The 57671-nt window shown below is 41.7% G+C and carries 38 protein-coding genes, 3 pseudogenes and 4 CRISPR repeat arrays (1 of these 45 running past the window's edge); of the genes and pseudogenes, 14 read left to right on the forward strand and 27 right to left on the reverse strand.

Annotated elements, in window-relative coordinates; translation table 11 throughout:
* Together WIW72_RS08745 and WIW72_RS08750 are read left to right on the forward strand one after the other, a co-directional pair.
* Nucleotides 1–103 (forward strand): annotated as a pseudogene (locus tag WIW72_RS08745) (IS6 family transposase); the annotation flags it as partial.
* Entirely contained in the window at nt 96–377 is a 282-nt protein-coding gene (locus WIW72_RS08750; protein WP_337721349.1) for a hypothetical protein, read from the forward strand. The pseudogene WIW72_RS08745 and the gene WIW72_RS08750, both read left to right, overlap by 8 nt.
* Before the next feature lie 156 nt (nt 378–533).
* On the opposite strand, the gene WIW72_RS08755 is transcribed toward WIW72_RS08750, so the two are convergent.
* The 3 genes from WIW72_RS08755 to WIW72_RS08765 form a co-directional block, all read right to left on the reverse strand.
* Nucleotides 534–1376: a metallophosphoesterase family protein gene (locus WIW72_RS08755; RefSeq protein ID WP_337721350.1), complete on the reverse strand. Its 843-nt coding sequence runs from the start codon at nt 1374–1376 to the stop codon at nt 534–536.
* 1124 nt (nt 1377–2500) lie between these two features.
* A complete protein-coding gene (locus WIW72_RS08760) occupies nt 2501–4567 on the reverse strand; it encodes a hypothetical protein (protein ID WP_337721351.1) in 2067 nt (688 codons plus the stop codon).
* Between the two features lie 445 nt (nt 4568–5012).
* Nucleotides 5013–5822 carry a hypothetical protein gene (locus tag WIW72_RS08765; protein ID WP_337721352.1) on the reverse strand — a complete coding sequence of 270 codons (810 nt, stop codon included), beginning with the start codon at nt 5820–5822 and terminating at the stop codon, nt 5013–5015.
* A 571-nt stretch (nt 5823–6393) separates the two neighbouring features.
* On the opposite strand from WIW72_RS08765, the gene WIW72_RS08770 reads away from it, so the two are divergent.
* Nucleotides 6394–6711, forward strand: a complete 318-nt coding sequence (locus WIW72_RS08770) for a type II toxin-antitoxin system RelE family toxin (RefSeq protein ID WP_337721353.1) — start codon at nt 6394–6396, stop codon at nt 6709–6711.
* 754 nt (nt 6712–7465) lie between these two features.
* On the opposite strand, the gene WIW72_RS08775 is transcribed toward WIW72_RS08770, so the two are convergent.
* From WIW72_RS08775 to cas7b, 6 genes and pseudogenes are all read right to left on the reverse strand, one after another.
* Nucleotides 7466–7642, reverse strand: coding sequence for a hypothetical protein (locus tag WIW72_RS08775; RefSeq protein WP_337721354.1), 177 nt, complete (start codon nt 7640–7642; stop codon nt 7466–7468).
* Between the two features lie 108 nt (nt 7643–7750).
* Nucleotides 7751–8321, reverse strand: a pseudogene (locus WIW72_RS08780) (IS200/IS605 family accessory protein TnpB-related protein); the annotation flags it as partial.
* A 52-nt stretch (nt 8322–8373) separates the two neighbouring features.
* Nucleotides 8374–9702 (reverse strand): hypothetical protein, encoded by a 1329-nt coding sequence (locus WIW72_RS08785; protein ID WP_337721355.1) that lies wholly within the window; start codon nt 9700–9702, stop codon nt 8374–8376.
* Between the two features lie 481 nt (nt 9703–10183).
* A complete protein-coding gene (gene cas6, locus WIW72_RS08790) occupies nt 10184–10918 on the reverse strand; it encodes a CRISPR-associated endoribonuclease Cas6 (protein ID WP_337721356.1) in 735 nt (244 codons plus the stop codon).
* 15 nt (nt 10919–10933) lie between these two features.
* Nucleotides 10934–11626, reverse strand: a complete 693-nt coding sequence (gene cas5, locus WIW72_RS08795; RefSeq protein ID WP_337721357.1) for a CRISPR-associated protein Cas5 — start codon at nt 11624–11626, stop codon at nt 10934–10936.
* Nucleotides 11627–11632: 6 nt separating this feature from the next.
* Nucleotides 11633–12565, reverse strand: coding sequence for a type I-B CRISPR-associated protein Cas7/Csh2 (cas7b, locus tag WIW72_RS08800; protein ID WP_337721358.1), 933 nt, complete (start codon nt 12563–12565; stop codon nt 11633–11635).
* Between the two features lie 447 nt (nt 12566–13012).
* Between cas7b and WIW72_RS08805 the strand changes: the two genes are divergently transcribed.
* Nucleotides 13013–14749, forward strand: coding sequence for a TM1802 family CRISPR-associated protein (locus tag WIW72_RS08805; RefSeq protein WP_337721359.1), 1737 nt, complete (start codon nt 13013–13015; stop codon nt 14747–14749).
* Between the two features lie 191 nt (nt 14750–14940).
* Nucleotides 14941–18626: direct repeats of the CRISPR family, unit length 30 nt; unit sequence GTTTCAAGTCCCCAAGGGAATGCTACAAAC.
* A 340-nt stretch (nt 18627–18966) separates the two neighbouring features.
* On the opposite strand, the gene WIW72_RS08810 is transcribed toward WIW72_RS08805, so the two are convergent.
* The gene (locus WIW72_RS08810; RefSeq protein ID WP_337721360.1) at nt 18967–19119 is read right to left on the reverse strand and encodes a hypothetical protein; all 153 of its coding nucleotides are present in this window, start codon (nt 19117–19119) and stop codon (nt 18967–18969) included.
* Between the two features lie 592 nt (nt 19120–19711).
* On the opposite strand from WIW72_RS08810, the gene cas2 reads away from it, so the two are divergent.
* Nucleotides 19712–19969 (forward strand): CRISPR-associated endonuclease Cas2, encoded by a 258-nt coding sequence (gene cas2, locus WIW72_RS08815; RefSeq protein WP_337699091.1) that lies wholly within the window; start codon nt 19712–19714, stop codon nt 19967–19969.
* Between the two features lie 724 nt (nt 19970–20693).
* Here cas2 and cas1b read toward each other — a convergent pair.
* The 3 genes from cas1b to cas3 form a co-directional block, all read right to left on the reverse strand.
* Nucleotides 20694–21641, reverse strand: coding sequence for a type I-B CRISPR-associated endonuclease Cas1b (gene cas1b, locus WIW72_RS08820; RefSeq protein WP_337699089.1), 948 nt, complete (start codon nt 21639–21641; stop codon nt 20694–20696).
* Between the two features lie 106 nt (nt 21642–21747).
* Entirely contained in the window at nt 21748–22296 is a 549-nt protein-coding gene (cas4, locus tag WIW72_RS08825; RefSeq protein ID WP_337721361.1) for a CRISPR-associated protein Cas4, read from the reverse strand.
* A gap of 865 nt (nt 22297–23161) precedes the next feature.
* Complete coding sequence (gene cas3, locus WIW72_RS08830) at nt 23162–25423, reverse strand: CRISPR-associated helicase Cas3' (protein ID WP_337721362.1); 2262 nt, start codon at nt 25421–25423, stop codon at nt 23162–23164.
* Between the two features lie 1050 nt (nt 25424–26473).
* Nucleotides 26474–29545: direct repeats of the CRISPR family, unit length 30 nt; unit sequence GTTTGTAGCATTCCCTTGGGGACTTGAAAC.
* A gap of 213 nt (nt 29546–29758) precedes the next feature.
* Between cas3 and cmr4 the strand changes: the two genes are divergently transcribed.
* From cmr4 to WIW72_RS08865, 7 genes are all read left to right on the forward strand, one after another.
* Nucleotides 29759–30697 (forward strand): type III-B CRISPR module RAMP protein Cmr4, encoded by a 939-nt coding sequence (cmr4, locus tag WIW72_RS08835; RefSeq protein WP_337721363.1) that lies wholly within the window; start codon nt 29759–29761, stop codon nt 30695–30697.
* A complete protein-coding gene (gene cmr5, locus WIW72_RS08840) occupies nt 30694–31230 on the forward strand; it encodes a type III-B CRISPR module-associated protein Cmr5 (protein WP_337721364.1) in 537 nt (178 codons plus the stop codon). Before cmr4 ends, cmr5 begins: the two co-directional genes overlap by 4 nt.
* On the forward strand, nt 31223–32752 hold the full coding sequence (locus tag WIW72_RS08845; protein ID WP_337721365.1) for a hypothetical protein: 1530 nt from the start codon (nt 31223–31225) through the stop codon (nt 32750–32752). Before cmr5 ends, WIW72_RS08845 begins: the two co-directional genes overlap by 8 nt.
* A 5-nt stretch (nt 32753–32757) precedes the next feature.
* On the forward strand, nt 32758–33594 hold the full coding sequence (gene cmr6 / locus WIW72_RS08850) for a type III-B CRISPR module RAMP protein Cmr6 (RefSeq protein ID WP_337721366.1): 837 nt from the start codon (nt 32758–32760) through the stop codon (nt 33592–33594).
* Nucleotides 33588–36416 carry a type III-B CRISPR-associated protein Cas10/Cmr2 gene (gene cas10, locus WIW72_RS08855; protein WP_337721367.1) on the forward strand — a complete coding sequence of 943 codons (2829 nt, stop codon included), beginning with the start codon at nt 33588–33590 and terminating at the stop codon, nt 36414–36416. Before cmr6 ends, cas10 begins: the two co-directional genes overlap by 7 nt.
* Before the next feature lie 3 nt (nt 36417–36419).
* Nucleotides 36420–37376 (forward strand): hypothetical protein, encoded by a 957-nt coding sequence (locus tag WIW72_RS08860; protein ID WP_337721368.1) that lies wholly within the window; start codon nt 36420–36422, stop codon nt 37374–37376.
* A gap of 69 nt (nt 37377–37445) precedes the next feature.
* Nucleotides 37446–38822: direct repeats of the CRISPR family, unit length 24 nt; unit sequence CTTTCAATTCCATTGTGGATTAAC.
* Between the two features lie 310 nt (nt 38823–39132).
* On the forward strand, nt 39133–39336 hold the full coding sequence (locus WIW72_RS08865; RefSeq protein ID WP_337699077.1) for a hypothetical protein: 204 nt from the start codon (nt 39133–39135) through the stop codon (nt 39334–39336).
* A gap of 504 nt (nt 39337–39840) precedes the next feature.
* Here WIW72_RS08865 and WIW72_RS08870 read toward each other — a convergent pair.
* From WIW72_RS08870 to WIW72_RS08905, 8 genes are all read right to left on the reverse strand, one after another.
* Nucleotides 39841–40119: a hypothetical protein gene (locus WIW72_RS08870; protein WP_337721369.1), complete on the reverse strand. Its 279-nt coding sequence runs from the start codon at nt 40117–40119 to the stop codon at nt 39841–39843.
* A 21-nt stretch (nt 40120–40140) separates the two neighbouring features.
* Nucleotides 40141–41436 (reverse strand): RNA-guided endonuclease InsQ/TnpB family protein, encoded by a 1296-nt coding sequence (locus WIW72_RS08875; RefSeq protein ID WP_337721370.1) that lies wholly within the window; start codon nt 41434–41436, stop codon nt 40141–40143.
* Nucleotides 41414–41998, reverse strand: coding sequence for an IS607 family transposase (locus WIW72_RS08880; protein WP_337721371.1), 585 nt, complete (start codon nt 41996–41998; stop codon nt 41414–41416). Before WIW72_RS08880 ends, WIW72_RS08875 begins: the two co-directional genes overlap by 23 nt.
* A 53-nt stretch (nt 41999–42051) precedes the next feature.
* Nucleotides 42052–42261: a hypothetical protein gene (locus WIW72_RS08885; protein ID WP_337721372.1), complete on the reverse strand. Its 210-nt coding sequence runs from the start codon at nt 42259–42261 to the stop codon at nt 42052–42054.
* Nucleotides 42262–42267: 6 nt separating this feature from the next.
* Nucleotides 42268–42552, reverse strand: a complete 285-nt coding sequence (locus WIW72_RS08890; protein ID WP_337721373.1) for a hypothetical protein — start codon at nt 42550–42552, stop codon at nt 42268–42270.
* A gap of 701 nt (nt 42553–43253) precedes the next feature.
* Entirely contained in the window at nt 43254–44528 is a 1275-nt protein-coding gene (locus WIW72_RS08895) for an ArsB/NhaD family transporter (protein ID WP_337721374.1), read from the reverse strand.
* 903 nt (nt 44529–45431) lie between these two features.
* Nucleotides 45432–45755 (reverse strand): PaREP1 family protein, encoded by a 324-nt coding sequence (locus WIW72_RS08900; RefSeq protein ID WP_337721375.1) that lies wholly within the window; start codon nt 45753–45755, stop codon nt 45432–45434.
* Nucleotides 45742–46104, reverse strand: coding sequence for a PaREP1 family protein (locus WIW72_RS08905; protein ID WP_337721376.1), 363 nt, complete (start codon nt 46102–46104; stop codon nt 45742–45744). The genes WIW72_RS08900 and WIW72_RS08905 overlap by 14 nt, the downstream gene beginning before the upstream one ends.
* Between WIW72_RS08905 and WIW72_RS13260 the strand changes: the two are divergent.
* Nucleotides 46098–46393, forward strand: a pseudogene (locus WIW72_RS13260) (RNA-guided endonuclease TnpB family protein); the annotation flags it as partial. The gene WIW72_RS08905 and the pseudogene WIW72_RS13260 overlap by 7 nt on opposite strands.
* Before the next feature lie 909 nt (nt 46394–47302).
* On the opposite strand, the gene WIW72_RS08915 reads toward WIW72_RS13260, so the two are convergent.
* The gene (locus tag WIW72_RS08915; protein WP_337721378.1) at nt 47303–48532 is read right to left on the reverse strand and encodes an ATP-binding protein; all 1230 of its coding nucleotides are present in this window, start codon (nt 48530–48532) and stop codon (nt 47303–47305) included.
* A gap of 276 nt (nt 48533–48808) precedes the next feature.
* Here WIW72_RS08915 and WIW72_RS08920 point away from each other — a divergent pair, with 276 nt between their 5' ends.
* Nucleotides 48809–49000 carry a hypothetical protein gene (locus WIW72_RS08920; RefSeq protein WP_337699062.1) on the forward strand — a complete coding sequence of 64 codons (192 nt, stop codon included), beginning with the start codon at nt 48809–48811 and terminating at the stop codon, nt 48998–49000.
* A 551-nt stretch (nt 49001–49551) separates the two neighbouring features.
* Here the strand turns inward: WIW72_RS08920 and WIW72_RS08925 are convergent.
* From WIW72_RS08925 to WIW72_RS08945, 5 genes are all read right to left on the reverse strand, one after another.
* Nucleotides 49552–50208 (reverse strand): hypothetical protein, encoded by a 657-nt coding sequence (locus tag WIW72_RS08925; RefSeq protein ID WP_337699060.1) that lies wholly within the window; start codon nt 50206–50208, stop codon nt 49552–49554.
* Between the two features lie 8 nt (nt 50209–50216).
* Nucleotides 50217–51335 carry a type I-D CRISPR-associated protein Cas7/Csc2 gene (gene cas7d, locus WIW72_RS08930; protein ID WP_337699059.1) on the reverse strand — a complete coding sequence of 373 codons (1119 nt, stop codon included), beginning with the start codon at nt 51333–51335 and terminating at the stop codon, nt 50217–50219.
* Nucleotides 51328–51792, reverse strand: coding sequence for a hypothetical protein (locus WIW72_RS08935; protein ID WP_337721379.1), 465 nt, complete (start codon nt 51790–51792; stop codon nt 51328–51330). Before WIW72_RS08935 ends, cas7d begins: the two co-directional genes overlap by 8 nt.
* Nucleotides 51789–53441 (reverse strand): hypothetical protein, encoded by a 1653-nt coding sequence (locus WIW72_RS08940; protein WP_337721380.1) that lies wholly within the window; start codon nt 53439–53441, stop codon nt 51789–51791. The genes WIW72_RS08935 and WIW72_RS08940 overlap by 4 nt, the downstream gene beginning before the upstream one ends.
* A 461-nt stretch (nt 53442–53902) precedes the next feature.
* On the reverse strand, nt 53903–55738 hold the full coding sequence (locus tag WIW72_RS08945) for a hypothetical protein (RefSeq protein ID WP_337721381.1): 1836 nt from the start codon (nt 55736–55738) through the stop codon (nt 53903–53905).
* 1444 nt (nt 55739–57182) lie between these two features.
* Nucleotides 57183–57671: direct repeats of the CRISPR family, unit length 24 nt; unit sequence GTCGAAATAAGGAAGAACTGAAAG; it runs 1944 nt beyond the window's last position.

A 57671-nucleotide genomic window follows, 5' to 3' on the forward strand; every position in this document is an offset into this window, starting at 1 on the left:
TAGGTGGTTATCAACATTCTTCCTAATATACAACATCCTTTACACCCCAACGTACTTGTTAGATAAGGGGGTGATAATAAATGTAAATATTTCAAATGAATGAAATTGTTGTCCACACTGTCTCTATCATAAGTAATATACAAATACCTTATGTGTCAGTTACCACGCCTATAACTACTAACAACATCTCCATGCCTACACTAACTACTACTCAGACTATTAATGCACCAATGAATAAAATAATTAATGCAGCACCAATGCATAAAATAGGTAGCTTGTTAAGAGCTTTTGAGAAGCACTTGTTCTTTTCAATATTAATAGTAGCTTTATTCCTGGTAATGCTGGCTGTTGTCGTAATAATATATGCTAAATATTGAATTTTATGTCATCATCTTCAAGGTAGTTTTATTAAGTAGAAGTACTTACACGATTGCAAAACCTTGTCATAAATACTGTTTGTTAATGAGGCAATATTTTCTTTCTTCATCTGAAATGGTCTAACCAAGCAATTACGTTATAAATAGAATAATAAGTTAAGTTTGTAGATTTAATATAGCGTTTTGTACGTAATCCTTAACCTTGAATTGAAATGAATAAGCGTTGATGAAAGTAATTCCATTTATCGTCATTTTAGGAGTTACTGAATTTTCGTGGAGATGCCCGTAAATGTAGTAGAGTATCTTGTTGTTGGGATTGAAGATTATGTCAGATAAGTCTTGTCCATCATAGGCGTTGAAAAATGAACGTTCTTTAACCAAATCCTCAAGTGGTGCATGATGTGTGTCTATTATGGTTTGCCTCCCCCTTATGTTCCTTTTTATCTTCTCCTTATTTTCCTTAGCGAAACTCCTTGATTCGACCTTTGTATATATGCAGTCGTTATGCCAACTTTGACAAGAACACTCATTCATTGTGCTGAGATAAATGCAATTACTCCTTATATACTCCTTGCTAAACCCGTAGGGGTTACAATTTTCATAATCGAAATCGGTATAGCCTGGGGCAAAAGAGTAATCATACCAACCTACATTGCCAACAACGTCGTAATCCCCTAACTGTGTCCTATCTGTAGCATCTAACAGTTCTACGTTATATTTTTCGCTTAGCTTGTTTATTCTTTCTATCTTACTGATGCTGTCTGTGTCTTTCTCATGTATCCATAAGTCGTGGTTTCCCAGAACTGTAATTACCCTCATTCTCTGATTAGCTTTCCTCAACTTTACGAAAAGTTTTTCTAGATTTCCCAGCTTTCCGTCAACAGTCAAGTCTCCTGAGATTATAAGAGCATCGGGTTTTACCAGTTTTATCCCCTCCAGTATTGTAGCTAAGTAACGTGATGGCATATGAATATCTGTCGTAACAAGTACTTTAGTCATTTAGTATGGATACGTTACCGGCATTTAAATGATTAATAGTACCTAATCTTAATTGTGGATAATATGTTTCAAGTAGCCCCATTTTAAGGATAGATAAATCATATTGCTTGCATTAGTTGCGAGACTTAACGAGATTCAGCTCTTTACCTTGAAATTTATAACTTATGAGTTTTATATTTCTAAAAATTTCATATAGTCAAAATAAATTGTCAACATTTCTAAACTAATTTTTCTAAATAGCATTAACTCTAGTAGATTTATACTAATCAGAAAATTTATCTAGATTATTCTCGAGTATATAAACTAATTATCATCGTGTATTTTCATGTGATAAATGGATTCACCTCATTCCTCTACAATACTTCAGGAAGAGTCGATTAGCCGACCTTTAACCAATTCGGTTATAAAATGAGTGTGTCATTTCTAGTCCTCAAGATCCCTTTCACGCTTGAGTCCGCAATGTGGAAGAAAATACATGATTACTAAAAATGGCCATTAACCGTCATCACTTTCACTTAAATCAACACGATATATGCAGACAATATGATGAGGTAATGTGTTCTACAGACATTGCTTACCATTTAAACAATATTATCTTGATATTAACTTTCACGATTATCATTTCCTTAGGGCGGAAAGGCTCTCTTTTCGGGTTCCACGACTGTAAATACAATCTTATTCCCTAGTCACCTTACAGATACTCGGACATTTTTACATGGGATTGGTATAACTGGCCAGATGCCCAGATGCTTCATGAACGGTTTATAGTAGTATCATATTTGAATTCAACAAGGAAGTATTAGCTATTTTTCTTTATAAAGAAATAATTTCATTAATCTATTATTTTCTACCTTAGTAGTGTTCCAAGTGGTAGCCAAGACATAATTGAAGAAATATTTTACTGAATTAACGTTCTCTGAAAAGATATATCATTAAATTACTTTAGATACTTCATTGCATACACTTTCAGAGATAGTGTTGATTTTGACGCTTATTGCTGCACCTCGAAAGCTCAATTTGGTATTTACACTTAATTCCATACACTTTGCAAAATTTAGTTACTTGAAAATTTTCTTTCCATTATTAGATATTATACAAAATAATGAATTTACAATGGATTTTACTTACCTTTTAGATATAATGACTACTACAATTATAGCGATAATAATCAGTACTATTATCAATGTTAACGCTGAATTATTTAGGGTACCATAAAATGTTTGACTCTGAGTAGTGGTTGTACTGTAACTTGACGTAGTAACAGAAGATTGGGTTGTTGTTTCAGAGTTAGTCGTGGTTGAATTAGTCATAGTTTGCGTATTATTAACCAACACTATATAATGCGGAAGCAGGAAGAAAGGTTGAGTAACAATTATTTCATCAGATCCATTAAGTACATATGTTGTCCCGTTCACATTTACAACTTTAGGAATTACTATAATCGAACCGTTATTATACCACCCTGAAATACTTCCGTTAGGTAGATATATATTTACCCAAAATTGTGGGATAGCTTTAATGTTAACTTGTAGTGGTTCATTCACAATAAATATCTGAGGCTGACTAAAGACCTCCAATCTCTCGACGGAACTCAAGTATTCGTATTTAGGAATTTCTATTGTTGTACCAGCTGGGTAGTAACCGCTTACAAGGGTTCTATTGGTACCGTTTATTACTGCAAGTAATGGTGATCCCGTGAAATTAACCTCGACATAGTATTCTACGATGTAAGGTATTTTAATTGACATCGGAGATTCAACAATAAAATTGAAAGTTTGAGTGATATTGTAGATCTCGTGTTGGCTTATCGGGATCACTTGCGGAAATACGTTAATTGTAGACCCTCTATTGTACCAACCGTTACTCAATTCTTCTTTAACTCCGTTTATATTAGCGGAAACGTTTAGATTTGTAGTTACATAATACTGCATAACATAATTGGCTATTATAGTATAATCCCCCGGTTGGTTTATTGTAAAAATACTAGAAGTAGTATTTCCATTTAGGGTCACTTCCTCCAGAATAAATCTGGAAGTACCATTAATGTATTTCACATTAACAAATGTTATATTAGCCGGTAAAGTAACGATATACGTTTTATTAGCATTGTGTATAGAGCCATTTACGTAATAAAACGGAAGTGTAGAAACTACGTCAATTTTGGCTATTTCAATCGGTTGTATTCCTACAAATTCAAGCAGCTTATTGAAATACGGATTATTCCAGAGCCCAAATGGGTCACCGTTCCAACCATTATAATTCCAGATGCCTATGAAGTTTATACCCATAGAATTTAGTTGAGATATTACGTCCTCGTAATAGTTTATGGTGTCCTGATATCCTGCAGGGGAATTAAAATCAATGTATGTTGTCGAAGCAGGATTATTATAGCCTTGAACATCACCGTCACGAAATCCTATTTCACCTATAAAGAAACTAATACCTTGTTGGTTTGCAAAATTTTCTAGATCTGAAATTAGGTTAACGTAATTACTTGGTATGCAAACTACACCATTCGCGTAGTTATATGAAGGATAGGGGTATACATCATACCCTATGTAGTTTAGTGTTATTCCATTAGATTGTAAATATTGGAAAACACTTTCCACTGAACTTACGCTTTGGCCCAGATCTGTGTAATAGAATAATTTAGCGTTAGGTAGTATCTGCTGTATTGCTGAATACACTTCGTAATAACCATTATTGTTTAAATTGTTCATCTCTGAGATTCCTACGACTAACTTTTGTCCACCATTTGTAACAGCAGCTATCTTATGAAGTGTGTATTCAAGCAAGACCATTTGAGCAGGTGTAACACTCGTTAAATACCCTCTCCAGTTATTAGTAGTTAGGAAGAAGTTAATGAACAGCAAGTTGGAGGAGTTATATAGCATATCAAGTTTAGATAACTGTTCGGAGATCCAATATTCATTGTTTCCATAATCTAACGCTTGCTGCAGTGAAACGTTTCCATTTCCTAAATTGTAAGTGTTAAAAGGAAAAACTATACCAACAACTAAATTCTGTAGATATGGTAATAGGTTTTCATATGTACCATTAGATGGACCCCAAGGTACTAGCCAGAATAAAAGTCGAGGATCACTCGAAACATTGTAAGCTAAAGAATAATTTACAGGTATTAAAGACGTTAAGATTAAAATTAGAATAATAAAGTTTATAGCTTTACTCATGTGTCATAGTATAACTAATATAATTAACAAAGTTTCCCTTTATGTAATTCGAATCAAATAGTAAATAATAGTAACTCCAATTAATTGTAGAATTATTCAATTACACCATAATTACACACGAGACTAGTTGTTAGTTTCTCTAATAACGTAGAAGACTAAATACTTTGATCATTACTCAGTTAATGCGACATGGAGTCTGGCCTACGAAGTTTAAAGATTGAACGTTTTCTTAAATAACGTAGTATCAATAATACGACAGCTCCTCCAATTAATAAAATGATGGTAAAGGGACGGAGGGGTATGAACGGGGCAATGCCCCGTGACACCGGTGAAGTCCAAGGGCTGAGGATTGGATACAAATTTCATGAAAATTCAATGAAGCCCAAACCCCTCTTAGCGGTGAAGTCAAACCCTCAAATTAATAAAAAGATTCGAGATTAGAAGCTTATCTGATAGTCTCAACTGCTACCTTACCAACGTTCTGATCCAAGTACCTCAATAACCTCTTGTTCTCGGCTAACTTCAGCGTCTTACTCCTTAACGTTTCCAACGCTACCCACGGTGCGTCCGGGTAATTTTTAGCAAGGTTCATAATAGCCTTATAAGTGAGGTGGAAATGTTTGTTCTTTCTCAAGATTTTGAGTAGTAATCCCTCAGGATCATCATACTCACCCAGGTTTGCCCTCGTTACTAAAGAATAGTAATCCTCCTTATACTTGACCTTGTAATTCTCCCTGACGTATTGAGGGAAGTTATATGAATAAGCAAAGGCTTCGAGCTTAGTGAAGTGTGTGGAGATTAAGTACCTCCTATCAGCTAAGAGGATAGCCCCCGACAATAAGGTGTACTCTCTGTTAAGCATCTTCCATTCGTCAAAGTACTCTTTGTCCCATACTAGCCCTACCCACTCCCTCAGTCTCCCTTTAGGCAGTCTCCTCAATATGTCGTAAATAAAGAGAAAATCAGGTTCTAAGTACTCTATCACTTTTTCGAACTCGTAAGCTTTCATTGTCGTAGCAATTTTATCGACTACCGCCCTTACTACATGAACGTTTATGTCATCCCTTATGAACCAGTCTATATAACCCTTCACGGTCACTAAGTACGCTAAAGCGTCAGTAGCTTGATCGAAGTAGTTAATAATGAAGTCCTTATCCTCGTCTAGATACTTAAGGATCTTATCGAAGTCAGTCTTCTCTAACTTAGAAAATTTACCTTTGCTCAAGATTTCCTCTAGCTCTTTTTTCCCTTCCATCATAACAAGCTATAAACTCAAGTATTTAAGGGTTAAAAGTGAGGCTAGCGCTAAGTGAGGACAATTAACACTCTATTTAACGATCTAATTGATGATAATTAAGTTACTATTGCGACTCGTATTGATAGTTTGAACGTCGACTGGATTTAGTTGAGCCCTTTCACTTTACTCCCGCAGACCTTAACTTCGCCTAGCCCTATTCCCCTGCTCTTCCCTACACTCAAGAAGTTGGAGTAGAAGAGCATTTTGAAAGTCACCCTCTTTAATTTTTCGTTTGTGTATATTTGCTACTAGGCATTAAAAAAGGATATGCTGATTACTCTCATTGAATTTTGAAAAATTGTTAAGTAAGTAGTATAAGCACTTATACTGGGATCCCGGCTTTCTATTCTCGTTAGAAAAATTGTATAAACTTCCAATCTACTGCAAAAAAATTCAACCCAAAGCTCTACGCTCTCCGGCCTAGGGTTGCTTAATATTTTTGCTTATATATTAGCTTAGTATTTAGCTTATATTTAAGATAATATACGAAAAGAGAAAACTTTTAAATACGTTTCCTAAATCTTTTAATGTGGTTTGTGAGAAGTGGGAATTGAAATTCATGTTTAGGAAGAGGATAACTAATCTTGAAGAATTATCGGAGTTTTTAGCTAAGGAATTTCCTCATGAAGAAGTTATAATGTTAATCTTTGATAAATTGCATTTACTCCGAGAAGACCCTAAAAAGTATGCTAAGGAGAAATTAAAGAACCAAACGGATAAGTACGGGAGGCCTTTATTCTCTATAGAAGTTACTGGAGACATAAGGATAGTCTATAGTTTTGAGCCAAAAAATTGTACTGTATTCATTTGGAGGATTGGGAAGCATAAGAAAGCTTACCGTTTCTAGCCCTAACTTTCTTAAGCGTTAATTCCTTTAACTTCTCTAATTCTTCATGACTTTCAATTGTTACGAAGTAATATTCTCCGTCTTTTCCGCTCCTCATATATATAAACTCTGCAAAGAGGTTATTAAAACATTTTGCTACACGCTAAGATATCTACGTATATCCTTTGTTTTGTTGCGATTCTCTTCTTTTATTCTTTAGCTGATGTAGAAACTAAAATATCTACAGTCTTATGTATTGAAAAAGTCATATGCTCCCCTGTTGAACAAATTTGTTCTTAGTTTTTTAATGATATACTTTCTACAATTTAAATAGGGAAAACACAAGTAATATATCTAGAACAATAAAGATAATTACGGCTATCGATACGGACCAGAAATATAACAAGAGAAATTATTAATGAACTTATGATGGTAAAGACAGTGTCAAATACCGAGGATATTGAGCCCATTATAGAGGAAGATGTCGCGAAAGTTTCCTCTGGGATCGAACTATACATTACGCTTGTAGTTGTTTTTATATCATAGTCAAACAATATATTTAATCTCTGCAGATCATTTATTAGTTTAATTAGTTCTTGATCAGCCAGTCTTACATTAGCATTATTAATATATTCTAACAATTTATTCAATAAATCTTAATTAACTTCTATTATGGCATGATTTATCTGATTAAATAAAATAATACTGTCGTTGTTATTAAAATAAATTTAAAAAAGGAGATAAATAATATCTCTTCATAGAAAATCGCATTCTTTTATATCATTGCTTTTTTCTTGGGCTTATCCACTAATACCATCTTTTCATCATTCTCGCCCAACACATAAAATAATGTTCCTTCTACTTTCAAATCCCATGTATGTTCATATATGCTTGTTTCTACACCTACATATTTTGCTAAAGCTAAACTTTTCAGATTACCGTTAGACAGCACTATGGGCTGTGTAGGCGGTAATTTTAAACCCTTATATATATCTTTTGTACACCTTCATAATAAACTTCCTCTATTGGCTTATATCCATCTGGCGTCAGTATTAAGTGTTTACCCGTGGCGTAACTTTTCCTTACTTTTAATTACTTCTAATTCCGTCACGCCCCTCTTAAGGGATCATACACAGTCACCCTTAACTCATTGGGGCTAGTCGAGGGAAACACCAATACCCTCCCATCCACCTTTCTTACCAAGTTAAGAGAAGCAATAGAATCCCTCTCCAAAAGAACTCCACCGCTTTCCAAGTACCTAGCGTTCACCTTCAGTACTTTTACACCCCCACCCTCGTGAGCAGTGCCCGTCATCAGGTAGGGGTTAAAAACCCTGATAACTCTCTCTCAACTACTTGCTTACCCTTCCTCAACTTCTCGCCGTTAAACGGGTTGATAGAGGAAGTATATGACTCAGAAACCTCCGCGACATCTATCGGCTGAGCTTGTAACTTCTCCACAAATTTAATAACACTCCACTGGTGAATCCTATGCCTAAGCTTATCATTTTTATCACCCTCCATCTTCTCCTTGACTTTAGAGGAAAACTTACCTACTACGACTTTAGCGCTCAAACTCCTAGCAAGCTCTGTTATCCTTTTTACAGTCTTCCTAAACACGTCAGTAAATCTTAATAAGTTACTACCATCCTTTAAAAAAAGTCGGAAAGTGTAGTCCTTGAATTTACCTTACAGTTTTCACATTGAACATCCGTCCGTATAACAAATCACATCTCAAATTTCTATCACGGATGCTCTCCGAAAGTTCTATTTCTACCTCAACATATTTCCCCTCTCTTTTGCCCCCTATAAGTGCCTTCACCTCACCCCTGGAGGAGTAAATGATCATACCTATCATCTTAAATAATGAGTAAGTCCCTAAACTCCTCTCGTATTTCGACTCTACATAATCATAAGAGAGCGGTGGGTTTAAGGGTTTTGCTTGTCTCCAATTATTGACTTTTTCAATCACGTCCTTATCATTCGAGACCAAATACATTTTAGTGTGTAAATGTTTTAGGTACTCCTCTACAATTAAATAATCGCAAAATGTCTCATTTGATTCAATCGGCAAAGACCTACCGAAACTAATTAATGACAAGTATTGGTGGTAAGCCAAACAAGCGAGCATCCTGACATTTAGGTTAGGGGGTTGTTGGGTACGGTTTAGGTCCGGGTTTACTTTTCTGCTCAACTCGTTTCTGAGGCAGTCCGAAACGTAAATTATTGGTTCTTCGTCATTAAGTAGCCTATAGGCGTCGACTCCATAGAAGAAGTTGGTGTCAGGCAATAATGCTTTGCCCCTCAACTTGTCCTCAGTACCTTTGAACTTCACGGACTTCAACCCTACCATTGTTTCCAACTGTCCAATAGAGGATCCCTTATTCAAATCATTCAGTATTTTACTCATCTTTTTAGCTTCCTGAAAATTGGCCTCATCGTCTAAATGTATAGTGAAATAATTCATGCTCACCCCTTCTCTGATGAACTGAAGGCTTAAGTCAGCCTGATCGAAGTAGTTAACGACTGTGGATAAAGCTGAGAGGAAGTCGTGTCTTGAAGAAAACTTGTTAATTGAAGGGAGGGTCTCGGGTAATTTTTTTACGTAGGGGCGACTGAACTTAAATTCCATGTTATAACTCTCGAACTTCTGCAGCCATCTGGGGACTTCCGGATAGGCACTCTTAAAATAGCCCGGCCCCTCTAAATAAGAAACTCCTTTCTTGTCACGGACTGCGATGATAGAGAAAGCTGAGGCCATCTGCTTAGTGCCCCCCGTAATGTCTATAGCGTCACAGTCGAGCTTAAGCTTCAAGTTCTCCGAATACGATGAAGGAGAAACGGTAATTATCTCGCTCTTAAGCCCCTCCACATTTTCTACGTACTGCTTAGTCTTATCTGTGACAAGGAAAACGACTTTCTCTAAATCAAAGTACTCCATATAACGCCTGATTACTGAAAGGGCTGTGTCTTTAGTAGTGCCCACCGTGATACACAAACTCTTCACTTCCATCCCTAAAATCGCACCTCGTTAGTAGGTATGAGGCTCTAGGTTTAAAAACTTTCTCGGATAATGACTTTGACTCCCCGGGGGATAAGGCTTTTCGCCCCCATTTTTTGTAAACATGGCGGGAATATTAGTTAACGTATTTTACATCTTTGAATTACATCTTTGAAAAACCGCTATACTCGGACAGAATACGAAGGATAACGCAATTGTAAGGACAAGATCTTGCCTTAAAGGTCAAGTAACCGTATTACCTAATAACCACCCTTACTTGTGACCCTCATCGAAAGGAGTTTGACCGCTTTTCCATCTCGTCACAAAAATCAGTTTTTTTACACAACGAAAATATCAGTCCTTATCAAGACTAAATGTAAATATCTTAAACCGGCGTCCTGAACTGCGGTCCCCTCCGTTTCGACATATATTTACCGACAGAAGAGAAAGGAGGTCTCCGTCGGTTGTCGTCCTGCAAGGTCACTCTCCTACCTCACTCCCCTAGCAAATTCCTTAAGCTCGTCCCTTCGAACTCCAGCATCCCAAAACCTTGGCTGTTCTTCACCCCTAAACCAGCCTCATACGCTACCCTCAATACAGTCAAAGCCCCGGTGAGTTTAAACTTACCCATTACCCCCTCTACCCTCGTACGCTTATATTTCGTGACACTCCTCCTCCAGTTCTCTACCCTGACCTCTAAATCGGTCTTAAACACCTTACCGGTAAGAGCTAACACTTTCCTCTTCATGTTTAACTTGATTAAGTAATCGTACTCTAACTGGTGCGGGAACAGATATCTACTCCCTTCAGCTGTCCTCTTCGTTACTACGACGGGCGACAGTGTGTAAAAAAGCCCTTTCGAAGCTAGCTCCTTGTCGAAGTTCTTTACTAACACCTTATCTACGACGAACTTAGCCTTATCTATAACGAACTCTGGGTTACTGTTTAAATATTCATAAAGGTACTTGACTACTGTGTCTAACGCCGAGGAAAAAGCGAAATACACGAAATCCCTATAAAGTAACTTCCCCTCATCTCTTCTATAATCTCCATATATTCTAGAAAAAGTGAACATCTTAAACCTCCTAGGGCCCTCCTCGACGCCTATGTCATGTAGGGACTTCCTAACTTTAGGAGGTAGGGCCTTGTAAAAGAAGGACTGTAAATAGTAGTTATAGTGGGCGTGTACGTAACCGCCCAAATACCTAGCCTTGATGTAGATCCTCACCGGCTTCATCTCCGGCTAAAGGAAGACTAAGTGCTTATTACCGCACCTGACCCCCTCCGCTTCACCGCTTTTGACCTTCACTGCTGAGCCGTCGGAGGGAAAGAAATAGTTGTGGAGCTTCCCCGACATCCTACCCTCCTCAAACCTCCGGGGCATACCGTATTCCAGCGTGATTACCGTCCCCGCCTCCACGCTAAAAGAAGCGGGTAATGCACCGTACACACTCTTCCCTGAAAGGTCCTTTACTTCCTCGCAATCCTCCACTGAGACTTTCTCTATCCACCCCAGCATCTCGGCCGTGCCCAAGGCTAAGGGGTACTTAGGACTCTTAAATGCCTCCTCTATCTCCTTGTTGTAAGTTATGTACAGCCCGTAACCTAAAAAGTCGCCCTTAGATGCTACAATGAACTCCTTCGTTATCGGAACTCTGTTACCGACACCCCTAAATTTCTTTACGTTAACGGAGTCCGTATCGAGGTAGTTCTCTCCGAACACAAGTTTCTTCAAAGGTGTCAAAGCTTCGATAGCGTAGTCCAAAGCGTCGAGTTCCTTATAGTAGGAATCCCTCTCCTTCCCGCTCACAGCTGCCACTATTCCCATGACGGTAGTCCTAGGCGGGAAATAGTAAGAAAGGGAGGTCGAGTTGGTGAACACTTTCCTGAAATGAGCCATCCTACCGTAGATTTCGACGTAAAGAAGTTTTTTCAAAGCTCCTCACGGGAACTTTACGTCCTTGTGCGGTAACTGTGTTGGATTGAGCCCTATCAAGGGCTTGCAGATCTCGCTGAACTCCTCCGCACACCTCAGGTATACCGTACCCTTGTCCTTAAGCTTGTTAGCTAGTACTGAAAGGTCTATACTTAAGTCGTCTAAGCCCCTTACGTTCTCCTTCTTTTGCGTCACCTTAACGAACCTCCTCAGGTCACCTAAGAGCGTGTCGGGGTCTTTGTGCTCTAACCTCAAGTACAATAGGGGATAATGCCCTATCTTACTCCTCGTCACGCTCTCCTCCATGATTGCCTCCCACAAGTAGTTGTCAAACACCTTCAGGTCCTTTTCCGTCACCATAGTCTCTTTCCCCCTCCTCCAACTGAACGCACCGTAGAAGGCAATAAGCGAGTAGTAAACCCTGTAGTCCTTCCCTATGTTACCCGCACCAGTATCCCTGCCAGAGAACAAAGACGTTATAGACCTAGTGTCCATCAGGTCTACTTTATGTAGAGAATAACCCCATGTCAGTTGCAAAGGTCCGGTATAAGAGATGGACTCGCCCTTTCCCTCGTCCTCTGACCCCTTTCCTTTAGACTTACCCTTCTTCGGTATGGTAGCACCGAATAACCTTACGTCTATGCAAGAGCTAAGTACTTTAGAGGGGTCGTTACCAAACATTTCCAGCCTATCCGTAGCGTCTTTATGCTTTCCGTCAACTTTGGTTACCCACACGTAGTCGATACCGTGCTTCATGATCACGTAGTCCCTGAAGAACCTTTTTAACCTCACGTCCGAAACGTAATTGGTCTTAGTCTTGGGGTCCATTCTGGGCCTGTTCTCGTCGTCAGGGTCTCCGTTAGGGTTAGCGTTCTTCACTTCGTACATTATTAAGTACTCTGAATTAGTCTTCGGGGACACGGAACTACTTCCAGACATATAGATTCATAGCTCAATTTGTTATTCACTTTAATAAATATTACTACATCATTAACACCCCCATGTACAATTCGTCAAAGGTCTTTAACGGGCGTCCTCAACGGGAAACACAGCTGACACTTCTGGCTCTCGAACAGCGTACTGCTCGCTCAAAGTCGGAAGGACTGTAAATAAGCCCCTCTCCGAGTAACCGTCACCCTGACACCCTTACAAGCCTGATCTAATCCTGCCCGTAACGGTTTACAATCCCGTTCCCCTTACTCCCCCCTTCGTTTGCTGAGACACCATCTCGCAAACAAAACGATCGTGCATTAAATCCACCTTACGTTATCGTCTACCACAACTCACCGATTATAGGCTTTGTAAACGAGCCTTGTGAAAGAGTGTAAGAGGGCACGACAGGTCGCATTAAAAATCTTTATTTATGTCCCCCGCTAAATCAAGATTATGTTTAACTCTATTTTAAGGATAGGAGAACTTTTGAACAAAGAAGGAGGGAGCGATTATAAATTACCTATAGAGAAAGTGAAATCGAAAGACGCTAAACTGTGTTTCGTAGTCTTCGACATCGGGAAGAAGAAAGTATACACGGACAAACAGAAACTGGTTGAGGGAGACGAAGAGAAATACGCTTACATAGGTAACGCTAAGGCTCAGAAACCCCAAGACAGACTCACTACCGATTCGCTAAAGTATATTATAGGGCGTGACGAAAACGGCGAGAGAGTATCAAACAACAAGTTCTCCCTAAAAGTAGTAGCGGATAAGCTGAAGGACAGTAAGACGGGCAAACTGCTAAAAGAAGTCTTAGAGTGGTATACACCAGAAACGGAAATAGAGGGACTGGACTGGGACTGCGACTTGTACACCGTGAGGGTGGTGACTAAGGAAGGGGAGACGATAGACTTAGCCACTTTAGAAGACTACCGACGCTCCTTAGTAGAAGCTAAGGGCGTCGTGAAAGGTAAGTGCCAGTTCTGCGGAACCGAAGGGGTTCTACCCAACCCCGACTACACCGGGGGGAGTTTACTGAAGGTCTTCATCACGGACAAAAAAGGCTTCCTCTCAGACTTCGGTGAAGTGTTGTACTCCCACTCGGTCTGTCCCTCTTGCAGGAACAAATTGGAGCTCGGCAGGAGCTACGTAGAGCAGAACCTGACAGCCAGAGTGGGTAAACTCAACGTGTACATAGTCCCGGACATCCCCGGGAAGGCCGAGAAGACGTTCTTGGACATGTTCAAAGCGAACAAAGAGGGGTACATCTTGGAAGGCCTCAGGGAGGTAGAGAGGGGGGAGAGAGAAGCGTTAGAAATAATGGAATTTGAAGGAGTAGAAGTGAGGCTGGACTTAGTCTTTGGACAAAAGGAACAAAACAAGTTCAGGCTGTGGAGGGTAATACCCGAAGTAGGAGTCCCCAGGTTAGTAGAGATCATGAAACTGGCGGGGAAGGGCAAAAGGTTAGTATCGGGTAACAACAAGATACCCTTGCAGGACATCTCTTTCCAAACACTTTACGGAGTCTTACCGGTAAGGGATTCCGGTAGAGGAATAGAACCTAAGGTCTTCTTGGACTTCCTCGAAGCTCTGCTACTGGGTAACAAACTAGACCAGAGCTATGTTTACGGGTCTTTCGTCTCCGTGGCGAAGTGTGTGAGGTACGGTACTTGTGAAAACAGTTTAACTAGATTCACGTTGGAGGACTTACCGTTATACCAAGAAATATTTATATATGTTATGAAGGAAATTGGGATTATGGGAGAGAAGACAGAACAACAGAAAGAAACGAACCTAGATACCCCGCTGGGCTATGCAGACAGCCTGGGACTAAAAGGTGGCCTTAAAGGGCTCTTCCTTTTAGGTGTCCTAACGGCGTATGTGGGTAAAGAACAGTACAACAAAGGAGACGAAAAGAAGGCGATACTAAATAGGATCGATTACGAAGGGATGGACATAGACGACGTGGTAGCATTTGCGAACAGGTTACACGAGTCACTGAGGGATTACAGACAGCTGAACTCTGTTACAGAGTCGTTGTTCGCCGAGGCGTTAGACTTGATAAAGAGAAACCCCAACGACTTGTGGGACACACAATCAAACGTCTTCCACATCTTGTTAGGCTACTCTTACCAGACAAAGATGTTCATTCAACACGCTAAAGGCGGTACTAAGGAGAGCAACGAATAACTCTCTCAAACACCTACCAAGTAATTTTTCTCCTCGTTTTAAACTACACGTATTAGGGTGCACCGAACTCCTCGTTTTTTTTTCCTTTCATTTACTTTTTCTTTTTTCTTGTCCCCTCTTTCCATCCTTCGCCCCTCTATCCCTCCTCATTGCCCTTACTTATTCCAATATCAACGCTTAGCTGAGGAAAAGTTTCAAGTCCCCAAGGGAATGCTACAAACTTAGATTTTCTTCATCTGCAGTTTATCTCATGATTCTTGTTTCAAGTCCCCAAGGGAATGCTACAAACAAAGATCGTTGTCGTGATAATTTACGAGTGATGGTCATGGCGTTTCAAGTCCCCAAGGGAATGCTACAAACATCACCGATTTGAGCCTAGAAACCATTATTACATTTAGTTTCAAGTCCCCAAGGGAATGCTACAAACAATACTTTTACGGTTTTCCACAAGTTAGTTAGCATGAGTTTCAAGTCCCCAAGGGAATGCTACAAACAGTACTTCTATCTCAGGGTAAAAGCCGTATTAAGTGTTTCAAGTCCCCAAGGGAATGCTACAAACAAAGGAAGAAAAGACTGAAGCAAAGAACGACAAAACGTTTCAAGTCCCCAAGGGAATGCTACAAACTAAGATTGGAAATATTGTTGGTCTATCCCCCTTCTAGTTTCAAGTCCCCAAGGGAATGCTACAAACGAACTCGATGAAAACATCAGAGAACTACTATCTTTAGGTTTCAAGTCCCCAAGGGAATGCTACAAACACAAACCCCCCCAATCCTATTTCTTTTTCTTTAGTCAAGAAGTTTCAAGTCCCCAAGGGAATGCTACAAACTTTTTTGCATCCCCCATGGCATATCAAATTATTTTTTGTTTCAAGTCCCCAAGGGAATGCTACAAACTTATCCCTCCCCCATAGCACACCAGATAGTCTTTTGTTTCAAGTCCCCAAGGGAATGCTACAAACTGTACGAATCGAAGACTCAGAAAGTTTAGTACGGAATGTTTCAAGTCCCCAAGGGAATACTACAAACGAGACGAAATCGCAGAACTCCCTTTAGTTGTCGAAAAAGTTTCAAGTCCCCAAGGGAATGCTACAAACACGAGGTGCACGGTGTCTCCGTTATTATCCCCCTCATAGTTTCAAGTCCCCAAGGGAATGCTACAAACTAGACCCTGGTGCGGTAATCAGGGTCTATCGTATTTAGTTTCAAGTCCCCAAGGGAATGCTACAAACAGCCACTTTGTCCCCCTGGGTTAAGGAGAGTGAGAAGCTGTTTCAAGTCCCCAAGGGAATGCTACAAACCGATATTAGGTTCTAGATTTTCAGAAGTATTTACAAAAACAGTTTCAAGTCCCCAAGGGAATGCTACAAACACTCTCACGATAAGGACAAGAGGGTTACAAGAGTGGTTTCAAGTCCCCAAGGGAATGCTACAAACCTTCCCAACACGTCAGACCTATATTTTCCCATTTAGTTTCAAGTCCCCAAGGGAATGCTACAAACTGTACTTGTCCCCCGGATTCAGGGGTGAATATCATGGGTTTCAAGTCCCCAAGGGAATGCTACAAACGGGGCACACTCCACCCCTTATACTCAAAAGTGACTACAGTTTCAAGTCCCCAAGGGAATGCTACAAACCTATTAGTTCTGAGTTATCGATGCCACATTTATACTGTTTCAAGTCCCCAAGGGAATGCTACAAACACAAACCCCTGGGGTTTCATCCCTCAGGGTCTACCGTATTTAGTTTCAAGTCCCCAAGGGAATGCTACAAACTTTTTGCATTTTTTGTGCAAAAAAAGAAAATTACAAGTTTCAAGTCCCCAAGGGAATGCTACAAACTTTTTTCAGAGTCACAGGAATTTTTTGTTGTTACCCTGTTTCAAGTCCCCAAGGGAATGCTACAAACTAAAAAGTTTCATTTTTGTTATCCTACTTCTCTTCATGTTTCAAGTCCCCAAGGGAATGCTACAAACAGTAGACCCTGGGGCTGTAATCAGGGTCTACCAGGTTTTGTTTCAAGTCCCCAAGGGAATGCTACAAACCTCTCCTAGGGGTACACTCCACCCCTTGTACTCGAAGACAACGTTTCAAGTCCCCAAGGGAATGCTACAAACTTTTTTTTTGACACTGAGCCGGAAAAGAAAAATAATGTTTCAAGTCCCCAAGGGAATGCTACAAACGGGACATACCCCCAGTCGTAGTGGGGGCAAGAAAAAACGGTTTCAAGTCCCCAAGGGAATGCTACAAACATAAAGAACAAGAATTTTTTATTGTTAGTTTAGAGTAGTTTCAAGTCCCCAAGGGAATGCTACAAACCCTTCTCCTTTTAGTCCTTAGCCCTATTCTTATTTGTTTCAAGTCCCCAAGGGAATGCTACAAACAACCATAAACGCTTTGCAAAACGAATGCATTCGTGAAAAAGTTTCAAGTCCCCAAGGGAATGCTACAAACTAAAGATTTGAAGTCAATCCTGCCAAGCGCACCCTCGGTTTCAAGTCCCCAAGGGAATGCTACAAACGATGAACTACAACTATTAAACAACGCTTTAAAGAACGAGTTTCAAGTCCCCAAGGGAATGCTACAAACGGATATACAAAGCATTTAGAAGAACTAGATTTTGATTATGGTTTCAAGTCCCCAAGGGAATGCTACAAACTAAGCCCCAACCTTACCCAACTACGTCTTCTCCTAGGTTTCAAGTCCCCAAGGGAATGCTACAAACAAAAATCTCCCCCAGTTGAACTCCACATTCATCACAAAAGTTTCAAGTCCCCAAGGGAATGCTACAAACTTTATCCCTCCCCCTTAGCTCATCAGGTTATATTCAGTTTCAAGTCCCCAAGGGAATGCTACAAACTGACAACGACCTGAAAAAACTAGGTGAGAACGATGAGGTTTCAAGTCCCCAAGGGAATGCTACAAACTTGAATTATTATTTTCAATTTGTATTATATTTACATGTTTCAAGTCCCCAAGGGAATGCTACAAACCTTTGTCGAGAGTATGGACACTGCTACTTATAGCAAAAGTTTCAAGTCCCCAAGGGAATGCTACAAACGTCGTTTGACCTGGACGAATATTACAAAAACAACGTGTTTCAAGTCCCCAAGGGAATGCTACAAACCACCTGTTCCCACTGATAGTGGGAACAGGAGTTTAGGGTTTCAAGTCCCCAAGGGAATGCTACAAACCATTTCTCTTTCCCTCGTCTTATCCTCCGAGAGAGAAATAGTTTCAAGTCCCCAAGGGAATGCTACAAACTATATCCGCATTACCGTTTCTCCCTTGCTGATTTGTAGTTTCAAGTCCCCAAGGGAATGCTACAAACGAGGTGAAAGGTATGAAGAAGTACACGAAAAAACAAATTGCGTTTCAAGTCCCCAAGGGAATGCTACAAACGCTAAGACTATGCTTAATTTTTTGCGTTTTTTGTGCAAGTTTCAAGTCCCCAAGGGAATGCTACAAACCGTCCTTTAGCCTTTTAATATTATTATTATGTATAATAGCGTTTCAAGTCCCCAAGGGAATGCTACAAACTCAAACGGTAATTCCCTAGCCAAGACACTTTTTATATCAGTTTCAAGTCCCCAAGGGAATGCTACAAACTAAAATCATTAGAATTAGTTTCAATTGTTGAATTATGTTTCAAGTCCCCAAGGGAATGCTACAAACGATGTAGGAGAAGTGATTATAAAAGGTGGATGCAAACACTTGTTTCAAGTCCCCAAGGGAATGCTACAAACGATGCTGTATCAGCTATTTACCCTTCTTCTTCTATCGTTTCAAGTCCCCAAGGGAATGCTACAAACATGCCTCTGGTCTGCATAAGCTCATCTTCAATATATTGTTTCAAGTCCCCAAGGGAATGCTACAAACCCTCCTCACTATTATCTTATTTTAGGCGTTTTTATACTTTGTGTTTTTCGGCAGTGATTTCTCACCTTGGCTATCCCTTTCACTGCCGAGGCAATTTTTCGCTAATTTTAATATGTTTTAGCAGTAATATTTTCTTTCTCCCTTTCACTGCCGATTTCACTTCCTGCCCAATAAAATGAATAAAAATATATAGAATCAGAAAAACCAAAAGATGTCTGTATACAACGGAACTTTTTCACTTATGCTTACTACAGTAATGACCCCAAGAAAAGCGGTAAGCCGAGACTATCTTACGGGCAAAGTTGCGCTTTAGGGCTAGAACGATGAACTTAGACGAGAGTTAGCAGGACATGTAGTGTAGTTTGTGTTTTGAAGGTAACAAATCTGGTGTTAACAGACCTAGTTCTACGTTGGATAAACCCTTAGGGAGATTGGTCGTGCTATAACGCTTATCTAGGGCTTTATTGTTTTCGAAAGCGGAAGAAGTGTGCATGTGCAATAACGCTCAGGCTATTGTTAAAGTTAGGTAAGAACTACATCGCGTCTTAGGTAGTACCTCCACTAATTTCCCTGGTTCACATGACGATAGGAAATGAGATGCCAGCAAGCTTAGTCATGTTTAACTGGGGCTTAACACGGCAAATGGGCGAGAAGCGGGTGTGAAACTAATGACGGAGAGTAATCAAGGTTCTGAGAACGAACCGAGTTTTTATATGAACGTTACTCTCAAATGTTTCCTTGACTTGAAAGACACACCATAACGTGAGTAATTTATGTAAAAGACTGTCTTTAGTTAAGTTTTCGTTTTGCTAACATGGAAAGAAGGGTCGCTCATCGACCCCTTTCGTCCAAGTTTTCACTGTAGGGATGGTCTCGGTAGTACCTTTACGTCTCCGTAGGGAGGTCGATGAGGTCTAAGTGTAAGATCCGAACATGATATGTATCCGCTTTTCCTTCCCTCCTTTCCTTTAACTTTGCTCTATCACCATATTATGTACTCAAATGCATATGGATTTCACTTGTGTCATTATCATAATAATTATTTAGTAAGAACTGAAAATTTATTTACGAGGGCGAGAATTAAGGTGTACGTCATCCTCGTTTATGATTTCGACGAGAAGAGGGTAAGCAAGGCACTAAACACGTGTAGAAAGTATCTCACTTGGATTCAGAGGTCGGTATTTGAAGGTGAAATCACTGAAGGGAAGCTATATATGTTGAAAAACGAGCTCAAAAAGATCATGAAGGACAAGGACTCGGTGATAATCTTTAAGTTAGATGGGAAGTTCGCCATAGATAAGGAGGTATTAGGAAAGGCACAAGAGGACACAAACATATTGTGAGTGTTAAGCGGTATATCACGCTGTAGGTCTTTTATGAAAGCACGACATGGAGGGACTTCACGAGGATTACCCGACTTAAGGGTCGTGCAGCATACAAGCCCTACTAAAATTGAAAGACGATTTTATGTCTTTCTTTTGCTAATAGAGAGCGTGCAGTCCCTACTCAACGATCTAAGGCGATTATAAGGCTTTATACTGGGCTGAGAGGTTTGTAGAGTACATAGCCCCTACTAGACTAATTCCGGGCTACGATGACCTGTGGTACGACGAAAGTGCTCGTAGAGTGCATAGTCCCTACTAGACACCGTTTATCCCTACACTTTCATTTCAATCATTTTATGTTCATTCATGGTCGAGTGTAGGGACTTAGCCCTCAACCACAGCTTACTGTAGGTGGGTCATGGGACTCCTTCGAGCCCAACGGCACGGGGCTCACATCTCTGCAATCACTCCCACACTTTTGCCCACATCGGTGTGAGAGATCATCATTTATCAGTGAAAATTCGTTATAAACAGACAAAAAGATCTCTGTTAACGTGAAAAAGGATTCAGCCCGTCGGTGAACGACTATCTCGTCGTTCTGACAAGTGAAGGCTTTAACCTGAAAGAGCCCTCTTTCAAACAAAAAAAGGGGATAACGAGCTTTTTAGGGAGAAAAACTCTTGTCGCCTAACTGTGTGTGTTTTTACCGGATTTCCTCTCGTACTAACCCACAAAATTTTGTTTACCTAGCGACATAAGGACGGTACTCCTCGTCACCTAATAAGTGTTTCTCTAGCTTATAACACTCCATTCTCAAAAGCCTTGTATAGGACGCCCTCTTCTTACCTACATTTACTTTGGTCTCCATCTTCTCGTCGAATTTTTTAACGAACTTCCTCAGGGCGTCATCGGTGAGCTTTAACCCGTTCACTTCGAAGTCCTTCTCCGTTATTTCCTTCCTCTTTATTAAAGCTATTACAAGCCTGTCCACTATTATGGGCTTGAAGACGTCGGCAATGTCCAAGTTAAGGGAGAACTTCCTCATGTTGGTAGTGTGTAAGTACCCGACTCTCGGGTCTAACTGTGTCTGGTATATAGCCCCTAACACCTCAGTGTAGAGCATCATATTTCCCAAGCTCATTAAGGAGTTAACCCAATTTTCCGGGGGCTTCTTACTCCTCTTCACGAAAGCCCCGCCCAATATTTTATCTAAACCCGTGTAGTACTCTTGTCTCGCTGAACCTTCAATACCCATCACCTCATTTACGGTCTTGGCGTTTTCGAGCTCCTTGACCTTCTCCTTAACAGAAGTACTGTCCACCCCGTTCTCCCTCAATACGAGGGACATGTTCTTTACTGAACCCTCTACAAACCTCTTAGCTATTGTTAATCTTTTCTCGCCGTCCAGATACGCTTCTACTTGTTTTACTAAGACGTGTCCTGATAAGTTACTGCTTTTGGGCACGAAGGAACCTATGTATCTTCTTCTTTTAGAGAAAAAGTGGATCAAGATCCCTTCTTTACTCAAAAATTGGAGGAACCTCTTATTTAGCTTGACTTCGCCGAAGACGTATAACGACTTTAACTGGTTTATGGGCACATATTTGGTGCCGTCCTTTGTGACCAGCGCTATAGTGTTGTTCTTCCTCTTCAGGGTACCACTGGTAGTTATGAAAACCCTTTTAGACACATCTACTCACTCTCGCCCTCAAGAAGAACTTGTGAAAAGTACAGAAACTTATCCAAGCAGCCTTGCCCTTCTTCTTGTTGGACTCCTTCTCAGTCGTGCCCCTCACCTACCCCGTCCAGCAAAAGTCCTTGTAAGCACACTTTTTACAGTACTTAATCCTCACCTTTTTAGGGGGGTTATCACTCGATACTATTTCCTTAACTCTCTCGACATCTTTAAGGACCTTTTCTTCGTCAACGACCTCCACCCTCTCCTCCACTCCCTCATCAGGGACCCTCACCACTCCTATAGCGTTCACCCCGGCATCTTTAAGTCTGTATAAATAATAGCTGAGCTGTGCCCTCGCGGACTCTAAGTGCTTAGACGAACACTTGACTTCGACAACCACGCCCGTATCCTTCTTGTAAATGTCCACTCTCATACCTTCCAAAATCAGAAAAGTGTCTTCAGTGTGTACTTTATGCACTGCCCTACCGTACTCTAGCCTCTCGTGGTCTTGATACGGGATTATGTGCCTGCTCATCAACCACACTTCCCGAGGACATATGTGTAAGTACCAGATCAGGGTGCCGGTTACGTAAACGTCTTCACCTATTTTATAGGGCGGGTTATTGTTATCGTCACCGCCTGGTTTATTACTACTACTTACAGCCATGTTTTCTAAAAATGTAACACTATTATCCAAATAAAAATTTTGTTATCTGCGGAGCTAAAGGCGTTAAGCTTGGTAGTGATAATAACTATTTCTTAGCATGTCTCGGACATTAGGAAATGAGAACTATGAGGTCACTACTAGATGTAGGAGTGTGATCATTAAGGGAGGTAAAATAAGGACTCTCACACGCTTTAGTTAACGACTGAGTCGTAAACAGTGTGATAACGTCTATATATAACGGTTAGTTACGAGAGTACATTGACGACTTTTTGTTTCGCTTCTTCTCTATCTCCTCTCAACGCCTTAATGAATAACGCTCAGGTGAAGTTCCATTACACGGTACCTTTTGGGCTAACACCACTTCATCACTTTTTCCGCCCTTGAGTTCACCTATGAAGGACGAACAAATAAGTTTAATCAGTTTCCGTAGTTACTACAAATGTTGATGAACTGAGTCGTTGAAAGTGACAAAATAACTTGACCTTTACATCACAGTGTAGCCGGTAAACCTTAACCACTCCTTTTCCAGTCCTGTTCACGATCTCGAAAATCTATTTTACAAAGTTAGGGGGTTGAGGGGACCGAAAGCCTCACCAGATTGATACCCCGTGTTTAAATACTTCTTTGCCAAAGTTTCTCGTAGTGACGCCAACGACGCTCCTTCCCGGTTTAATGGGACTTTAAGAGGATTAATCAGCATCTCTCTCAAGGGACTAGAGCTCAACAATGAAAGTCCCATCTTCAAGTGGGGGCTCTCTGAGCCACTCGACTGCCCACCAAATGTAGTCCCCAATCGATGGTGGGAACTGCGAACCCCTTGGAAGGGAACCTTCTAATGCAGGAAGAAAGTCTGACACTTACTGTATTACCAGACTATCGCACTTTCGTCTTTCTCCGACTTAAGGCCTTTCTCTTTGTCATAATAATTCTCTACTTCCTCTCTCCTGACTATATACCAACCGAGTTCGCTGTCCTGCTCTAAAGGCAATTTCTCCCACGTTTTCACTATATAGTTTTCAGCCTTAGCCATCAACGCCTTCACTAAAGCTCTTCTGGAGAAACCCTTAGACTTTAACGCATCCTTCAACCTCTCATACACCTCCTCCGCCTCTTTATCCAGCAACACGAACACGGTGTACTTAGGCTCCTCCTTTATCAACTGCAACTTTACCTTATCGAACTCCAATCCCGTGACTTTACCCAGCAGGTCAGACCTCAACCTTGAGTTCGAAGGCTTAAACTTTACCTTTAACACGTCGTAGTACTTCTTCAACACGTCCTCCACTTCAGCTTCCGTAAAAGACGATCTGTCCTCAAGGGCGTTCAGGGTGACCTCTTCAGTCAGCTTACCGTAAACTAAAGCGAAGTCCGTAGGTAACCCATCCCTTTTAACCCTCACCACCTTAAGCTTGCCCGACTCCCTGACCCAATTCCTGTTAACCCTCCCCGCCGCTTGAATTATGGAATCTATGGGGCCTAAATCCCTCATCGCCTCCGTGAAGTCCAAATCTACACCGGCCTCTACTAACTGTGTCGTGACTAATACTACACCGTTGCCTTTGCCCTTCTCTTTCATTATCTTCTTAACCCTCTCCAGCCTCTCTTTTGGTACCACACGTGTGGACAAGTAGTAAACTTTACTGCCCTTAGTGCACTCCTTTAACACGTCGAATCCCTTAAGGGAAGAGGCTATTGTATTATACTCCACCATTATATCGCTCTTGTCACATGCTAAATCCGCCATCTCCTCGGGAGACACAGTACTCCCCAGTTCCAGTTCCACCACGTATCTGTTGGGCTTCGTTTTCACGGGTGAAGAACCTTCCCAGAAGGGGTTAGTGGCAGTCATGAAGAGGACTTCAATGTTCAGACGTTTCACAGCCTCTTCCAGAGCCTCCTTCACGACGTATAACTCCTCTATACCCATAGCTTGTATTTCGTCGAGTATAAGTGAAGAATTAGCCAAGTTGTGTAACCTCTTCAGGTAGGAGTTCTCCGACGACAAAATAGTATTGACAAGGGCTTCAAAAGTGGTCACCACGAACGGGGAGTCCCAGCTCTCTGCGACCATCAACTTCCTCTCCATGTCCGCGTACTCGTCACCCAAGTCCGTTTGCTTGTTACCTTTGTTATCGAGGAAGTACGATAGGTGGTGGTACTTCAACACGGAGTCACCGTAAACCCTCTGTAACACGTCGTAGGCTTGTTCTATTATACTTATAAAAGGTAGGGAGTACACTACCCTCCTCTTAGACCTCTTTAACGCTAAGATGCTACCGGAAATTGTCTTTCCGCTCCCCGTAGGGGCGTTGAGGAAAGAGATGGGGTCTTTCAGCTGAGTGTTCACCGCGTAACTAAAGAGTTCATCCCTCATAGGTTGTACTCTACCCGACCTCGGTAAGGACTCAGCATACTTAATAAGTAAAGACGGGTCCAGAGAGGGTGAGCTAACGTACTGAGTCTCCGAGGCACTGTGCTTGTCCGCATCGATTAGTGAAGAGAAAAGTAAGAGCCCGTCGAAGTACCAGTCCCAGAAGTACTTCTGTTCGTTTACCAGCTCGGAGAGATACTTCCTGACCGTGTAAACGGACTTCCTTGCCTCCTTCAATAGGGAGATGGACGGCTTTACTTGCAGGTCTAAAAAGTCCAGCTCGGACTTAATGTAGTCCCACTTTTTCTCCAGTTCTCTCAATTGATCCGATAAGCACGAGTTACCGGACTCGACTTCCTCAGCTTTCTTGTTCAAGAGATCGCTCAGGGTCGTCAGCCCCTTCAGTTCCCCGTGGTGGGATAGTACCGCCAGCATGGTGAGGAGGGGGTAAACGTTATTTTTCACTTCGTCGGTACCGCTTAGGTACCTCTTGCTCTCGCCGTATGCTATCAGGGAAGAAACTAAGGCGTGGTCAGAACAGGATAACCTCTTCCCGGTCCTCAAGTGTTCTTGGAAGCTGTGGGTGAATTTACCAACGTCATGCAGGGCACCGGCCGTGAAGGCGAATGACTTCAGGTCGGACCTCCCGGCTCCCATTATGTTTCGGGAAGAAAACTCTCCTACCTCTTTTAAGTGGTCTTTAAGGAGTTTATCCGGGTGCGAACAGTAGTTTTTTGGGTCGTCTACACAAAGCATATTATATGTTTAAGCGGTAAAGCCTCTTATACTTTTCTTCGTGACGCGTCGTATAAAGCGATTGGTAGTTACTGTCGGTTCTCTACGAAAAATACCTTAAGGAGAGATTGTCGGTACGCACACTTCCCTCTGTTGCTGATGCGTTAGGGATCAATAAAAACCTTAAGGAGAGATTGTCGGTAACCTCATTGGACTTAAGAACGAGTTTACGGCTTCTGTTATGTTAACTTGGCAATGTGGAAGGGGCACCCAATGTTCTCATCAGGGTTTTGTAGAAATGTTGAAAAGACCCTAAGGGGTCGTGACCTATAGCTTAGGATGAGGTGAAAATTGGTAATAGGGAAGAAAAATAATAATAATAATGATAAAAGCCTCGGTAAACACCGATGTGCACACGTCATTACTTAACCACTCCTTTATCGTAGCCTGCTACACAAAAACAATGCCAATGGCAGGAGATCCTACGGAAGGGATGGATAGCCACACGTTTAAATAATCCTCTTTACAATTATCCTTAGTAACGCTGACGAAAGCTACTTTTAACCTACGCCCTTAAAACACGTGTGTTTATAACTCCCCTTAGTAGTGCTGACAGTAATGCTGATGACTCCCTGAACTTTGTGGGGTCATGGGAGGGCTCCTATCGCTCCTTTTTCCCCAGAGGGACTAATAATTCGGATAAATGTCCCTAAAGGGACCGCTGGATACCCCGGTTGCCCACCTGATGTAAACCCGAATCGGTGGCGGGAATGGGGTGGAGGACATTTAGCATTCCACGGCATGGAGGAGTTAGAGTTGACCCGATATCCCGCACTTTTAAACGTTACTTCACCAAAAACGCTCGGTTTTTTCTAATTCTATATATTTTTATTCATTTTATTGGGCAGGAAGTGAAATCGGCAGTGAAAGGGAGAAAGAAAATATTACTGCTAAAACATATTAAAATTAGCGTAAAATTGCCTCGGCAGTGAAAGGGATAGCCAAGGTGAGAAATCACTGCCGAAAAACACAAAGTATAAAAACGCCTAAAATAAGATAATAGTGAGGAGGGTTTGTAGCATTCCCTTGGGGACTTGAAACCCCCCCTCTTCAATGTGGAAGACGTGATCTCTGATCACGTTTGTAGCATTCCCTTGGGGACTTGAAACAATACCCCCAAAACAATAGTATAAGTGAACAAAGATGGGTTTGTAGCATTCCCTTGGGGACTTGAAACGATAATAACTTTTTCTAGGACAGTGAGAGCTTCTCTCAGGTTTGTAGCATTCCCTTGGGGACTTGAAACGCGTCACTGTCCCCCTGGGCTAGGGACAGTGAGAGACTGTTTGTAGCATTCCCTTGGGGACTTGAAACCTTTGCAAATTACAGTGTATTTTCCAAAAAGGATACATGAGTTTGTAGCATTCCCTTGGGGACTTGAAACCCCTCTAATATGAATTCAACTCTACTAGCCTCTAAAGTTTGTAGCATTCCCTTGGGGACTTGAAACCTGTGAAGAGTGTGGAGTCCAGTTGGGGGAAATTTTTTGTTTGTAGCATTCCCTTGGGGACTTGAAACTTCATGGGAGGAAGTGGGGTCTTCCTGTTGGGAAGAGGTTGTTTGTAGCATTCCCTTGGGGACTTGAAACCTTCTCTTCTTCTTCTAGTTCTATTTTCTAGTTCTATGTTTGTAGCATTCCCTTGGGGACTTGAAACGGTCAAGGGTACACTCCATGGGGGGCGGTGGCGTTAGTTTGTAGCATTCCCTTGGGGACTTGAAACGGTCAAGGGTACACTCCATGGGGGGCGGTGGCGTTAGCGGTTTGTAGCATTCCCTTGGGGACTTGAAACCACCAGGGTCTACTGGGACACTACGAATTTTCTGTTTCGTTTGTAGCATTCCCTTGGGGACTTGAAACAAAAAATGACTTGATGGGCTATGGGGGAGGGGTAAAAGGTTTGTAGCATTCCCTTGGGGACTTGAAACACTGTTTCGTTGAACGATGCGGAACCAGCCAACAGAGTTTGTAGCATTCCCTTGGGGACTTGAAACATATCGTTCTGTTGAGCTATTTGCGAGGCTTGCTGGTTTGTAGCATTCCCTTGGGGACTTGAAACTTTGAGATTCTCTGCACTCTATGTTGAATGCAAAAGTGTTTGTAGCATTCCCTTGGGGACTTGAAACTTTCCTGTTATTAGTTGAAACTGGCTTAAGGACAGGGGAGTTTGTAGCATTCCCTTGGGGACTTGAAACTCATTCATGAAAGGAATTATTTTTTTTAAAAAACCCCGTTTGTAGCATTCCCTTGGGGACTTGAAACAACACATCGATTTTGCAATAGATAACATTAATACGGGTTTGTAGCATTCCCTTGGGGACTTGAAACCATGAAATTAACGAGTTGATAAGTGCAATGGAAGAGTTGTTTGTAGCATTCCCTTGGGGACTTGAAACCTTTACTAATTCTTCTCTTCCCTTAAGCCGGTATATCCGTTTGTAGCATTCCCTTGGGGACTTGAAACGATGACCAATTAAAATTAGCGCAAGCGTTGGAGTCAGTGTTTGTAGCATTCCCTTGGGGACTTGAAACGAGAAGACTTCGTTTCCAGGTACGAAAAAGCTGTACGTTTGTAGCATTCCCTTGGGGACTTGAAACAGGATAGGCAGGAAACATATTCCATTCTATGCTGCTTTGTTTGTAGCATTCCCTTGGGGACTTGAAACCTAGAAATAACAAACCGAGACGTGCCGTATCAATAAGTTTGTAGCATTCCCTTGGGGACTTGAAACTATACCTCTTCCTCAATAGTTAAATTGGGGATTCGTAGTTTGTAGCATTCCCTTGGGGACTTGAAACATTTGAACCTCTCACACCTATCCCTCTTCTCTCCCTCAGTTTGTAGCATTCCCTTGGGGACTTGAAACCTTTAAGTCTCAAGAAGAGGAGAAAGAAGGGAAGGAAGTTTGTAGCATTCCCTTGGGGACTTGAAACCACTGACAAAAGAGAACCCTATGGGCCTCGACCCCATGTTTGTAGCATTCCCTTGGGGACTTGAAACTGAGAAGGCAAAGAAACAAATATGTAGAAGTAAGAATTGTTTGTAGCATTCCCTTGGGGACTTGAAACATGTAGGTGATAAAATCGACCTGGACTTATCCTCATGGGGTTTGTAGCATTCCCTTGGGGACTTGAAACTCATAGTCTTTCATTCCTATCTACACTTTCATTTATAGTTTGTAGCATTCCCTTGGGGACTTGAAACTCAAGAACGGATTTAAACCCCGAGACCACCGCAGAACGTTTGTAGCATTCCCTTGGGGACTTGAAACTAAATTTGTGATATCATAATTTATGTTGAGAGACTATGTCCGTTTGTAGCATTCCCTTGGGGACTTGAAACTTATTGAGAGGTAACTGTATAATCAATTCTATATACGTTTGTAGCATTCCCTTGGGGACTTGAAACCAAAACCCAAGAGCGTTTGGAGATTCCGGAATTGTAAGGGTTTGTAGCATTCCCTTGGGGACTTGAAACTTAAGAACAACTTATCGAATACTTCAGAGATAGGAGCCGTTTGTAGCATTCCCTTGGGGACTTGAAACATTGATAAAATTGCAGAGAAGAAGAAAGCTCTCAAAACGTTTGTAGCATTCCCTTGGGGACTTGAAACGGATGTCTAGCATCTCCTGATAAATTGGGTTAAATGTTTCGTTTGTAGCATTCCCTTGGGGACTTGAAACCCGAACGCCGAATAAATAAGGTTGTTAATGTCGTTTAGTTTGTAGCATTCCCTTGGGGACTTGAAACCCGAACGCCGAATAAATAAGGTTGTTAATGTCGTTTAGTTTGTAGCATTCCCTTGGGGACTTGAAACCTGGGTCTAGGTATGGTTCGTATTGTAGCAAAAACAGTTTGTAGCATTCCCTTGGGGACTTGAAACTACTGTTAATCGGTGACGTTGATGTAGTGGTGGTCGTTGTTTGTAGCATTCCCTTGGGGACTTGAAACCGCACCTCCACTCCTCGAACAAATGTTGATGTACGGTTTGTAGCATTCCCCTGGGGACTTGAAACGCAGAGTCCTGGGTAGTTCTGATGAAGGAGTTGAGAATGTTTGTAGCATTCCCTTGGGGACTTGAAAACCTAGCTCTCTACGTCGACAAATTACAAACGCGGATAAGTTATGTAACAGAACTTAATGCGGGGAAGTCCAAAGCCTATACTTCAACCCTTTAAGACTTTGTTTCTGATACACCTATTTCGGGATTCCCTTAACTTTTCCCCTTGGTCTCCATGCTAAGACGTCTGAAAAACGTCTCGAATTATTTATTAAAGTGTTTTTACGATCTAATATCATGCTGTCGTCTGATGTTAGGACCTTAATGGTCTACGCGGTAACCCCACTCCACGTGGGGTCAGGTAGGTCTGGCGGAGTGGTAGATTTGCCCGTTCAAAGGGATCCGTTCGGTTACCCAGTGGTATATGCCTCTTCTTTTAAGGGAGCACTTAAGTCCTTTTGCGGTGAGGCATACGACCTACCTCTCAAGGACGGTAGGCTAGACTGTGAAAAGGCTAAGGTCTGTTGTTGCCTCTTCGGCCCGGAAAGGGGAGACGAGACCGGTAGCGGTGTAGTTACCGTTACGGACTTAATACCGCTCTTCGTTCCGGTACCGAGCATGGACAAGGGCTACGTCTACGTCACGTCTAAGTATTTGCTCAGCAGGGCTTTGGACTTTTTGGAGCTGGGAGGCGACGCTGAGCTAAAGAATGAATTAACGGAGCTCTTGAACGGTGTGCAGAAGAACTCCAAGGGAACTGTAAAAGTAGACGTAGCTGGTGTTAATAGACCTATTTGCGAGGTAGAGGTTAAGCTTTTCAACGGGCTGGGTGTGTTGGCGGATAAGTTAAAAGAAGGGGTAGTAGTGTTAGATGACGAAGAGGGATCGGAGATACTGGAGAGGGCTTACGTCAGGGTGACTAGGAACAGTATCGACCTGACGACGAAAACAGTTAAGGAAGGGGCTTTGTGGACGGAGGAGTACCTGCCCCAAGGTACAATATTGATGGGAGCTCTAATACCTTCCGTGCCTAAGGACAACAAGTACTGTGCGGAAGGGAGTAATAATAACGTTTGCGACGGTGCGTGTTTCGAAAGGAAGCTAAGCGAGTTCTTGAGTAAGGTAAGCGAAGGTAAGGGAGACGGGGTAAAGACCTTTTTCATAAACTTAGGAGGGAAGGAGACAGTAGGGAAGGGGATAATTAAGGTAGTCGTTAATGGGGGCGTTAAGAGGTGAAGGCGTCAGAACAAGCGATAGAGTTGGGGAAGAAGTTGGTTAACCTTAAGGAGGAGTGCAAGCAGGACATCGACGGTTACGTTAGGAGGGCTGTGGATTTCCCTTCGCTAATGCTGAGTAGTGGACTGGTCTCGGCTTTGACCTTCTACCTATCTAAGAGCAATGTTAACGAAGTGAAGAAATATTATCAGTACTGGAGCAGGAGTGACGAGGTACACAGAGAGCTATGTAACGACGTAGGTAAAGGGAGTAGTAAGGGTTACTCTGCTTATACCGCGTCTCTGTTATACGTTCTAAAGAACTCTGGTGTAGAAGCCTGCGGGATGTTGGAAGATAGCAGGGAAAAGAAGGACACTAAAGAGGAGGGGAACAACACCAAAAATGCGAAGGATAGTTTGGCAAACGCCATTCTGATGTGTCTGGAGGCTGTAGAGAATGACGAGATAAAGGTGGAGAAGAGGGTGGTGGACACTCTGGTCAGGTTAAAGGAGATATCCGAGATGCTATCGTCGGAGGGGGAGAGTAGTGAGTGAAGGACAGACGGGAGGTAACTACTCGGAATTGATAAAGATAGCTAAAGGATTGGCTGATTCAGAGGTAGTCTTTAGGGGGACTTTTGTAAACTCCACTCCGTGGTGGGGCGGGAATTATGAGGGGAACGTACTGGAGTTAGAAGGGGAACAAAACCCCAGCTATGCTTATGTCACAATGCCCGAGGCAAAGTCGATCACGGGTAAGACGGTTTGGTTCATGAGGACTGTGAGGGGCGATGGCTTCTTAAAGGAGATGGGCATATCAGACGACGAAAGGAATAGGCAAAGGTCGAAAGTGAGCGTTATAGTAAGGGGGCAACCCGTAAGGGTCGACTTAGACAGCGGGAAAGCTGACGGTAAGGATGTTCTGTACCTCAAAAAGAAGGACTTAAAGACACTCGATGAAGCTGTAGAAAGTAAGGGAGGAAAAGTCTATAAGCTGTGTACGGAAAACGAGATGAAGGAGATAGAGGAGTTTCTGTCCGTATTTTGTATACCGAGGGTGTTCTTGAGGGTTGGGGACACATTATCAAAAGCCTATAAGAGTAGTGGGGGGTTTGATTCACGTTATCCCAAATTCCTCGAAGTCATGTCAAAATTACCGGTGAAACCCAACACAGTATCTTTTGAGGTTGAAGTAAGGGCGGAACGTGGTTCAGAAAGTTTGGCTATGGAATTCACTAAAGGGCTCCTATTCACCATGTATTACTTGGGCGTAGGTAACGGGGCTAACCGAGGTTTTGGTAGGTTCAAGTTGATCAAGGTTGACAAGGCGAGGGAAGGGATAACCACAGACCCTAGAAAGGTGTTAGAATCCTTCATCCCTTTTAAAAGAGACGACAGTTTCCCAAGCTATAAGGGTAAGTTAGAGTTAGTGAGGATGAAAGGAGGAGTGGAAAAAGTGTTGAAGTGTGTCGGGGAGGCTACTACAAAGGTAAAGTGGAAGACACAACCTAGGAGTTGTGGGAAGGACTTAGACACGTGGGTTTTGGGGTTACCGAGGAAAGGTAAGGACAGTATAAAGGGTTGTAATAGTGTAGACACCAAGGAAGCGAAACAGATAGCAGGAGACATGTTTAATGAGTTTGCTACCGTAAAAGGTAATCAGGTTAACGTAGAGTCGGGATACTCATTCTTCATCGGGAAGCGCGAAGTGAGCAGGAGGCAGTCTTACGTGGTGTTAAGCGTGAACGAGGAGGGAGGGGAGCACGTTGTCTACGCCTTAAAATTCATACCGGATAAACCCGACACAGAGGTAGTGACTAAAGGGTTCTTTGTAGGTCTTCACGGTCATCAGTCGGCAAATAACTGTAAGATAGAAGTGAAAGACGTACTCAGCAAGGTCAACGCCGTGGTGCTTAACAAACTGATAGACGACGCTATAGATAGGGTGAAAGACTACTTGGTAAAATGCCGTTCTCAAGGAGGGAGTAGTCAAGGGAGAGGAACCGGAAGGGGGCAAGGGTCCGGCGGGTACCATAGAGGTCCCTATCATTACCGTGAGGGGAGGCGAGGGCGTTGAACTTCATGTTGGCTTCGATTAAGAAGGCGAAGGATTCATACAAAGCTCATTCAAAGAAAGAAGACGTAAGGAAGGTAATAAGAGACGAGGTTATAGAGATGGCTCTTAAAGAAAACTTCTCCGACAGGGTAAGGTTGGCAAACGCTTACATGGACGAGGTCGTAACGGCTGTAAAGAGGCTTAATATACACGGAGTGGACGTGAGGGCTGTGGTAAGCACGAAGTTGCTTGTAGGCACTGCTTCCGGGTTCCTTAAAGTCATCACTGAGGTCGGGATGCACTGGGATCCGGTACTGGACCTTCCTTACGTCCCCGGGTCTTCCATTAAGGGGATCTTAAGGTCAAACGCTTTGGAACTTTGCAAAGAGAAAAAAAGTGAGGAGTGTGTTAAATATGTGTTGAAGCTCTTCGGCTCTGGGGAGATTTTCGCCGAGGCTGAGGAAGTGTTCGGGTTCAAAGGCTTCACTACGGAGGCTCACGTGGGAAAAGTGGTGGTGACTAATGCCTACCCGACGGAACTAAGCGAGGGTAAGTTGTTTGCAGGTGACATCGTGAACCCGCATTATTATAAAGAAAACAAGGTGGTGGAAAACGAGTACGAGGTAGAACCCGTACCGGTGAAGAGTTTGGCAATAAGGAAAGGTGTAAAGTTCAGGTTCGTGATAGGGGTGAAAGAACTGGAAGACGCGAAAAAGCTCTCTAAGTTACTCTTTAATTACGACTTAAAGAAACCTTCTGAGCTGGTCTTTTTGCTCCTGACTTATTCCTTCTCTAAGGGTATAGGGGCTAAGTCAAGTAGGGGTTACGGTTACATGGACGTGGAGGTGGTGAACCTGTGGTGAAGGACATAATCGACGTGAAGTTCTTTGCCTTATTACACGACCCGCCATGGAAGCCGTGGTTGATAACGAATAAGTCAGGTAGGGTAGTTCAGAAGCTCTTGGAGAGCATGGGCAAGTCGGACTTATATGAGGAGAGGGACAAAGCACACGAGAGTGAAGCTTTTACGATGGCTAAAGTAATTTCAGAAGTGCAAGAAGTAGATAAAGTAGTTTACGAAATTGTGCATAGAGCTGACACGTTTTCATCATCACTGGACAGGTTTTTGACGCCTTATGAAAAAGAAAAGATAGAGGTGCCCCGATATAAGCTAAACATATTCGACCCAGACCTGAAGTACGAAATTTTGGAGCCCAAAAATATAGAGGGTTTTGTAAAAGAGTCGTTTGACTTGTACCCGAGGATAAAGGACAAGAGACTGAGGTATAACGTACTGTACACCTCTCTCGAATTACTGTGGTATAAGTATAACCCCAAGAGTTTCCCGGTAGCAGATACTAGAGTCCCTACCCACTCGGTTTTCGACCACATGTACTCTACGGCGACCGTGTCGAACTGGTTCCTAGAGGGGGACACGCCTTCAGGGTATTTAGTTAAGGTCGATATGCCCGGGATACAGCAGGTGATAGGCAAGGCGAGAAAGGCTACGGACTTGTGGGCTGGTAGCTGGATAGTCTCCTACCTGATGTACAAGACTATAGAGCCGTTCATCATGGAATACGGGGCCGACGTAGTGCTAAACCCCTTTATAGGGTATAACCCGTTCTTGATTTCGTCACTGTTACACAAGGTCAGTGAAATTGATAAGGGCTTAGCAGACCGCCTTAAGAACCTTTATCCTGAGATTTTACAGACGCCCTACCAACCGGTGATGCCTGCAACGGTTTCCTTGGCTTTGCCTAAGCTCGCGGGTGACGTTAAGACAAAGGTGAAGGAGAACTATAGGGCTGCGTGGCGTGCGGTCATTGAGGCTTTAGGCAGGGGGGTGGGTGCGGTACTGGTTGAAGCGGAGGACTACCCTATTATGCCTTTGAGAGTATACGTACTCGACGTAGGAGAGAAGTACAGAGAGTTTGAGGGGAAGGTCGGAGATTTGGATAAAACGCTGAAAGGTCAACTGGAGGAACTGAGAAAGCAGTCTATCGAGACCCCCCTGAAGTTCCTAGGCTTGATGAATTTGGCGAAACCGCTCTTCTTGGAATATCTACTCAAGGAGGTCAGTGTTATAAACCCTATGAAAGTGTTTTACGGCTTAAACTTTGCACCTAAGTCTAACAGTTTTACCACAGAAAAGTACACACAAGGGAAGAACTATCGCGTCTGCACGTCTTGTGGAATCCTTCCTGCAGTGGTTGGCGGGGAAAAGAAGTCCCCGGAGGAACCGGAAGTAGAGGTAAAAGACCCGAAAAACGTAGACGAAGGTGAGGTCTTATGTCATTACTGCTATACAAAGAGGTTGATGGGCAGGTCGAACAAGAAAGAATTATTGGAAAAGCTGGGCTTTTACACTACGCAAGGGTTTGACGTAGTTCCATCAACTATAGACATAGCCAATTTAGGGCTTTGGAAGAAAGTCCTCCAAAAAGCAGAGGTTAGCCATAGCAAAAAATCTGTTACCCTTCCTTCACCGTTGAAGGATTACGAGAAAGTAGGGGAAGTGTTCTACCTCTCCGATGACGAGAGGATTTTGATGAAGTTATTGGACTCGAGAAAGGCTGAAAAAGCAATTGAAGAGCTAAAGGCTTACATAAAGGACGAGAAGTTCTTAAGGTCGTTGCGAAACGAAGTTAAGACCTATTACGCTATAGTAAAGGGCGACGCGGACTACATAGGGAGTAAGCTGTCACGCGGAGTTATAAAGACCAGTCTGCCCGAGTACGTAAGGAAGACCAGGTTGTTTTATGAGGACAAGAAGGGGGGAGAGAAGGACGAGGAACAACTCAGTAAGGTTTTAGACATACTGGTAAAGTTAATGAATTGGTTAGGTATAGGCCCTAAAGAGACCGTAAAGGAGTCTTTCAATGGTATTCCCGTTACTCCAGTTTACCTAATCGCCTTATCAAGGTCCCTCGCCGTTACGGCTATAAGGGACGCAAATGCCGTGAGTAAGGATGGAGTGCTGATTTTTGCCGGAGGTGACGACATAATGTTCTTGTCCCCGGTGGAGAGGTCGTTAGACTTAGTGAGGGAGACGAGGTCGCATTACTGGGGTAATCCAGTAGGGTTCCATGTTTTAGACGAGTTGTACTTTGCGGTGTTCGATGCACAGCCGCTCTACGGCAGGAGTTACGGGGTGTTAGTAGCCCATTACAAGGACGCGGTGTATAACTTGTGGGATATAGCTGGTCAGATGGAAGAGATGAAGGACGAAATAAAAGTGGAAGGTGAGAAGAGCGAGGGGGAGAATAAGAAGGACGTCACAATCGTCTTGAGAGGTAGGGGGATATCGGGCTTAAGAGATGCCGCGATTTTGTATAACTACCCGGTCTTAGAAGGCTCAGGGATTTATAAGTCCCTCAGACTCAGGACGTTCGAGGTGTTCGATAAACTGAGGGAATCGCTTTCAGGAAGTAAAGACAAGCTGAGTAAGAGTTTCGTTAAGGACTGGTTGAGCCTAGATGAGGACGAGTTCAGAGAGTTCACTAATAACGCTATCTCGTACTTAATAAGGAATAACTCTGTGTCGAAGTGGAGGGAGACTAAACTGAAGGAGCTGTATGACTCCCTTACGGGTCTGAACTTGAAGTTAGTATGGGAGGGAGACAATAAGGAGAGGGACGAGAGGACGGAGTTGATAAAGACTTACGACTATTTGGAGGTGTGAGAAATGGGGTTATTAATTAAGCCCGTAGAGCCTATGTTCTTCCGGTGGTCGGGGGAATACTCACCTAACTTCAGCGGGCCTATGAATAAGGGAGTGTCGGAGCCCCTACCTTTGATGAGTACCATAGCGGGGGCATTGTATAAGGCAGTGAAAGGGTTAGATCCCCTGAAACCGAGTGAAGAGGTGGAGCAATTTAAGGGGGTATTAGGGGAACTGTGGGGACCGCTGATTTACGTAAAGGGAAAGAGAAAGAAGGGAGGGAATAAGGGTGAGTACTTGTTAGTTCATCAATACCCCGGTAAGTTACTAGTGTTAAGGTTAGAGGAGAGCGGTGTCGTGTTGAACAGAATAAAAAAAGAAGAGAAGGGTGGTGACGATGAAAATGAGGCAGACGAGATCATACCGAAGCAGGTAAGCAAGATAGGTGTGGGGAGAGATTTAGCGAAGAGGTCGGCGATGGATCACTTACTTTACAGCTCCCAGTTCGTGGACTTTTACGCTACGATAAGGAGCGAGTTTGAGAATGTGGAAAAATGGGGGATATACGTCGAGACTGGGGTGAAATATGAGGGAGTGTTGGAGCTTGGTGGAGAGGGCAGACTGGCGAAAGTAGAGAAGTTCGACTTAAAGATACCAGAAAGTAGGGGAGAACTTTCGATATTACTTTCTCCCGCACTACTTTCCGTTGGTTGTGGGAAATGGGTGTTGATAGACGACATCTTAAACGAAAAAGTTGAGAACTACACACTGAAGGACATAGTGTGCGGGGCAAAAATAGGGGTAATCGGGACGGGCTTTAACACGAGTATGAGAGCGAGAAGACCATTATACCCTGCACTAATGCCAGGGTCTATCCTGAAAGTAAGGGACAGAAAGATAGGTGAGTTAAAGGAGTTGGGCTGGGGTTCCCTATTGGGGTTTAGCGACGAGAACGGTTGTGAAGGTAATAGATCTCGATAGTACGAGGCGATAGGTCAATTTCATCGTTATCAACGTGTGTACGACGTGCGAAATTAATTATTGTTTCTTTTTTCAATTCTGTTGTGGAGTAACGTCTGGGTATTCGTAAGATTTTGTGACCTGTCCTTCAGTTTTCCAATTCCATTGTGGATTAACGACTGTATGCTGACGGTGTAAAGAGGTATATAAACTTTCCTTTCAATTCCATTGTGGATTTACAAGATTTTGATGTACCGCAGATAGCAATCGCATTATTAATCGTCTTTCAATTCCATTGTGGATTAACCTGGTTTGGGCGTTCAGCCTACAACACCACAACAGATACTACACTTTCAATTCCATTGTGGATTAACCAGATATAACAAAAGCCATACTAAAAGCCTTAGATGACCTTAACTTTCAATTCCATTGTGGATTAACCTCAGAGACCTGAGTCAAGAATTGAAAGGTTAAAAGAATCTTTCAATTCCATTGTGGATTAACTTAGTTTGTTGTAAAGGACTACAGCTTTTTGGAATAATTCGGACTTTCAATTCCATTGTGGATTAACCTTCTCCTCTAGTCTGTGGTACCATTATTTTCTGGTAAATCTTTCAATTCCATTGTGGATTAACATTTTCCTGTGACAAAAAGGGAATTTCTCAGCTTATTCTGCTTTCAATTCCATTGTGGATTAACCGTTATTGGTAACGAAGATGTTAAAACAGCTGTTATAACCTTTCAATTCCATTGTGGATTAACTAAACTTAAATAGACACCTCACACACTGTATTCCTTTAGTTCTTTCAATTCCATTGTGGATTAACTTCCACTCCAGGGTAACATTATCAAATGCTATCCTTAACCTTTCAATTCCATTGTGGATTAACATATCATCACAACACCACACATCTCCTTTGTGAGATGTGCTTTCAATTCCATTGTGGATTAACTCATGGATAGGCTTAAGGCTTTGTGGTTTGCCTTTATTGTCTTTCAATTCCATTGTGGATTAACATACGATGCTGATTATTGGCGTTATCATGGGTATCGGGATCTTTCAATTCCATTGTGGATTAACGTTTCTTCTTCAGCTTTAACTATCAGCTGTTTTCTCACTCTTTCAATTCCATTGTGGATTAACGGTAGTCTTGGCGAGGGTCTGGAACCAGGTCAAGTGGAAAACTTTCAATTCCATTGTGGATTAACTATTGTAAACTGGTGAACCTAGTGTTACATTGTCTGATGGACTTTCAATTCCATTGTGGATTAACATCTTGAACGGTGTTTGGTCAAGACCTAATGTGTTTTTGACTTTCAATTCCATTGTGGATTAACAAGGTTTACGAACTGTTAAAGAAGAAAAACTTACTTTACTTTCAATTCCATTGTGGATTAACACATATATTCAACAAGCTCCGCCGCTTTAGTTCCTATAATTGACTTTCAATTCCATTGTGGATTAACTGTATGTTTTTATACTATTTCTTAACTTATTTATGTTCTTCTCATATATAAGTTTTGTTGTTATCAAGGTATTTATCATTGCTGAATTTTGTTTGTTCCCGTGTTATTTTGGGATTTTGGTTTAGAGAATTTCGTTTTACGTTACTTAGATAGAGAATTTTTCTGCTCATTGGTGAATTGAAAGTAATTCCCAACGAAAATTGGGAATAGGAAGGAGAAAATAATAGTTTCATTTAGTAATATTCAGATTTATAAACTAGAAATTTCACCATTAAAAGAGGGATAACCTGCTGAATTATACTGTTAGGTGTTGAACCTTTGTCTGTTTAAGACTAGTAGCTACAGAGGGGCTGTAACTGTCTTCAATAATAAGGGTATAATTGAAAAGGTTACCCCCTTACCAGTTAGATCTGCCGGTGAAAAAGTACAAATAGAGGATATACTCTCACAATTATACGGTAAGTTAGGATCCCAAATTAGAAAACAAAAAACTGTTGATTCTCAGGGACGATAGGGCAACGAAAGAGGAAAAAGAACAATTACCTCAAGTTTCAAAAAAAAAAAAAATACAACTTCAAATTTAGTCTTGTAAACGTCATAAAACATCATAATGCGAGGTTAGAGGATGATAAGTATAACTTCTACATAAAGAGCAGAGATAATGTATCCTATTTTGTGTTCCACAGAAGAGAAAATGCTAAACCGGTCAAACTAGGAAAAAGTAACCGATAGTAATGGCGATCACGAAATTAAAGAGGACGAAATATACGTAACCCACGCACTAACAAGGCTCGACCTAGCTAGAATATATGGGGAGGGAAATAGTTTAAGGCTACCTGCACCCATTTATTATGCTGATAGACTCGTAAAGATGCTTGATAAAGGAATATATTTCTACTCAGACGATGAAATCAATCAACACTTTTTATTTTTCATTTAGTTATTTCCTTGCGAGTAAGAGAAACAATCCTTTTCACAATTGACTATGCCTGAGAGAGTCTCTCTGTCTTATTATCTCCTAAGACTCATCTCGTATTAAAGGCGGTCTCAGATCCTTCCAGTGCCTACATAAATCCGACTCATCTTTTATGTAACGATTGTCTAAACCTAGCCTATTCCATACACTCTCTAAGGTGTCATATGGATCTAAATGATCGCCGAAGAGAATTAATTGATTCCTATAGGTGTTCCAGTACATTCTCAGAAAGTTACTTTCGTAATTACTGGGTACCGCAGGTGCGTAGCTCTTAGGCGTATCAGGCTTCATTTTGTGCCTATTCCACAAATAGTATACCAAGGTTTCTCCGGGGTTTGGGCTTCATAGGATTTCATAATATTTAATATCAATCCTCAGCCGTTGGGCTTCACCAGAGTCACGGGGCGTTGCCCCGTTCATACCCCTCCGCCCCTTTAGCGGGATAACCCCGACCCACCTACTCCCAGTGGGAGTAAAAAAGAGGTGGGGAAACCCGCACATCCTGAGGTATATGTTTAGAGATGCGTTCAGTTGCCTATCTAGAGTGAACCCGCACCTCTCGCAGTGAAAAGTCCTGCCGACCTTTCGGGAAACCCATCCACATCTGGGGCAGGACTTAGAAGTGAGATGTGGGTTAACCTCCTTCAAGAAGGAACCGTAAAGGGGAGCCTTGTACTTTAGCACTCGGTGAATACTCCTCCACACAGTCCTCGAAATCTTCTTAGACAGCTTGTCATCAGCGTCTTGGAACATTGACTGCTTATTTAACTTTTCAACGGCAAACACAGTTAGAGGATACATTTCCAGCAACTTGTTCACGAACTTGTGAACGTAATCAAGCACGCGGTTCCTTTCACGGTGGGAATACTTCTCCATCAACTCCTTCCCCTTCCTACCGTGCTTTGAAGCAAAAGACTGTATTTTACTTCTCTTCAACTCCATACCGAATTTTAGACTGTACAACTCCTTTATTGAAAATGTAACAAACTTCCCCCCATCGTAAGCGTCTAATGTGTAAAGGTTGCTATCAATAGATAGAAAGTCAAGGGGAGTAAACCAGGGTAATTTATAACGGAATGGTAGGTGAACTTTATCCTCCTTAATTATGGGCTCACCCAACTCAAGTTCTTCAACCCTCCTAGAGAACCAAGTGTGAGACCAAGAGAAGGTGACGTATTCGAAAGGTCTTACTGTAATCCTTACACTCTCACCCTCAACCTTCCTCAGAGTTGACTTAATCCTAACGTAAACCTTCCTCAGAGTTGGTTTCCTCAGTGACGCTTGTCCTTTTTCAGCCCTCCTCTTCCACCCCTTTAATATTGAGTAAGCGTCATTTATTGCTTTGTCAACGTAGTGGGAGGCTAGATTGTTAATCTTTTCAAGCTCATCCCTTAACGTCTTGTAAACTTCCTTTTTCTTAGGCAGGGTTATTTTGATCTTAGTGACTTTCTTACCTTTTACTTCTTTTCTCTCTATCTTAGTTCTCTCCCATAACCAGTCTAAAGCCTTCTGTAGTAGGTGTTTATAGTTCTCCAGTAATATCTTGCTCTCCTCCTTCTTATCGTTCTTCAGAGAGTACGTTAGGTAGACGTATTCCTCCTCCGGTTGGAATGATTTAAGCCTTAAGCTCTTCGACACATTTCTTCACCTTTTCGTATTTATGGCTCCTCATTTCATACAACTTTCCGCTGAATGATACCAGTATAGAGATTAAGTCTTCTATTAGTTCTTGTTCTGGTGTTTTGTCCTCCTTGTTTAGCACTACGAGCTCGCAGTTGTGTGCTTTGCATACTTCTTCAATTATTTCAAAGCCGAACCTAACTAGTCTGTCCGGGTAGGCTATGACAACTTTTGACACTTCGTTATTCAGAATCATTCTTAACAACTTGAGGAATCCTTTTCTCTTCATGTTTAATGAAGATCCGACGTCAGTTATTACTTGGTCGTAGTCCTTAACGTTCTCCTCCAAGTATTTTACTTGGTTTATTAAGTCGTCTTTCTGTGTGTTTGATGATACTCTTGCGTAAAGGATCACTTTCCTCTTTCTAACAATCCCCACGAGCCTTTCGACGTCCTCTTCCTTGAACCTCCACTTCCCAGTTTCTAGTATCACGGGTTTTATGTACCCTTTCTTAACATATTCTCTGAGTGTTGCGTATGAAATTCCTAGGCGTTGGCACACTTCTTTAGGTCTTAGCATTGTATAAAATTTTATGATGAAATAATATAAACTTTACGGTTTATCGGAAACTGTTAACAACGGCATAGTTCATGGAACGTTATTAAAGCTGGATAAGCTAAGAAAGCTGCTATTACGGCAGATGTCTCTTCGCTACTTTTAACGTACTTATTAAATACATACGAAAAGTAGGAAAGATCGTCTTCGATGTTCCTCAGCACATAATATATACCCCAGTTTTTATTCCTCATTTGCCTATAATAAGCTAAGACGTCGTATATCACTCCCTCTCATTTTTGCTCAGTATCAACGGGCTGATTTCCACTAACCGGAAAAGGCCTATACGGAACCCTCCCCTTGAGGACGTATTCCGACGAAGGTCCTAACTGATAGATTATTTCTCTACGATCATAAGAGGTTTCAAAGTGAGGATTATTAATGATGTCTTTTAGTTCTTTTAAAAAGTCTATCATAAAATAAAACTTGTCTTCCTTTCTCTCGTCTATTGGTTTCCAATTGTTACCCGGCTCTGGGATTAACCCTATCCAGTTCCTCTTGGGCATCTGTTTATACATAATAACTCACATTATAAGAAACTGCTAAATTTTAACTTATAAAAAATGCACGACGAAAGTAGTATAAATTCTAGTTGTAAAGGAAAAGAAGTCTATTCGTCATACATCCTTCCTCTTTTTAGGGGAAGCATTTTTGGTTTGGCGTCGTTTGAAAAATCCTTAATGTCTCCTATTGTATACCACTTAAAGTTGTGGTCGTGAGAATGATATGACATATATGAAGCGGAAGTAGGCACTGTTTCTGTTAGACGAAGTACAGTTTGTTGTCCCTAGCATAAGAAAGAGTAGAAAGGGGGTCAAGGACTTCCACACGGCACTAACAAACGCTTTTATGAGGGTCGGGGTTGATAAATAATGAAGAAACAAGTTCTTGAAGTCTAGTAATGAATGCTTTTATGAGGGTAGAGAGTATTATTATGTGACAATTTAGATGTAGGAATAAGGAGAAAACTCCTCACCAAAGTTAAGGTCTTAAAAGGGTCAAAATACCAAGGATTAAGAAATAAAAATGAGATCATTCCGGTGTGTTTTATAGGACGATGAGAACGCACTAACGAGGAATGATAATTTGAAGAAGAGCTAAAACACTTCACCGCTTTTCAGCTTTAAACCTTTCCCCCACACTATATCGAGTGTATTGCCGATCGCAAAAGGTATTACCTCAAGAATATTTTATATACTTGATACGGTTGTAAGATGTATCATAGAAATAAAATCCATAAGGAGAGAATAGTTGCCACTAGAACTATAGGCGTAGTTATCAGTCCTAAGTAAACATAAATCCTTAGAGGTATCTTTACGCCGTGTTTTCTTTCTAAGGAATATATCCAGAGTAGAGTAGCCAAAGACCCTATAGGAGTGAACTTAGGTCCTATGTCATTGCTTATTACGTTTACTAAAGCTAAAAGGAATTGGTTAGTAGAATGGGTAGAGTTTATAGCTAGAGAATTTATCATAACTGAAGGAAGATTATTCATTATGGCTGCGGTAAAGGCAAAAAGTAATCCTTCCATTATCACGTTAAATGGGGACGGAAGGCTATACAAGGTAGAGACAGTACTAGCTAAGAAATTAGTAACGCCTTGCTTCCCCATGCCGAAAACTACTATGTACATGCCCAAAGAGAAAAGCACGATCTGCCAAGGTGCCTCTCTTACAACCTTATATACATCTATTTTTTTCCTACGCTTTGCTATAATACCTAACAGAGTAGCCGCAGGAATGGCAACCATTGCAACCGGGATCTCGACAAATGAAGTAAGAAAGTAAGCTAGAACTAATATTGCTATGAAAGGAAAGCCTAGCTTAACCAAAAGTTGATCATTGATTGTAGGTTGAAAACTAGGCAATTCTAGATTCGTATCTGTCGCTCTAACTAGAAGAAAATAATAAAGTACTACTGAGACTATTACAGATATTATAAAAGGAAATATCATATATTCTGCATAAAGGAGAAATGAAATGTTAAAATATGTAGCGTCTATTATATTTACTAAGTTACTTATTATGAACGGGAGGCTTGCAGTATCTGCGACGAAACCTATTCCCAACATAAACACAATCTTAGAACGCTCATCAATGCTGCTCCTAGATATTATTGAAGTGGCTATTGGAGTCATGACTAACGCTGCTCCATCGTTTGCAAAGAGCGCGGAAACTACAGCGTCAAGCAAAAGCAAAAGAACGAAGGCTTTACCTAACCTATTTCCTAATCTCAATATTTTGGACGCTATATAGTCGAAGAAACCTGCTTCATCCAATATTAAAGTCATAATTATTATAGCAACGAAAGTAAACGTAGCGTCCCACACTATATCGAAAACTAACACAACGTCGTGAATATTAGAAATACCCAGAATTAGAGTAAGGGCTCCACCAATTAGTGCTGAATACCCTATTGGAATTCCCCTGGGTTTAAAATTAACCAACAAAAGCGTGATTACGAATATTAGAATTGCAATCAGTAACTTCAGCATCCATTTTCAGCCTCCTGATATAAACTTTTTAACAAATTTTAAGCTCTTCCTTAAGGATCTCGATATAAAGATATATTTACACCTAAGATTGAAATTTCACTAAAGTGTTGTAAGATGGATTTTATTGATTTTTTCTATTTATCTTAGAAAATACATCAGAAAATATTGTATAAAGAGCTCTACAAGAAGAAAGTGAAATTCTTACGTCAATTAGAGCATAAGGTAAATTTATGATATTTAAGAAAACTTTCAGAATGGAGGTTTTACCTATTCTTCTTATTCCAGCAAGGAGAACTATTGGCTCAGAAATTGCATATTGTAATAAACTTAGCTCCTCTTCTCTATCGTATATATTTTCCCAGTTTCCTTAGTCCTTTCATTGAAGAAAATTAATAACACCCTATTAGATTTAAGCTTTTTTATACATTATACGTTGTGGATCTCTTCAGAATTATACAAAGATTTTTAAGTAATTATGCTGAGTATTACCCAGGGAAAAGAAGAACACTAGGGATTGAAGTACGACGAGAACGTGGTAACTAGATATAAGCTAATGTTCCCCTTCTACATCTTCGAGTACTGGTGAGAATTATCTAGGAAGAGAACAGGTGTGCTAAGACGGACCACATCATCATGGACATCATGAAAACTGGTGGTAAAAAGTTAATTCCTTAGTTTTTTTTTTAAGTTTTAAGTATAGTGAATAGTTATGAAATCTGATAAGGAATTTAAGTATTTAGTCTTTAGTGAATTTTTAGAAGCATGTGACAAATTACACTATGAATAGCCGTTAGATTTTCAATGTTCGTGTTGAGCTACTAGTAAGGGTAAAAATCCAACTAATACGTAGGCTTGATAAACTACTTGCACTAAGAGTTAGTGTATAGATTGAGTCAGGGTTAGCTATATCAACTCAACCAGTTTCTCTACATCACTTTTTAGATGTTGGATATTTTCTTTACTCAGCCTGGCCTCATGAAAACCCTCTATGTGCAACAACCATGCTGAGATCCATAACGATCTTATACCGTGGTACAAATTCTCAAGTTCTTCTACAGCATCGAAATAAAGTTTCAAATTCCAATGTCCTATCCTACTAACTTTAGAAACGACATTCACAGAATTTTTGTAGGACAAGATCTTTATTGCTTCTTCAGCAGCCTTATAGTACTTCTCACTAGCCTGAACAACATCTCCCTTAGAAAGCAACTCATCAGCTTCTTTCAATAATCTTTTTATTGAGTCTTTCGTCAGCAAGTTGAACTAGTTTAACTATTTTCTCCCTATATTTTTTTACTTGATTAAGATCGAGGTTAACGGTTATTAGAGATACCGCTGAACCCCAACTCTCAATTACCCATTTCCCGAAGATCGAAGATAATTCAAACACGGCTCTATTAACCGTTTCCGCGTCCCATTTATCAGGTAAAAAGTCCCCTTCAAGACTGGCTAAGATCTTTATTGCTTCTTCAGCAGCCTTATAGTACTTCTCACTAGCCTGAACAACATCTCCCTTAGAAAGCAACTCATCAGCTTCCTCTAGATATACATCAGCTGAGGACTTTATGAATTGCATTATCAATTAATTATTTCTCACACGTGCTAATAAACACAGATACAGTAAAAGCACTTCGTTTCTTCATATTTCTGGTTGAAAGGAATGTCCCAAACCAAGGAGGTAAGGGAGTAGTTTCAAATGTTTACGAGGAGTTGTATGAGAAGTTAATGGAGGAGTACAATCTATCATCAAAGATCGCTGAGGACCGTTATTGGATGCCCTCTTAGTATACAAGAGTTTGGTATAATAACCTGAGACGGGGTTTAGGTTTCCTAGAGTTTATGAGCCAACTGTATGGTTAATCCCTAATCTGGCTCCTCCTCACCTTGGAAGGGTGAGGGTTCCCATCTCATCGTTCCACCCATTGATTAGGGATTACATATGGTGAGCAGTCGAGTGGCTCAGAGAACCGCTCCCATCTGAAGATGGGACTTTCATTGCCGAGCTCTAGTCCCTTGAAGGAGGGAGATAACGGTTGCTCCTTCCAAAGTCCCATTAAGCTGGGGAGCTTCATTAGCATTACTAAGAGATATCTCAACAAAGAACACGGGCTACCCTTGGCTAGGCTTTCCTCCCCCTTAACCCCCCATTTTTTGTAAGTTATAGTGTGAACTTCGAGCGAATGACCGTTAGGATCGTTGATGCTGATGAGCTTTGAATCCCATGATTAAATGAGTACTTGATTATTTCCAAGCTTCTATTCAAAGCCTTTGGCTCTTGAACTTAAAGTGAGAAGCGAAGACACTCGTTTGGGTTTACCGGAGAATCTCTATGTGAGATCCTCTAAACCAGTAGTATAGGTTGTAATCGCCACTAATCCACCTTCTTCAGGAACATATCTTTTAACCTCGTTAAAAGCCCTCCCATGCCCTACCTAAAAGCTTACTCGCTTAGCGAGATTATGAGACCCAAATGAAGGACTAGAGATACCCTCTCTAATTATCATGTATCTACCTTTAAGTAATACTTATAGCTAAGCGACGGCAAGGCATGTCCATGATGTTATCCTTAATCTACATATTTATCAAATGTTGACTCCTTATAAAGTGGTAACTTTCGAGACGCCTTCCCCGATGCCTACTATCAAATGTTGACTTTTTACAAAGAGAATATGTAATAAATAAGATATTTCAAAATGTGAATAAATTATGGAAATGTAGATAACATAGTAATAAACACTGAAGACACGCTCGTTTATGCTCGGCATAAAAGGAGATTACTTCAATAAAAACTTCCACAATGGTTCCATCATGATTTTCTTACCACTATAATCCATTACTTCCTCCCTATCCCATGTTATGATTTTGGGTTTAAAACCTAATAATGAGGAGGCTTTAACCAAAGAGCTTAACTCCCTTTCCTTTATTCCATCTTCATCGTAAGTTACTTGAATTAACTCCCCGCTTTTCTCGTCTAAAAAGTCCACCTCATAATCCTCTCCTTTAACAAAGTAAACACCCCTATTTTGATTTTTCCTAAGTAAATATACTGCAACTAAATTTTCCATTAGTCTCCCAAAATCTTTTTTAACGGACACTTCTTGAATTATGCCCGTATCAACCACATAAACCTTCTTATTCTCAGCGATCCTGCTTAACTTCCCAGTATACCTTTCCACGGGATAAATTAAGTAACTTGAAGACAAGCCGTAAAACCACTCATCTATAGTTTTATAATCAACTTTGAGCATCTTGGCAATTCTATTTAGAGAAACTTCAGAAGAGTAAAGGGAGATTATAGCTGATGAGAAGTCTTTAAACTTAGATATCCTCCTTATTTTCAACCTTTGAACTACATCCCTCAAGAGAATGTCGTTGTAAATACTGTTTATTATTTGCTTACTGTTAAGTAGCAATGCTTCGGGAAAACCTCCAATGCTCATATACTCCCTTAAATAATTTTTAATCTCAGCCCGCTCCCTTGTAGTAAAAGGTTCTGTGTAATTAGCTCCTTTAAACCTCAGGAACTCCTTAAATGAAAAGGGAAAAAGGATGAAATCCACATGTCTACCAGTTAAGCTAGTGGCTAGTTCGCCGGAAAGCAATTTTGAATTACTCCCGGTCAAGACTATTCTTTTAGTTTTCCTTAACCTGCTCACAAAAGGTTCCCAACCCGGTATATTCTGTATTTCGTCAAAGAGAATGTAATTCGTATTGCCGTAAAGTTCATAAATGGCTTGTTCCACCATATGTAGTTCCTCGGCTTTTAAATTTCTCAACCTTTCATCATCAAAGTCAACGTAGGCAAATTTCTTGTCCTTTAATAATAAGAGTGATAATGTAGACTTACCACTTCTTCTTACCCCTAATATAGCCAAAACGTTAGGGATTGACAGATTTACTAATAATTCTTCTTTAGGCACATCTCTGGATATTGCTTTACTCATTAAGTTATCAGCGTCTTCCCTTTGCTCTTTTAAGACACTTTTTATTTCCTCAACATTCACGAATAATAAAAGTCTTTTGCGTTTTTAAACTTTTGGAGTATATTCCAAAAACTCATCGGAGGAGAATTGGAGTATATTCCATAACTAATCTACGTAAATTATTCTATGTAATTTGAAGCTTTTACAATAACTATGAATTACCTAGTAATGTCTTTTCGAATTGAAATCCGAATCTGAAGAAGTGATAAAGCATGAAGTGTGTAGTATGTTAACTACCTTAACAGATATCTTATGAAGCTTAGTATAAGATCGTCGTGAGTATAAGGAAAGCCGGTATTGAGTTCCGCTCCAGAGAGCGGAAAGACTGTCAACGGGAAGGTAATTAAGAGGTATGAAAAGACGTTAGTGTTTTCGGATAAGGAATCGGAAAGTTACGTTGCAGGACTAGCTATACTTGGCGTGATGTATGTGCAGATCGTTGTAGCTTATTACAACGAAGCCCTCTACTTGAGAGCTAAGAAGTATTGAGCAAAGGCTGAGGAGTCTATGAAGGAAAAGAATGTGAGCTTTGAGGTTAGATGTTGATTGATAACTTAAGGGGTAAGATTGAGACTTATAAGTACCGTTTTGAAGAAAGATAAGCAATATCTGGCTAAACAGAGGAGTCATCTGAATAAAAAGAGTTAGGCACAAAAATGCCGCCCAATACGCCTAAAAGTTATGCGCCCGTGGTCCCTAATATTTATGAGGGTGACTTCCTAGAGGATTACTGGAACACTTATAGGAATCAATTAGTTCTTTTCGGAGACTATTTAGACTTAGAATATATCCCAGAAAGCGTATGGGGTACGCTGAGCTTGGATAGTCGTTGCATAGAATCGAATTTGTGTTAGCGTTTTAAAGTCTTTAGGATTTTTTAAATGTAAATCGGTCTGTACCTATAGGAGTTAATGAAATAGATTAGCCCAACAAGGTAACAGTTGTAATAGAAAATGGAGGCAAAGACTTTCCACCTTAAGTCTCTTTAGTTTTTACAGGTAGAAGCTGAATAAACCCAGATTCACACTATTTAAAAAAGTTTATATGAAATCTGGTAACGGTAGATAGACAACTTCCCCTTGCTCCTCAAAGGACAACCCCCTCTTTACGTCACCGCTGAACCCCACATCTCCCGCTCTATGCTTCAGCAGGACAAAATAGTTTGAAGCTGTAACGTCTTTGACGTTATAAGCCACGTTGGGGTGTATGTCCTTTACTTCCACATATTTTTTAACTTCCTGAAGCGAAACTCTCACTATCCCCCTCTTTACCCCCACTCTTATGTAGTTCACGTTTAACGGTTTGTCAGATATTACATAACCCACAGCCTTTGAACCCGGTGCTAAAACATTATTAGTAGTTATCAACGGGACAGCCCACCTCGTCTGGGGTTTATACAATATATAATCACTCTCCCCCATAGACATAGTCAGCCTCATGTGGAAAGTCCTCTCGAATACTGCCGGGTAAACGTATAAACCGGTCTCATTGTACACTTCTTGCAAGTCCCTATAATGCGGTGCGTTATAAGCACCTACATAGCTACCGTCTACAATATGTCCTAAAAAAGCCAGTGCCAACGGGTAGTTATGGATTACTGGTAATATTTTTTGGACATACCCCTTGGAATGGGGATAGGACGAAGTGTTGAACCACATTATACTGTGGGTTACTAGTTCAGCTTTATAAACGTACATAGTTACCTTTACTCCGCTTCGCTACTTTGGTCCTCCCCTTCTTTCTTCTTGCCACCTCTCCCCTTGCCTTTACCGCTTTGACCAGACTCTTCCGTACTCTTCTTCTTGTTCTCAGCCCTCTCAATAAACTCCCTGATTTTACCGGCGTAGTCTAACGAGTCTAACCAAGCCTCCTTATAGTTCACCTTGATTTCATTCCCTCCTATCTTAATCACCCCACCGTTAATAGCTACCTCTTGGAAGCCTTTATTCTTTAGGTACTCCCTAACTTTACTTATTACCTCTTCTGGGTCAGTCATTTTACCGTGGCTTGCCTTTAACACCTCCCTCGCTAAGTCGTAACTGCTGACAGTCTCTCTATCACTAAACTTCACCCCTAGGATTTTGACTTCAACAGACCCGTCCTTAGTCTCCCTACCTCCCATCCTTGTGATCCGGGACAATGAGTCCACTATTATTGCGAACTCGTTCTGAGTGACGTCATAGAGTGTCGACTTGCCTATAAACACAACCCCGGGTGCTACGTGGATCTCTGAGTATAAGCTCTGTCCCGTGTAGCTCACGCCCTCTGCGACTTTATTGTGGGTCATTTCCATTACTGCTTGTCTATACTCTATACAAGAGAAGGCTATATCGTGGGCTACCCTGCTCTTAATACCGTAAGCCGTGTTGATGTCATCCATCACGGTATCGTCCGTAATGTTCCCCATGGTCGTGCATGAAGGACAGTATCCGCACATGCCTATGTCAGTAGCCTGAGTCCTCTGCATCGGGGGAGCTATGAAACAGTTCCATTCAAGCTTGTCCTTACTTACCTTCTTATATTTTGCCTTACTTGCAGACTCCATGATATGCTTCTTGGTGTCTGTGTCGAACGAGGAGTACTCTCTCCTCAATACTTCCAACATAGTCCTTCTCAGCTTAGCCTGTATCTTCTCGGGTAGTATCACCGGTAGCTCATAGTTCTCTTTGTCTACTACCATGTTCACCGTGCTTATGTCTCCCACGCCTTCAGTCCTGAACAGCGGTACCCCTTTAGATATTATGGCGTACACTACCTCTACCTTATACCCTTTAGAAAAAATCCTATCACTTTCTCCCCTTACCCTGAAATACGTATTACTCATCTTTCTTACCACCTCCTTTCATAATATCAATTATCTTAGCCCCTAAAGTGGGGCTGTAAAAAACTGCATTGTTGTATATTCCTTCTAACACGAGGTTCATCAGTTTCCTCGACTCCCTAGGGCTCATGTTCCTCATCTTTTCTGCAAATGTCCTGAGCAACCCCTCCAGAGCCTCCCTATAGAGCTTTGACAAGTCCGCCCTATAGAACGGTGTGTCCTGAGATACCATAACTTTTATTATCTCTTCAACGTCACCGGTGGGGTTCTTCCTCACTTCCTCTAACGCCTCCCTGACTTCCTTCGTAACGGAGTGAGCGGAGGGGTTGCCCCATGCCTTGAACGACAATATCTTACCCATTGCTACCATGTAGTCCCCTAGGTCTAGGTCTTTTCTTTCCAGACCTAACTCCCTTCTTAAATCCTCTACTTCGTTTACTTTCTCACCTTTTTCACTCATCTTCTCACCCCGTAAAACCTTTTCATATCGGATTTAAAAAACGTGAGGGACTCCCCGAGTTTGGGGCAAATTGAGTGCAAGGCTACCTTAGTGAATTCAGGGCTCATGTCCAAGACCTCCATCCTCTCCCTCTCCTCCGAGTATACTTTCAGGCAGTGGAGCAGAGCTAACGTTACGGGTGGTAGGGACGTGTTCTCCTTCGGGTAGTAGGGGTTGTACTCGAGCATAGCGAAGGACTTACCGTAAGAGATTACCCTGTCAGGGATTACTTGGTCGGGTAACAATGTAACCTTCAGGGGATAGAACATGGAAACCATGGCTAGTGTAGCCAAGGAAGGGAGCAGCTCAACAAACCCTAAGATGTGTTCATCGCCTAATAAATATGACCCTTTCCCTTTTTTCTCAACGGAACTGAAGTCCCTAACTACTAAAGCCGAGCTGTAATCAACTATTACGCTCATAGTTTTTCCTTGGAATGTTTCCTTCCCGGTTAACGAATCTACAAAGGACACCCAGTCCTCAAACCCTTGTTCGAAGTCGTCTAAGTCAATACCTCCCACCTCACGAAAGTCCACGTTAGCTCCCAACAACATCGCCAACTCATCAACGAGATTTTTAGGAACTACTCTGGTGAAGTACCCTACTAAGAAGTGCTTTTCCTTGTTACGTGCAGACGCAAATGAGTTATTAGCTAAATAAGCCGAGTCATACGCACACCAGAAACACATACCGTACTTCCTGTTCCTCTTGCTGAAGTCGGCGTTCAGGTTCGTGAGGGGCTTTACCTTAGGGCTCCACTTCTCGTTATTGCCCCTAGAATAAAGGGCGTAACCGTAAGCCTGAGGGGCATACAGCTTAGGTGCCGGTAACCCGCAGGTTAGGCAAACCTTTTCAGGTTTACTTCCTACGTCGAACCCCCGAATCGCTAAGTTATATAACATACCTTCTGTGTAGACCTTGGGTTTACCTTTTTCAAAGTCCTCTAATAGAGCCTGGTCTTTCTCAGCCCAACTACTCTTTATCGATTTAGGTAAGGCAAAGCGTATATCATTTATGTCAACAGTTAAAGGCATCTGTAACTGTTTGTCGGTGATCACATACGCCCCATCCTTACTCAACAGCACTAAGGAGTCATCAGGTATCTTCGACAAAGCGGCGTTCATTAAGGCACTCCTAGTCCCGATCTGCGGTAAAGTCACGGTGATGAAGTAAGTGTAAAGTTTCTTTTTGTACTTCTCCGAGACCTTTTGTACCAGCCTCTCCATCTCCACGACGTTCATATCCTTCGCTTGGACCATGTCCCCAAACCAGACCAACCAACCCAGATCAGGCATAACATCGGGGTTCTCTGCTAAGTTGTAATTTATGGCGTCAAGGGCTTCCTTGTCGTCCACAAACCCTTTTACGAACTCCCTTAATCCCGTCACTTCCTTATGTACTTTTTGGTAAAAGTCGTGGAGTAGGGCAGCGTAGAAGGCTGTCGTACTGAGATCAGGGTTTACGATATTCGCCAAGGAGTACGCCGTGTATGCGGCTGACGCCGAGTGGAGGAAAGCCGGGAGGGTAGCACTGTACTTCCAGTTCTCCGCCCCCAAGAACGGGTGGAAAAGCTTCAGGGCTTCAATGAAAGTGTCTGAAAATCCAGTCATCAGTTTTACTTAATGAGTTCACATTTATATTTATTTCGAAAAAGGGCAGGTCCTCTGGAATTACCGAATTTGATTGTAAAAACGGTATTACCCTCTGAACACCCGGTACGTCTTGGGGTGTATAATTTCTAGACAGTTAGGGATGACGAACAGAACTTCAGAGGAATACACATTAACTCCTACGGTGCTCGGTCTCTTCTCTATCACACTCGTAATTATCTTCTTCTTCAACTCCCACGGCACTCGGTCTGTACAAAGGTATCGTCATGATATAATAACTTTCTCCACTTTTCAGGATGGATAACCCCATCAAACACAACAGTCACGATCCTCCTTTTTATCAAGGTATCGATAATAGAACAATAACCTCTCTACACGTCCTGTCGAGGATACCAATTCAATTTATGTCGGTTCCGCTATCTCGCCCCACAAACCAGCCTACCTAGTCACCCTCCGTCTCATCAATAAAACACTAGACAGTACTCATCGTCGTTCTTAACACCTATCGCCCTCGCCATACTCACTAGTCTGTCACAATAGTCAACGTCTTTTAACACTAAAAACAGTTGGTCACCTAACCTCAACTGGTTACCGTCCTCGTCCTCAAAACTACAACCTAACATTTCCTCCAAGAACCTCTTAGACACGACCATCCCCACGAGGTTCTTTAACGCGTCTTGACCGCACTTCGCTACGACCCCTTTCCTACCTCCTAACGACAGATAGAACACGTCTCCTTTCACCTCAAACGAGAAGTTCCTCATCACCGTGGACAGATCAGCCTCCCCCTCATGTCCCCCGAATTTGTATCTCACAGACGGGCCAGTGTACCTGAAGTAATATAACAGCTTTAACGAGTCCACATCCCCTAAATAGTACCTCTTATCTGGTAACTTCTCTAAGCCCAACTGGTGCCCGGTCAACCTCTTATAAACCAGCACCGCTGAATTCACCAACAACTTCTCCCTAAAGGAGTCCACCTCTTCTCCTACCTTCACCTCACTTATTTTCGGATAGTTCTCCCTCACCCACTCAACTAACTCATCGTAACTTATCTCTCCCGAAGGCACCTCCTTAACACCACCCTTAGGCACTACCAGATGTACTTCACACTCCTTCATCTTCCTCCCGACCCTACCGAAGGCTTGAATTGCCGCCTCTCCGAAAAACCTGGCTATTAGCCCGTAATACACGTTTGGGTAGTCCACCCCCTGAGTTATCGCAGAGCTACCGACTACGAAGGTATCGTCATCACCGCAGAAGTCCCCCACAATCGAGGTCTTACACACGGGTCTTATACCGAACCTCTCATAAATCGCCTTCGCCACTTCCAACGCTTGTCCCACTTTGTCCACCACTATTATCCCCTTCAGTTTCTCAGCCTTCAACTTTTCGTACACGCGGTCCAGTAACCCCTTCCTGATCAACCCCGGCACTGCGTCGCCTGCACTTACGAACCTCGACAACTTAGTCTTACCCTTCGCCTCTACTTCTATGACTTCGACTTTAGTGTCACCCCTAATTACGTCACCTCCTTTCCCCTCAGCCCTGATTTCCTTGAACTTATAGCCTAGTTCTCTCTTTACCACCTCCACGTTTTCCTTGGATGGGGTAGCTGAAGACAGCACTAAGGAGAACTCGTGGTCGTGGATCTTCTTCAGGATCTTCAGGGTGATGACCAGAGACCTCAACTGGTAAGGGTCGTATAGGTGGAACTCGTCCACGAATACCAAGTCCCCTTTGAAAAGCCCTACGAAGTGCTTCAACTTGTTGACAATCTCTCTCCTAGTCACACTCCCCACCGGGAGTTCACTCGTACCGGACATGAGAGAGAGGGCTACATAGCCGGGCTTCGCCAACAACTCGTTATATAAGTGGAAAGTGTCGGGGGTCGTCAACACTACCTTACGGTCCACCTTTATGTCCAGTATACACTCGTCCAACTTGCCCTTGCATAGAGTCTGGCTCACCTTGAATATCCCAACCACCTCGTTGTTGACCTCGTAAATTGTGTAATTGTCTCCCTTGTTCGCGGGTATGAGACCCTGATTTTCAAAAAGCGAGGTCAGACTTCTATACTGGTCGTTAAGCAGCTCCAATACAGGGTAAAGGCCTACTGAATGCTTTGAGAGGAGGAGGGAGAAGGTCTTCCCAGACCCGGTAGGGGTGCTAAGCACGACCTTCTCGTTCTTTTCTACAGCCTCCTTCAGCTCGTACTGGAACTGCCTCAGCCTCAAACCCAAATGGTACTTGTCGGATACAGGCACCGTGACCCTTCGAACTACAAAAGTTGACATAATACCTAATATGTGTAGTGAGGATTAAAATAAAGTGTGTGACCCCGGCTCTAGTCGAAATAAGACGTTAAGCCGTTAGACTCCCAATAAATCGTGTGTACGTCCCCGACCAGCTCGTGCAGGCTAAGCCACACATGGAAAGACGCGTGATGGAATCTGGTCATACGTCGGCATTAGTAAAGAGGAACTACTTAGTGTGTCTTAAATGCGGAAAAAGCTGATGGAAGTAGAGTAGTAAAGAGGAACTACTTAGTGTCGATAATGATGTCTCTTTCTTGCTCGCCATGAATAGTCAATTTGAACTATCAGTGGAACTAGGTGAACTCTCACACTACGTTGACGATAGTGAATAGTATACTTAAGGGCTACGAATCAGTCGTTTTTTTGAGTGTAAATAAAATGGGTTCCAGAGTTCCACCAGCTCTACAATATCCCGTCGTTTTTTGAGTGTAAATAAAATCCTTTTCGGCAATACTGTCATCGGAAGTGATATGGTCGTTTTTGAGTTTTGAAGAGAACGAGAATTTGGAGAGTCGACTAGAAGTGATATGGTCGTTTTTTGAGTGTAAATGAAATGCTGTTAAACCTTTCTACCTCACCGTCAACATAAGGGCCATAGTATAAATAAAATGCTGTCTGGGCGAAACTTGTAAGAACGCCCTGCCTATACATTACAAGGGCACTAGGCTAACCACTAGACATAACTTGTAAGAACTCCTCGTAACTACACTCTCTTATCAGACCTATATCCGTGCGAAATCTCGTGGTACACTTCCGCATGTAGGCTCCGGTAAAAGAAAAGGGGAGAGACTGAGAGGACTTTTTACACAACTATAACACGTGGTAGGACAGTAACACCTTCACCACGCTGATCACGACGTTCTATTTGACAACCGTTTACCCCATCCGCCTCGCGTCATCAATTTTCTCGTTTTGGTATTACGCGTTCAAATAAAAGTCTAGTTTTTTGTGTGATGTAACTTAGTCTTTTCCCCCATATTTCTACTAATTTAAACTGAACTCAGTCTAGTTTATCACAGGTTTTTCCCCCTTAACAGTTAAGTTTATAAAATGATATCATTAACATTACAATAAATGCTATAAATCATAAAGTAAGTTAAAGTCTAGGTTTTCTATCAGTTTTTTCTTTTTAATTAAACTGTATTTCTCCCTTAATCCACCGCTGATAAAAATCTTCTATTTTTACCACCGTCGTTTATTCAGTTGAAATTAAGGCTCAGAACCCAACGCTTTCTATCACCTTTAAATAGGGGTTATTAACTTTACTGTAGAAACGAAGACGAAAAAGAAAGGAGATATACATAATTTCTACACCCCAACCCGTCAATCAAAGTTGAAAAACAACATTTTTTAGTAACAGTTTCTACACTATAACTAGAGAATAGTGTAAAACACACAAAAAGCGACGTCGGGGAAACGCACGGTCGAAATAAGGAAGAACTGAAAGATGTTGTGATGAACATCTCTCCTTTCTGCTTTACTGTCGAAATAAGGAAGAACTGAAAGTGATGTACAAAATCGAAAAAATTGAGATAGTTGGGTCGAAATAAGGAAGAACTGAAAGTTATTTTACACAAAATTCAGAAGTTTAAACCTCAAGTCGAAATAAGGAAGAACTGAAAGACGTCTTTCAATCACCGCACAACAACGCATATATGGTCGAAATAAGGAAGAACTGAAAGATATTTTGCGTAAGCTTTCTTCCTAGCTATCTTGAGTCGAAATAAGGAAGAACTGAAAGTCTAGAGAAACGAATGATTGAGAAATTAAAGAAAAGTCGAAATAAGGAAGAACTGAAAGCTACTTCACCATAAAGAACCGTAATAGTTGCCCATGTCGAAATAAGGAAGAACTGAAAGGCCGTTGACTTCTACAATATCATAATATTTTCTGTGTCGAAATAAGGAAGAAC

Origin of the sequence: Stygiolobus sp. CP859M, from assembly GCF_037389975.1 — an archaeon.
GTDB lineage: Archaea > Thermoproteota > Thermoprotei_A > Sulfolobales > Sulfolobaceae > Stygiolobus.

Excerpts from the sequence above, each read along its gene's own strand:
- WIW72_RS08750 (WP_337721349.1), top strand. The coding sequence starts at position 96 with ATGAATGAAATTGTTGTCCACACTGTCTCTATCATAAGTAATATACAA.
- WIW72_RS08755 (WP_337721350.1), bottom strand. The coding sequence starts at position 1,376 with ATGACTAAAGTACTTGTTACGACAGATATTCATATGCCATCACGTTAC.
- WIW72_RS08760 (WP_337721351.1), bottom strand. The coding sequence starts at position 4,567 with ATGAGTAAAGCTATAAACTTTATTATTCTAATTTTAATCTTAACGTCT.
- WIW72_RS08765 (WP_337721352.1), bottom strand. The coding sequence starts at position 5,822 with ATGGAAGGGAAAAAAGAGCTAGAGGAAATCTTGAGCAAAGGTAAATTT.
- WIW72_RS08785 (WP_337721355.1), bottom strand. The coding sequence starts at position 9,702 with ATGGAAGTGAAGAGTTTGTGTATCACGGTGGGCACTACTAAAGACACA.
- cas7b (WP_337721358.1), bottom strand. The coding sequence starts at position 12,565 with ATGTCTGGAAGTAGTTCCGTGTCCCCGAAGACTAATTCAGAGTACTTA.
- WIW72_RS08805 (WP_337721359.1), top strand. The coding sequence starts at position 13,013 with ATGTTTAACTCTATTTTAAGGATAGGAGAACTTTTGAACAAAGAAGGA.
- WIW72_RS08810 (WP_337721360.1), bottom strand. The coding sequence starts at position 19,119 with ATGCACACTTCTTCCGCTTTCGAAAACAATAAAGCCCTAGATAAGCGT.
- cas4 (WP_337721361.1), bottom strand. The coding sequence starts at position 22,296 with ATGGCTGTAAGTAGTAGTAATAAACCAGGCGGTGACGATAACAATAAC.
- cas3 (WP_337721362.1), bottom strand. The coding sequence starts at position 25,423 with ATGCTTTGTGTAGACGACCCAAAAAACTACTGTTCGCACCCGGATAAA.
- cmr4 (WP_337721363.1), top strand. The coding sequence starts at position 29,759 with ATGCTGTCGTCTGATGTTAGGACCTTAATGGTCTACGCGGTAACCCCA.
- cmr6 (WP_337721366.1), top strand. The coding sequence starts at position 32,758 with ATGTTGGCTTCGATTAAGAAGGCGAAGGATTCATACAAAGCTCATTCA.
- WIW72_RS08860 (WP_337721368.1), top strand. The coding sequence starts at position 36,420 with ATGGGGTTATTAATTAAGCCCGTAGAGCCTATGTTCTTCCGGTGGTCG.
- WIW72_RS08880 (WP_337721371.1), bottom strand. The coding sequence starts at position 41,998 with ATGCTAAGACCTAAAGAAGTGTGCCAACGCCTAGGAATTTCATACGCA.
- WIW72_RS08890 (WP_337721373.1), bottom strand. The coding sequence starts at position 42,552 with ATGTATAAACAGATGCCCAAGAGGAACTGGATAGGGTTAATCCCAGAG.
- WIW72_RS08895 (WP_337721374.1), bottom strand. The coding sequence starts at position 44,528 with ATGCTGAAGTTACTGATTGCAATTCTAATATTCGTAATCACGCTTTTG.
- WIW72_RS08905 (WP_337721376.1), bottom strand. The coding sequence starts at position 46,104 with ATGCAATTCATAAAGTCCTCAGCTGATGTATATCTAGAGGAAGCTGAT.
- WIW72_RS08925 (WP_337699060.1), bottom strand. The coding sequence starts at position 50,208 with ATGTACGTTTATAAAGCTGAACTAGTAACCCACAGTATAATGTGGTTC.
- cas7d (WP_337699059.1), bottom strand. The coding sequence starts at position 51,335 with ATGAGTAATACGTATTTCAGGGTAAGGGGAGAAAGTGATAGGATTTTT.
- WIW72_RS08935 (WP_337721379.1), bottom strand. The coding sequence starts at position 51,792 with ATGAGTGAAAAAGGTGAGAAAGTAAACGAAGTAGAGGATTTAAGAAGG.
- WIW72_RS08940 (WP_337721380.1), bottom strand. The coding sequence starts at position 53,441 with ATGACTGGATTTTCAGACACTTTCATTGAAGCCCTGAAGCTTTTCCAC.
- WIW72_RS08945 (WP_337721381.1), bottom strand. The coding sequence starts at position 55,738 with ATGTCAACTTTTGTAGTTCGAAGGGTCACGGTGCCTGTATCCGACAAG.